The sequence below is a fragment of the Belliella alkalica genome (assembly GCF_022549785.1).
Taxonomy (GTDB): Bacteria; Bacteroidota; Bacteroidia; order Cytophagales; family Cyclobacteriaceae; genus Belliella; species Belliella alkalica.
Window position 1 is genome coordinate 1 of record NZ_JAKZGO010000017.1, and the last position, 57,671, is coordinate 57,671.

Consider the following 57,671-nt stretch of genomic DNA (forward strand, 5'->3'; position numbering starts at 1 on the left):
CGAATCCCGTTCGACTTGCATGTATTAGGCCTGCCGCTAGCGTTCATCCTGAGCCAGGATCAAACTCTCCATTGTAAAGTTTTTTGTAGAGATCTTTATAATCTCTTTGTTCCTGACGCCAATGGATATATATTCTCTATCTATTATTGCGAAACTAGCCCTAAGGCTTTGTCTCTGTCTCTTTGTCTTACAGTACTTCAATGAACTTATACACCGACTTTCCGGTGTCTTGAAACCCTCTCAGGCCTTATTCCACAAACCCTCTTCCGAGTTGGGTTTGCAAAGGTAGAAATGTTTTTTAAAACCGCAAAAAAAAGATTGAAAATATTTAATTCTTTTTTGCCCTCGCTGTGTTTCTGTGTCAACCTTGCCCCCGTTTGGGATTGCAAAAGTGCAACTTTTTCCCAACTTTACAACTACTATACTCAAAGTATTTTTACAACATTACCAAAATACCTGAAAACCAATTAGAAAAGTTTTGAAATAAAAACCGCTCAAGCTATTTCTAACTTGAGCGGTTTCAAATCTCTCCCTTTAAAAGCTTACAAAGGTTTCAAAACAATATTTCTCCAATATACTTTGATACCTCCACCATCATGGATCTGAAGTAAAATACCCCCCTCTCCTTGTGAAATTTTTTCATCTTCCAAATCTACCATCTCTTCACCATTTAAATACGAGGTGATCCTCCCTTCATTAACTACAATTTTCATTTTATTCCAGTCTCCATATTTTAATGCCTTTTCCTTTTCTGCCTCAGGCTTTATCAACCACCCTCTTCCATAAGATTCATAAATACCTCCTGTATGCAGATTTGGAGGAGCGACCTCCACCTGCCAGCCAGAAACGGTAGTTCCTTCCACAGTGGACCTAATGAAAACTCCAGAATTGCCATCTGCCTCTTGCTTGAACTCAAGGTTCAATTCGAAGTTTTTGTAACTCTCGTTGGTCCCGAGGTATCCATAAGCTTTGTCAGGACCACTCTCAGAAACTAGCAACCCATCTTCAACATACCATTTCTCTGTACCATAAATAGTCCAGCCATTTAAATCTTTGCCGTTGAATAAGGAAATCTCAGTATCTGACTTGCAGCCCAAAAAAGCCAATACCAAACAACAAAAGAAGCAAGTTGTAATTAAAGTTTTCATAGTCTCTTTATTTTAATGTTCTTGAACCAAACTGCACTACCATGATCTTGTAGGCCAATCAAGCCTGTTTTAGACATGGCATAATCGGGGTATTCATCCCATTTACCACTATTCTTTCTTTGATTCCAATCTTCTGAATAAGGAACGAACTCAACTGTTTTCTTCCCATTCAACCAATAACTGGCACCTTTTTCGGAAAATACAATCTTGGAGGAATTCCATTCGCCTGCTGACTTTACTGCTCCTTCGAAATCCGGATCATACATTGCATAATCAGCTCCAATTGATTGCCACAATTCCAACTTTTGAGGGAAACCTAATTGATCGATAACTTGATATTCTGGAGCTGTATAATATGGTGCTTTATATTGCTCCCCTTCCACTACATGATAAAAAACACCACTGTTACCCCCTTCACCAATTTTCCAATCAAACTCCAATTCAAACTCAGAAAACTCAACTGCTCCAAATACGATATCACCTCCTATATCTCCACCAAGACCAAGACCTTTCAAAGCCCCTTCTTCTACTGTCCACCCTTCTGGAAAACTATCTCCATTGTAAGCTCTCCAACCATCTACATTTTCACCATCAAACAAAAGCATCCAACCTTCGGCTTTTTCTTCATCTGTTAATGTATTGTCTTCTCTGACCTCAACGGGTGTCTCTTCTAAACTTTCTGTCTTTTTTTCGGAACTACAGGCCATCAGCAATGCAGTTATACCCAAATAGATTAACTTCTTTTCCATATAATTATAAATTTTCTTTTTCGTGGTAACATAAAACCTCACAAGACTTACTATTTACTCTAGATTTAAAACTTTTGTGAGATGAAATTTCTGCCTATACTATTTTCATGTTTACTGGATCCCAGTTGATGAATTTGTTTTGAAAGTAACTGTCATTACATAATAATGCTGGCGCTGCTGCCCTGAAACCAAAAACAGGGTCTTCTGCCACTTCCCCGTCTGTCCTAATGGCGTGGAAAAAATTACCAAAATGATCATAATGTGCACCTTTGTATTTTTTCTCAGCGGCATAGACAGTTTCGCGAGGAGGGAGAATTTTAGCCCTTGTGTCTGTTTCTCCTCTCAAAAGTGCTTGCTCTTTCAAGAAAGGATCTTCTTCCAAAGCTGCTCCACCATTGAGTTTGACAACCACTTCTTCCCATTTCACATCCATTGAACCCTTCGTGCCCACAATTCTAAGATATGTAGTTCCACTTGTACCATCTACAAAATTACACCTTAAAGAAAGATTGAACCCAGGATGCTTTTCTGATTTTGGATAATTGAATATACCCAAAAGGACGTCAGGCACTTCCCTGCCATCTTCCCAATATCTCAATCCTCCCATGGCAGAAATCTTGTCTGGGCCATATGAATCTGTAATAAAATGCAGACTAGAGAAAAGGTGAACGAATAGGTCACCAGACATTCCCGTACCATAATCAAGGTAATTTCTCCACCTAAAAAATCTCAATGGATCCCATGGTTTCTTATTTGTATTTGAAATAAATTTTTCCCAATCTACAGTTTGTTTATTTCCATCTTTTGGGATGTTATATTGCCATGCGCCTTCAGGGGAATGCCTTGCCCAAAAACCTTCAGCATAAACAATATCCCCGATAGCTCCTGCAGCCAAAAGCTCCTTAGCTTTTTCATTTCCCAAAGAGGAAACGCCTTGACTCCCTACCATCATCACTTTACCAGACTTTTTCCATTCTTTGATAACATCCTCACCTTCTTCTACAGAATGTACCATGGGTTTTTCGCAATAGACATGCTTACCTGAATTCAAAGCATCTATACTGATCTGCTTATGCCAATGATCAGGTGTGGCTATCAGCACCGCATCAATGTCATTTCTTTTCAAGATCTCTGTGTACTCCTTTGTCAAGAACAAGTCTTCTCCCCATCTATTTTTTGCATCTTCTAACCTTCCTTGATAAAGATCGCAAACAGCAACTACTTTGACATTAGGGTGCATTAAAGCTGTCTGCATGTCCTGAACCCCCATAATTCCAGCTCCAATCAGAGCGAGGGACAGTGGTTTTTCATTTAAATCAAAATGATTTCTAGTCAAAATCATTTTTGATGGAGTACTTTCAGCAAAAACCATAGGAGTAACTGCTGCCGCAACACCAGTCACCCCTATTTTTTTGAGAAAATTTCTACGGTTATTTTTCATGGATTCAAAAATTTCATATTACTGGTTAAATATCGATTAAAAGTTAAGTAATTTTTTTAATAAAGTTCACTTAATTTTATAAAAATATTACAAACGGTATTTTTACACAATTAAATTGATTTATCTAAAATCACAATCTAATTGCGTGATCTTGAGTTAGGGTTAAAAAGTAAAATTGTGGTTCAAATAGATTGGAGTCACTAATTTTTCAGGCTAGATCGATGGACAATTATGAAATTATCAGAAAACTAAAATTAGGAACTAGCTAATCAAATCCATTTACTAACTAGTATTTAAGAAAGGATAGAAAAAAATAAAACCTACATTTGCATTAAATCAATAAAATTACATGAAATTTTCTGACTTAGGTTTTTCTCCAGGTATCCTTGAGGCTATTGACAAAGCACACTACGAGAATCCCTACCCAATCCAAGTAGAAGCTATTCCAGCAATTCTTAAAAAAAGAGATGTACTTGGAATTGCTCAGACCGGATCTGGGAAAACAGCATCCTACATCCTTCCTATTTTAGAAGCAATACAAAAAAAAGAAATTAATAAAGGAAGAAGCATTCCTGTTCTTATCATCGTGCCAACTAGAGAATTGGCTGCCCAAGTAGAAGATGTAATACGGGTCTTTAGTGAACACTTACCAAGAAAAGTGAAAAGCATGGCAGTCTTTGGGGGTGTTTCCATCAATCCTCAAATGATGAAGCTAAATGGCACAGATATATTAGTAGCTACTCCTGGTAGATTATTGGATCTACTCTCAAAGAATGCTATATCAATCTCAGATCTAAATACGCTAGTATTGGACGAGGCAGATAAAGTTTTGAATTTGGGCTTCAAGGAGGAGGTCGATGAGATTTTGTCTCGCTTACCAAAGAAAAGACAAAATATCTTGTTTTCCGCAACAATGGAGGATTCTGTGGCACTTTTGATAGACAAACTGCTCACGGATCCCATTAAAATCGAAATCAAATCTGAAGAAATTACTCCAGATCTCATAGCACAATCAGCATATCTTGTCAGTCAAGAAAAAAAGGGGCCTCTTTTAAGACATTTGATTTTAGACGGGAACTGGAATCAGGTCCTGGTATTTACCTCTTCGATAAGAGCGGCTGATAACTTAACGGCAAAACTGAATAAGAATGGGATTCAGGCGATGGCTTTTCATGGAGACAAAAGTCAAGGGGGCAGAACTGAAGCTTTGAAACAATTCAAAAGTGGCGCACTCCGAGTGCTTGTTGCTACTGATTTGGCCGCTAGAGGAATCGATATTAAATTTTTACCATATGTTGTGAATTTCGAATTACCTAGATCTCCAAAAGATTATATCCACAGAATTGGCCGTACAGGTCGGGCAGGATCAGAAGGAGAAGCTATTTCTCTTATCACAGAGGAGGATAGACATCACTTTAAAGTAATTCAGAAAAAAATGAAAAGGTGGGTGGAATTGATTGACTCAGAAAATATTGATTTTTAGTAAACCGCTAAAATCCGCAACATATTGTAATAATCAGTTGATTTATATTGAGAAAAAACCTTCCAGGTTTTACTTGATTAATTCTAACAACTAATTGAAAATCATAAAACCTGATAGGATTTATGATTTTAGTGAATCAATCGCATTTATAAAAAATCCCTTCTGAAATTAATTCAGAAGGGATTTTTGTTTGTTTAAGGATTCAATTTGGATAAAACATCTTTTGCTTCGTGCCATTTCAACCTTGGCCCAAATTGGCTGACAACTTTTGAACTAGCCATAGATGCAAGTTTTCCACTTGAAGCATAAGAATGTCCATTGGTGATCCCATACATAAATGCACCCGCAAACATATCACCTGCTCCATTGCTATCAACGGCTGTAGTAGCATAAGGCTCAATGTCAATAAAAGTATCCCCATCATAGATCATAGCGCCATTTTTCCCTTGCGTAATCACAAAATGTTTAGCTACCTTTTTCAATTCCTCACGAGCTTCTTTGAGGTTATCCTTCCCTGTGTATAGCATCGCCTCTTCCTCATTGGCAAATAGCACATCTACACTATGGCCAATTACATCATCAAATGCTTCCTTGAAATACTTAACCATCGCAGGGTCAGAAAAAGTCATTGCCACTTTCACACCATTTTCCTCGGCTATTTTTTTAGCATGACGCATAGCTGCCTTTCCGTTTTCGGAAGTCACTAGATACCCTTCTATGTAGAGATATTTAGAATCTTTGATCGCTGACTCGTTAACATCTGCTATAGAGTAGGTCTGTGTAATTCCTAAAAACGTATTCATAGTACGTTCAGCATCTTCGGTCACCATCACAAGACATTTTCCTGTAATTCCCTCTTCAAGTTTTTCTGGATTCAAATTATTATCAACACCCGCTTCCTTCATATCTGCAACAAAGAATTTCCCCAATTCATCATTTGCCACTTTGCAGGAATAATATGATTTACCACCAAATTGACTCACTGCAATCACTGTATTGGCTGCAGATCCTCCACATTGTTTTTTTGCTTCTTCGGTATTGATCACCTGCATCAAACTATTCTGACGGTCTTCATCTACCAATGTCATCAAGCCTTTTTCAACTTGATTATCAATAAAAAACTGGTCTTTTACTTTAAATTCAATATCTACAAGTGCATTTCCAATGCCTGTTACGTCGTACTTCTTCATTCTCAATTTATTTACTTTTTATTATTTTCATTTTAATACGCTCGCTATTCCTCCTATTACCACTATTGACCAAAAGGTGAGTGTGTTAAAATTATAGCATTTAATTTCGTCGATTGTCTATTTCTTTTGCTTTATGAATTTCAGGAATCCTCATTCGTATGTTTACTCAAAAATCAGGTGTCTTTCGAATGGCTTTTCTCTATCAAACAAAAACCTGTAGGTATGATGCGTCTTGTAGATTTCAGCATTCAATTGCTCACATACGCGCATCATTTTTGGATTGAAATCCCCAATCCAATTCATTTCGATTGTTTTATACGGGAAAGAATCATGTTTTGCGAATTTCTCATTGTAAGCCATTATCATGGCACTTTCCACACCTTTTCCCTGAAAATCTGGCACAACACCAAATACAAGACCGAGCATTTTGTTTGGGGGATTGAAAATCTTGTTCCAAACAAACTTCAATTTCCCTATCAAGTCCATTTTCCCATTGACATATTTGAAGAGTTGATTAATCTCTGGGATATTGATGAAGAAAGAAACTGGTTCTTTTTTATAAAAACCAAAGTAAATCAACCTCCCATCCATGATCGGCTTCATCTTTCCAAACATCAGTTGTGTTTCACGTAATGTCAGACTTTTCCCCATATGTCTGGCCCACGCCTTATTATATACTGTCATGAAATATTCAGGAGCCTTTTCAGAAAGTTCTTTTCCAGAAATATGCCTAAATTCAAAATCTGGATCACCGATTATTTTATTGGCTCTTTCTATCATTTTCTTATCAAATCCTACACCTTGTACAGGACGCATATAGGTGAATTGCTTAAAGTAAATCTTGAAACCATAAGCTTCAAAAAAATCCTTATAGTAAGAGAAGTTCCAAGGCATATTGTAATTAGGGGGAGAGAATCCTTGGACTAAGAGTCCCCACCACTTATCCCTTTCTCCAAAATTGACTGGCCCATCCATGGCTTCCATTCCTTGTTGAGCAAGCCAGTTTTTGGCAGTATCAATTAACAAAAATGCTGCTTTTTGGTCATTGATACATTCAAAAAAACCCATGCCTCCTGTAGGCTGCTTTTCTTTCCATTTAGGATTTACAAAAGCGGCTACCCTTCCGATAGTTTTTCCTTTATCATTCAAAAGTAACCATCTGCTTGCTTTTGCTCCAAGTTTGAAAAGCTTGTTGGTATCGGTATGAAATAGACCCTCAATATCTTTGTCCAAAGGCCGGATCCAGTTGGGTTCATTTTTGTACAACTGAACCGCCATTTCTATAAACTCCTTTTGATGCGCAGGGCTGCTTACTTCTACAATCTTCATGCTTTACTTTTGATTAAGAAAAGCCAAAAATAAGCATATAATCTTAAAGTCCGAGGTAATTTAAAAAGAGTCAGGCCTCAAAATCACTATGGATGATTCTAAGGCCTGTTGTATAATAAGCAAATACTACTACTGCTTCGGAGCCAAATTTGGAAAATCTGTAATTATTCCATCAACACCCATATCTAATAGTTTTTGCATTTGCTCTGTGGTATTGACTGTCCATGGGATGATTTTCATACCTTTCTCCTTCAATTCTTTGACAGTCTCTTGGTTGAGTGCCACGAAATATGGGGAATAGATCTGAGGCTGAAATCCAAGTTCCTCCAGTTGCGCTTTAGATTTGGTCGCATCTGTTATCAACATTGCCAATGTTACATCTGGATATGTTTGGTTGTAGTATTTCAAAACCCTGAAATCGAAAGATTGGATATTCACCCGCTCCCAAGAAACACTCGAATCGATCAATTTATAAACCATATCTGAAAACTCAGCTGGAGCAGGATGATAAGCACCATCGCCTTCGACGCTACTTTTGATCTCAATATTATAATAAGGTGAAGGCAGATTATGATCTGCCACATATTTTTCTACTACTTCAAAAAGATCCTTGAGTCTAGGTTTAGTGACATGAAATTTCACTTGTTGAGGAAAACCAGCATGAAATTTCGTCCCAGAATCGTATTTTTTCACCTCCTCAAAAGTCATCTGGTAGATATTATGGCTTTTATCACCATCTTTTATTTCACTTCCTTCTGGGGTAAAGCAAATCAAAGGATTCATATAAGGTTCATGCGACACAATTATTTCCCCGTCTTTTGTCACAGCCAAATCCAATTCAAGTGTAGTAACCCCCAAATCCAAAGCCTTGATCATAGCTGGAATAGTATTCTCAGGCATCAATCCCCTTGAGCCTCTGTGGCCTTGCAGGTCGTAAGAAAACTGGGCTTTGGAGATCATGGGGATAAAAATTAAAGCAAAAAGGAGTGATTTTTTCATGTTTTTTGTTTGCAAATTACGCTATGTCTGAAAACAAAAAATCATCACAATATGAATTAATTGTGATGATTTCTTAATCTTATCTTTTTAGGAATTCAAGACATCCCCATACAAGTCAAATTCTGTAGCATCTGTAATCTTGACATCTACAAAATCACCAACTCTACAATAATGCTTGGCTGCGTCAATAAGCACTTCGTTGTCAACTTCTACAGAATCATACTCTGTCCTACCCACAAAGTGTCCACCTTCCTTTTTATCAATCAAAACTTTAAAGGTTTTGCCGATTTTCTCTTGGTTGAGGTCATAAGAAATCTGCTCTTGAATTTCCATCAGGTGATTTGCCCTGGCTTGTTTTTCCTCTTGTGGAATAATGTCTTCCATCGAGCCAGCATGTGTATTTTCTTCGTGAGAATATGCAAAAACACCCAAGCGCTCAAATTTCATCCTCTCAACAAAGTCAACCATTTCCTGATACTCTGCTTCTCCCTCACCAGGGTGTCCTGCTATCAAAGTAGTCCTGATAGCGATATCTGGCATCACATCCCTGATAGAATGTATCAATTCTTCCTGCTTCTCCCTAGTCGTACCCCTACGCATTGTTTTCAATACTGAAGTGGACCCATGCTGCAATGGAATATCTAAATAGTTGCAGATGTTTGGTCTTTCTTTCATGACGTCGATCACATCCATTGGAAAACCAGTCGGATATGCATAATGTAATCTGATCCAATCAATGCCATTTACATCTGATAGGGCTCGCATCAAATCCGCCAATCTTCTTTTCTTGTATAAATCAAGACCATAATAGGTTGAATCTTGTGCAATCAAGAGCAATTCTTTGGTTCCATTGGCAGCTTTGTGTTCAGCTTCTTTTACCAAGTCTTCAATAGAGCGTGAGATATGACCTCCACGCATCAATGGAATCGCACAAAAAGAACAAGGTCTATCACAACCTTCAGAAATTTTCATGTAAGCATAATGGGAGGCATGAGTCAATAAACGCTCGCCTACCAGTTCATGCTTGTAATCTGCTTTGAATTTTTTCAAAATAGCCGGCAAATCTCTAGTCCCAAAAAACGCATCCACTTGAGGTATTTCTTTTTCCAAATCATCCTTATAGCGCTGAGAAAGGCAACCGGTGACATAAACTTTATCCACCAAACCTTGCTCCTTTGCATCTACATACTGGAGTATTGTGTCTATAGACTCCTGTTTTGCATTGTCAATAAACCCACAGGTATTGATGATAATTATATTGTTATCGTCCTTATTTGATTCATGGCTGGCATTGATGCCGTTGCCTTTAAGTTGTGTCAAAAGCACCTCTGAGTCAACCAAATTTTTGGAACACCCCATGGTGATGATATTGACTTTATCTTTTTTTAATGTTCTCGCTTTCACTGATATCTTACTTTGGGGGCAAAGGTAAGGAATTTAAAGGAACTTGTGGTTCTTCTATAAATTGGAGACTTCAAAAATGTTTAATCATTCAATTTCCTGAAAAATATCTAAAAAGTATTGAAATCATATTTTGAAAATATAAACCCGCATCAGAAGGTCACACAAGAGTCTGTATTACCAAAATATTAACAATCTTAGATTGGATTGCCTTTTATTTAAAACATCCTTAATGATTTGTTTGCTTCGGATGAATAGAATCTTTCTACTTTTGAACTCGTACAGCAAACGAACATTTTTTCAACTCCTTGCATTACTTTTTAGCGTCGATGTGAATCGACGCTTTTGCTTTTTTCATGAATTTAGTGCCATAAAAGATTTACAAAGAGCCTGTACAAAAATTCTATCCCAATAGTATCAGAGCAGCAAAAATCTTTCAACACAGAAAAAGTATAGGCGGCTTTTTTCAAACTTAAAACAATTTTCAAGTCCTACAAATCTATATTTATCTTCTTACTTTTCAACTTTTAAAATCTTCAATTCCGCCCTCTATTTCCATCCTTGTGGGCTTTTCTTGACCATTTTTTTGTATTCTGATGGCGTCATTCCAGTGATCTTTTTGAACTGAGAAGAAAGGTGTTGCACTGAGCTATAATCTAATTTGTAGGAAATTTCGCTCAAAGAAATTTCTTCATAAAACAGACTCTCTTTTACTTTATCGATTTTAAGGGATATGAAGAATTTTTCAATTGTAACTCCTTCAATACTGCTAAAAAGATGGCTCAACTTACTGTAATCTTCATTCAAGATCGATTTGATGTATTCTGACAAACTAAATCCTGAGGGAATTTCTTCTTTTTGCAGTAATTGGTGAAGACTTGTTTTTATTTTCTCTATCTTTTTGACGTCCTTATCCTGCAAGATTTCAAAACCCATCTTAATCAAACCCTCCTCAAAAACAAGCATTTCATCTTTGTTTGGTTTTTCTTGAAAAAACACTTTCCCGAGAACCACCTTTTCAAAAGCAATGTGTTTATCAACCATTAGGTTTTCAACAGCCATTACGCATCTTGGGCAAACCATATTTTTAATCTGAAGCTCTACCATTTAGCTAATTTAACGAAAGATTCCCGATGCGAAGGAATCTTGCCTCAAATCGTTCGGAAATTGAATAGAAAACTCTATTTTGTGACATTAAAATAGACCCATTATGGATAGAGAAATTTTCGCAGGTACTCCTGTAGTTTTTGATCGGAAAAACTATAATGATGAAACCTTACTTGATCTCTACAGATCATTACTTTTTCCAAGGAAAATTGAAGAGAAAATGTTGATTTTACTCAGACAGGGAAAAATATCGAAATGGTTTAGTGGATGGGGTCAAGAAGCAATTTCAATAGGTGCAGTAAATGCACTTGAAAACGATGAATTCATACTTCCAATGCACAGAAATTTAGGCATTTTTACAGGAAGAGGGATTCCGCTTGAAAGGCTGTTTGCGCAGTTTCAGGGGAAGAAATCAGGCTTTACAAAAGGACGTGATCGATCTTTCCATTTTGGAAGCAGAGAGCATCATATAGTTGGGATGATCTCACATTTGGGACCGCAATTGGCAATCGCTGACGGAATTGGATTGGCACACAAGTTATCAAAAGAAAAAAAAGTCACACTTGTTTTTACCGGAGATGGTGCTAGTTCGGAAGGCGATTTCCATGAAGGGTTGAATGTGGCAGCAGTGTGGAAGTTACCAGTTATTTTTGTGGTGGAGCACAATGGCTATGGATTGAGCACACCAAGTGAGGAGCAGTTTGCTTTTCGGTACTTTACAGAAAAAGGGCCAGGCTATGGAATGGAAACTGTCAGGGTAGATGGAAACAATGTGTTGGAAGTATATGATTGCATCAAAAATCTAGCAGAAGACATTAGAAAAAACCCAAGGCCAGTGTTGGTAGAGGCCATCACATTTAGGATGCGAGGGCATGAAGAAGCTTCGGGAACCAAATACGTCCCCAAAGAACTGATGGAAACATGGTCGCTCAAAGATCCCGTGGAGAATTACGAGAGATTTCTATTGGAATCGGGCGTATTGAGTCCTGAGAAAAATGAAAAAATGATTTCAGAAATCAAATCTGCAATCAACAAAGGGCTTGATATAGCTTTTGCCGAGAGCGCTATTCAACCAAATTCAGAAGAAGAGTTAGAGGATCTCTTTTTCCCATTTAAGCAAAAGGAGATCATCCCTTCAAGCAATCAAAGGACAGAGAAAAGGTTTATTGATGCCATCTCTGATGGACTGAGGCAGTCTATGGAAAAATACCCCAACTTGGTCTTGATGGGACAGGACATTGGTGAATATGGCGGTGCATTCAAAATCACAGATGGTTTCAAGAATAAGTTTGGAGCTGAAAGGGTAAGAAACACACCACTTTGTGAAAGTGCTATCATCGGTGCTGGACTTGGGCTTTCTATAAAAGGCTACAAAGCCATGGTAGAGATGCAGTTTGCTGATTTTGTCTCTGTAGGATTCAATCAAATCGTGAATAACCTCGCAAAGATCCATTATCGCTGGGGGCAAAATGCAGATGTAGTCATCCGGATGCCAACAGGCGCAGGTGTGGCTGCTGGCCCATTTCATTCCCAATCCAATGAAGCTTGGTTTTTCCATACACCAGGTTTGAAAATCATTTATCCTTCCAATCCATATGACGCCAAAGGATTGCTGAACGCAGCTTTGGAAGACCCTAACCCATACTTGTATTTTGAGCATAAGGCACTTTATAGGTCTCTTTCAGCTGAGATCCCTGACGACTACTATACCATAGAAGTAGGAAAAGCCAAACTTGTATCAGAAGGCCAAGAAGTTTCCATTATTACCTACGGGATGGGAGTTCATTGGGCGAAAACAGCAGTAGAGGAATTGGGAATTGAAGCAGATATTTTGGATTTGAGGACATTACTTCCTTGGGACAAAGAAGCAGTCAAAGCGACAGTTGAAAAAACAGGGAAAGTAATTTTCTTACAAGAAGATTGTCTGACAGGAGGCATAGGTGGAGAAATCTGCGCATGGATCTCTGAACATTGCTTTGAATTGCTGGACGCACCTGTGATGCGGGAGGGTAGCTTGGATACTCCTGTGCCTTTTGCTCCTAACTTGGAGAAAAATTTTCTTCCGGTAGAGCGGTTTAAAGAAAAGTTATTGAGGCTTAAGAGCTATTGATGGAGAGAAGCGAGAAGCGAGAGACGAGAAGCTAGACAGATTTGAGAGCTCCTAGAGAGCCCTAATTTGCAAACATATGACAAAAATGTAATAAATGGGGTTGCCATCAAGTCCCAAGCGAATTCTAGATTCATGATTCGGAGTTTAAAATTAAAAAACTGTAGAATATTGAATTTTAAATGTCGAATCATGAATTCCCACAAGAAAAACATGTCTCAAAAAAACAATGAATAGATTGCATACTATTTTCAGAACGTTACAGACTTTGCGAACCTTGCTCCTTTGCTGTGCTTTGCGAGAAGCCGAGAGAGTAACAAACGCCTGAAAAGATTCTTCCTTATTTATCTTATTTTTAATAAATTAACATTATGGAAGCGAAAGATGAAAAAAACATCGTGAACGAACCTTACACTGCATATGGATCATATTCGTATGCCGATTACCTTTCATGGGATTTGGAGGAAATGGTGGAATTGATCAAGGGAAAAATATTCAAACAAGCAGCTGCTCCTAGGAGGGTTCATCAAGAAGTTTCTGGAACAGTTTCAAATATGCTTTTTAATTTTCTTCAAGGAAAGAAATCTAAAGTATTCACGGCTCCATTCGATGTAAGACTTCCTGTAGAGTCAAAAAAGAATGAAGACATTTATACCGTCGTCCAACCTGACATCTGCGTCATCTGCAATTTGGAAAAACTGGACGAAATGGGTTGTGTAGGTGCACCAGACTTGATTATAGAAATACTCTCTCCGGGCAACAACCAAAAAGAGTTGATCAACAAATATGAGGTCTATGAAGAAAGTGGTGTCAAGGAATATTGGATTATTCATCCTTCTGAAAAAACGCTATTCACATATACATTGATGGATGGAAAGTATGTCCCTTCCAAACTTTACACCATTGGCCATAAAGTAGAATCTACGGCCATCAAAGGTTTTGTGTTGGATTTGGAGCAGGTTTTCGAGGGCTTGGATTATTGATTTTCCTTTTTCATTACGATTGTGTCCAGAAAATCAATTTCGATCTTAGTTTTCTTGTCGGGTTTTTCATTGGTGTGTTCATGGAAGACAAGTTTTCCCGAAACTCTTTTTGTACCTAGTTCTGGAGAAATACCAATTCTTTTCAATTCGTCCATTTCGACCTGCTTCACATAAGACAAATCATCTACCACAAAATAATCAATTCTTAATTCAAGGTCTCCTTTTGCATAACCTTGCACCTGATGCTGAAATTCAGACGTGTTTCTAATTATTTTTCTTTCAATTGTTTTTATTTGATAAGTTTCAATATTGACCCAATAGTTGATATGCCCATTTTTACCTTTAAAAACTAACTTGACGAATTTTTCTCCATCAATTTCTTGCAGCTCTTCAAAAATCCAATTTAAAACTTTTTCTGTCTCTGGTTTGTAAAGCAACTGCTTTTCTATTCCATTTTTATTAATCAAGAAACTATATAAATATGTGTCATGAACATATCCAAGTCTACCATTAGGGAAATTAAAGTTCAATAAATCTCCAACAGAATTATGCGAATATTTTTGTTCTCCTTCTATTTTGATGAATTTCCTCAAGTAAGCATCATCATTATTGATAAACTCATTCCTACCAGTAGCTTTTCTAAAACCTTGTGAATCATATAAAATTTCGACCTCATAATTAAAAGTCGCTTCACCATCTTCAACTACCTTTTCAGAATAACTTGCTAATCCCGTATAACTTTTGGTGTAGAAAGTTTTATCCACCATGTCTATGGTCTTGAGATAGAAATCAGATGGACTGATCCCAATATCCACAACGGAAACCCCGCTCAATTCAATATCATATTCCTCTAGCAAGACCTCATTAATCTGATCAGGTTTGAGTTTATTGATTTGCAAGACCTTCACATCATATCCCATAAAAGACACTTTGACCTCATCATTCGAATATTTGGAAGGAATTGTTAAGGTACCAAGCCCATTTTCATTTGTAACAACTCCTTGAAGTGAATTGCTGATTTGAATATGTGCATACCTCACCGGTTCAGCATCCGCCGCACGCTTGACAGCAAAGGTGTAAGTTTGGGCATCAACTTCCCAAGTAATTAACATCAATAAGACCAGAGAAAAAACGTATTTCACATTTAATCCAATTTAAATTTATAAACAACAATCTCCTCATTATCTGGATTTCCGCCAGATCCATCAGCATAATAGTATTCACCTATTTTACCGATTACCTTAAAATAATTTGGCACTTCTACATCTCCAATCAAGACCTTTTCTTTGTAAATCTGCATCCGCTGTGGGTTATCTCCATAATCGAAACTCGTCTTGTCCGCTACGCCCAGTGTATAAGTTCTAAACAGTAAATCATCTTCTGGAACATATTTGACATGCCTGTAAAAGCCCTTTTGAGTTCGATTTGGTCTCCAGTAGGTATCATAATCCCCCAAATCATTAACTTGAATATAATCTTGCAGCATCCCTTTACCACTAACTCCAAAAGCTTCTTTGAAATTAAAATCTTTATCAGCTATATAGATCAAAGAATCTGGTTCAAAACTGATGAAGATATCTTCATCAGTAATGTCATGATAATAGAAATCAAAATGTGGAATGTATTTGTAATTGAGGTAAATGGGTGGCTTCTTCCCAAGTATTCTTAAAATCCTGCCAGTTTTCAAATCAAACTCACCATAGTTGGCTGTTTCCTGATAATACTTATCATGCATCAAGAAATTCAACTTTGGATTAGAAGTTTCTATTTTGATGTAAAACTTCCCATCCCGTACGAATATTTCATTGTTGACATATTTCACCTCATAAATTCCAGGATCGTCGGGTTGGGGATTGGATTCCATTTCTTTCATTGAACTGCTGTGGTAGAAATCCAAAACTGTCCTACTGGTAAGTTCATTTTTTTGATCAAATTCGTAAAGCGTATATCCACTTAGAAAATATTTATAATCTCCATCAGTAGTAAAAGATTCAAACCTCTGAATCTCTGATGGTCCTTCTCCTCTGGTTATATGTGCTTTTTCAAATTTACCATTTGCATCAAATTGTAATAGTTGAACATTTAACCTATCAAGAAAATATATTTTGCCATTTTGCAAAAAAGAATCCCCAACTCCAAACAAACTGTTACTTTCTAAGTCTATTCGATCAATATTAACACTAATAATTTTATTACTTATTTGTTGTGATGATATTGATAAAAACGAATCCTTTTTAGATTTAGAACAGCTGATCAAAAAACCGATCATTAAAACTTTTAATAAATGTTTCATGTTTTAAAAGAAAAATTATCACTCAAAAATAATTTAAGTGATAATCTGAGAAATAAATTAGTAATTAAAGCCCTTCTTCAGGAGATACAGTATCATCTGACCCACATTCACTATGTATACCAAAAATACAATTAAGAGTGTCGCATGATTTTCTTATACTTATTGCATGACCTTCCAAACAATAACCCATCCCAGCTGAATGACATCTTGCATTTGCACAAGACCCTCCTGCTGAAGATCTTAATGGATTCCACAAAAGCACCATTGCTCCAACAAGTAAACTAAATAAAATTTTACTTTTCATTTTAATAAACTTTAAAGTAAGCTTCTTCCCACTCGGAAGACGAAGCATGAACTTGAAAAACATTCTTTTGTCGACATCAAAAGTTTAGCACTCTTAATTTACTCCCCCCAAAACTAAAAATACAAATGATTCCCCAATTTTTTTTTAATTACTTCAAATTTTATTTAACAATCAATTTATCAGCTACTTAAAAATTTTATAACGAATGTGTTTTTTCAGTCGTTAAACAAATCAAACACCAAGTCAATTATGAAAAAATCCCTTTTAATTATACCATTCTTTTTTTGTTTACTCCCACTAAAATCCCAAGATATGCTTTGGGGTATTCAATTTAAAAGTGGAATTGCAACCCAAGATTTTTATCAGGAGTCAGGAAGGTTGGTTGTACCTGAATTGGCATTTTTCACAAATTATCAAGTTCCAAATTTACCTTTTGAAATTGGTGTGAGTTTAGGTTATGGCCTTTACGGGACGCAGCTGGAAAAAAGAAATGACCTTTATGTAGGATTCAATGATGAACTTCGACTTAGAAGAAACAATAATACACTAAGTATGGCGGGAGTATTTAGGTTTTTYCCTCAAGTATATGGCAAGGTTTTTYCATTTGTAGAAGCCCAAATGGGAGCAATGTATGGATATACAAGATTTAAGATTCGTGAAGATGCAGTGTCCGAGCCTATTGAGCAAGAGCGAGATATGGGCAATTGGACTAGGTTGAGTCAGCTAGGTGGTGGAGTAATGATTCCTTTGGGAAGTGCTATCAATGCAAACCTTGAATTCCGCTTGATGTATCAAAACACTGGAAGACTTGAATATCTTACAAAAGGTGATGTCAACTATGCTCCAGATCCTGATGGGCAAGTTAATGGCACTTTTGAATATAGCCCAAAAAGATCCACTTTTAACATGATTCAACCATCAATCGGTGTAAGTTTCTATTTTGATTAAGGTTTTGGCATAGAGTTTGAAAAATATAACATGAATCTAAACCAACTATACATATATAAAAAACGGCCGGGGTATAATTTCCCAGGCCGTTTTTGCTTTATGGTTTTTACTCTTTGATTTTTACTTTGTAAAAAAGATTATAGTCACGTTCTACTTTAGGACTGATATTGTCATTGATATAAATAACCCCATTCTTGTCCAAAAATTCCACTGTTCCATTGACTGGAAGTTCATTTATTATTCCAACCTGCTTTCCATTTTTTACTAATATAAAATATGGTTTCACATATTGTTTTGATGCCTCTTTGTATTCTGATGTGGTAAAGTATTGCTCAGATAGTGATTTAAGTTCAGCTACTTTTGCAGTTGGAATAGTAGAGAAAAATTGTATAAGGCAATAATCCCCTGCGTAAAGAACATTGCTGAAGGAAGGAAAATCAGAGTAATCTGCATTGCTGTCAGGGGAAATTGAAGGTGCAAGTTCTGGTCTATTTGGATGTTGAAGTTTGACTTCTTCTTTGAGTGTGACCTCCTTCCCCAAATCGTAGAAAAAAACTTGTGAACCCTGAAGAGGTAACAAGGCAAAAAACTTTTTTGAATCATGCAATGCCACGAATGCCATTTTTGACCCCACATATCTGTTGTTTGCTCTTGGTTCCCAAGTGGAAGGAAATGATTCCAGAATTTCATTTTCTTGAGTTTCTAAATTGTACCTATAAGTAGAACTGATTTTTTCATAAAATTTTGTTCCAAGTACTTTGGGATCCATCTCTTCGTCAGAGAAAAAATTATGTTCTTCGCCTATCATCATCATTTGGTCACCATCCATGTAGGGATGAAAAGTTGTCCTATTTCGATAGAGCATCATTCTATATAGTTGATCTGTATTGTAAGGGACTTTTTTCACTTGCTTCCCCTCAAAATCATAAACAAAATAAGAAGTAAAAAATCCTTGAGCCACAAACTTATCCCCTCCCAAAAACTTATATCCAAAAGCCCCATTTCCTCCTACTCCATCAGGACCGTCATTTGCGAGAGAAAACTCATTTAAAATTTCTCCCCCTAAGTCTGTCAAAAAAACATTTTTGTTTTTTGCTACCATTAAGGTTTTTCCTGATTCCAGATTGACATCCTGAAGTGTCATTGGCGACAATTCATCTACGATCAAAGAATCTATCAATTCCAACTCAATAATATCTGAAGGACTTGATTCAGTATGCTGCTCACCTCCAGAGCATGCTATAAAAAGAGATCCTATTATTAAAACAAGTAAATGGTAAAGGTTTTTCATTTTGTCTTTGGATGATTAATTCACAGCTACATCAGTAAGGCATTCGTAAGAACAAAGGCCCGCTTTTACTCCGTCAAACCAAAACATCGTCTATTAAAGCAGAACAATTTGAAGATTCACGAAAATCTTACTGATATAATTGTGACTTGTAAAATAAAATTAAACTAATCATTAGTGTCAAAAAATTGACTTTATATGACAAAGAAAAAAGAAATTTAAAGATTTTAATCACCACTTATTTTGATGGGGAAAAGTTCACTATTGAACTTTTGCTTTTTTTACCTTCCTCCACAAAAACACAGGCAATCCAAGGAAAACACCCACCACACTAAAGACCAATCCTCCAATCGTACCAATGGCTAGTGAAAACCAAAACACTTCATTTTGGCCTTCAATAACAAATGGAATCAAACCAAAGCAAGTCGATAAAATGGTTAGCATGATAGGAATCGCTTTGCCTGCTGCTGACTTGATTACATTTCTGTTGTAGTTGACTGAGCTTCCTGATTTTCTGTTGTTCAAATCATTGACTATGAAAATTGCTGCATTCACTGCCAAACCACCAAGCATCACAAATGCGGCCCAACCTCCCTGATCGTAATAGAAATCAAAAAGAGAGAAAATCAAAAACAACCCAATAAAAGAAAGTGGAATTATTGCAATTATATAAAACGGCTGCCTTAGATTTTCAAATAAAACAGAAGTAATAAAAAACACCCCAATGATCAAAATCCCCATCAATCCATATTGCCTTTTTGCTTTTCCATACCCCCAAGACCAAGTTTGTTTGCTTGCTGAATATCCAATTGGCATTGAAGTCTTCATTTCCTCCAATACCTCATCGAGATATTCTTCCCCAAACTTTCTTGACCCCATGTATTCAAAAGCTACAGACCTGATGTATTGCCTATCTTCTTTGTTAAGTGCATTCGTAGTGAACTCCTTATTGAGCGTACCAAAATTACTTACTTTGAAAATATTATCTTCTCCTGTAATCAAGCTATTTTCTTCCAAATCAAACTTTGAAAAACTACTAGAGTTGCTTTCTCTAACTACTACACCATAGTTTTTCTCATCCAAAGCCACATAAGCTGAAGGTCCAGAAGGTTTGGATACATCATTGAGGGAGTTGATTAGTTGATATTGATTCACCCCCCCTAAGGCAAGACTTGACTGATCCAGTCTCAAAACATACTCTTCTGTCTTCGACTCGTTATAGTTCAACCTTTCATTGGTATTGACTTCTTGGATTCTTTTATGTTTGAGGAGTTTTTCGGCAAGTATTTCAGATTGCTTCTCAAGCTCATCAAAATTATATCCTTTCATGGTGACATTGAAAGATGGTATTCCTTCTCCACCTCCACCTGTGTAGAAGCCTTGCCCCACACCATAGATGTTCCACCTAGCACCTGACCAATCGGTAGATTTTACTGAAAGCCTTCCTTTAAGTTGATATGGAAGTGCTGATTTTTCATAAGCTTCTTTGAAGGTTATTGTGATATTTGCAGATTGGCCAGATTGTACATAAGTAACGAACTGATCTATCCCTTCCACTCCTTTCAAGAAAACCTCAAACTCTCGCATAATAAAATCCATCTGATCAAGTGTGTTACCAAATGGCAATCTTGCGGAAACATAAAGCCTGGTTTTTTCAGCTTCTCGATAGGCTGATTTCTCATAGACACCTCTTACAAACATTCTCAAGGAGCCACCAAGCGCCTTGTCAACATAAGGCCTGATATCTTCTTGATACAATGTAGAACCAATTGTTTTGTTATACCATTCTTGTCCTTCCCATTTTGCTGGGAGAAAAAACACTGGAATCCCAAAAAGCAAGATCAATAATGTAACAAAGGTCTTTCTATATTTGGCTGTGAAACCAATACTTTTGCTATAAACCCTAAACGCTTTCACTCTTTTTCTCAATTGGGCAACAGTCAAAGCCCTTCCTTTTTTCCCTTTATTGCCAAACAAAACTGCGTACATAGCAGGTGTAAAAAGCAAAGCTACTACAAGAGAAACTCCCAACATTGTTGCAACCACAATGGAGAATTCTGTGAGATTTTTCCTATCTTCTTCTGGAAGGAAAAACACAATCATCAAAGCAGCTATAGTCGTCAAGGAAGCAGCCAATAGAGCCAAAAACACTTTTCGGTTTCTATGCTTATGCAAATGATCGATCATGATAATGGCATTGTCCACTATCAATCCAAAAGAAATCGTCAAACCCGCAAGTGAGTAAAGGTGAATGTCAACTTTAAGAAAATAAAGGATAATCCCTGTAACACTCAAATTGATAACAATTCCCAAAAAAAGAATACTAAGATACTTAAGGTTTCTATTGATGATAAAAATAAAGACAATCAAAATCAGAATAGAAAGCCCTGATCGTTTGTAGATTTTTTTCAGTTCCTTTTCTAAATATTCCGTATCATCATTCTCCAACCTGACTTCAAAACCTGCCGGTAGAAGTGGTTTAGAATCTTCAATTGCTTTTTTGATGTTTTGTGCCAAAAGCACTTTATTGACTCCATCTCTATTGATGACCGAAAGTGTAACTGAGTTGTTTCCATTGATTCGGTAATAGCTATTGGCTTCGGCTTCTTCGAGGGTTAGCTGAGCTACATCTTTGAGGTAGATTTCACTACCATCTCTGGTTGTCAAAAGGAGGTTTTCAATCTGATCAATGGTAGATAAAGACCTATCCACCTGAATAAAAAGTGTCTCTCCTCTATTGTTGACCAGCGAACCTGGGAAATTTCTACCAAATGCAGAAGATATAGCTGAGTTGATGCTTGATCTTGAAAGTTTTAAAGCCTGTAGCTTTTTGATATCATAAGTAACATATAGCTGAAGGTCATTTGCTCCTCTTATGTTTACTTCTTCAATTTCTTCAAATCTATTGAGTGAGGATTTGAGCACATCCTCTGCGATTTTTTTGATTTCGAATGAAGCAAACGGACCATTGACACTGTAGGTAAGAATTGGAGTCTTTTGATCCGATCTACGAGCTTCACTCTGTGTGACCAAAGGATAGCTTACATTTTGGTCCAAAGAAGGATAAACTTGACGGATAATGGAAGCGACCTCAAATTTCTTGAACTCCATATCTGTATCCTTATCAAACCTAAGCGTGATAGAGCCTACATTGTAGTTTGATATCGAATTGACCTTTTTTAGCTCTGCAAGTTGGGACAATGCTCCTTCAAGTGGGGAAGTAGCAAGCTTTTCGACCAATTCAGGTGAGGATCTCTGTACAGAATAGCTTACTGTAAGGACAGGCTGCTTTTCTCTTGGATTGAGATCTACAGAAAGCTTGGGAACCAAGGCAAAGCCAATGATGGCCAAAACAATAAATGATATGATAATTCTAAATGGAGTCATACTTGTCTATACCTTTTCCTTGACACTCATTTTCCCACCAATAAACCAGTAAGCCAAAGGCACAAAATACAATGCTGTAAATGTTCCGATTGTCAAACCTCCGATTACAGAAAACACCAAAGGCCTCTGAAGATCTGCGCCAAGGCCAGAGCTGAAAACAACCGGAAGTAATGCCAAAATCGTAGTAATCGAAGTCATCAAAATTGGCTTCAACCTAATCTCTCCCGCTTCATAAAGCGCTCTATCCAAGATTGTTTTTTCATCCAAATCTGTATTTTCAGAATATCTGATTCTCAACCTGTTCACTGTATCTATTTTCAAGATGGCATCATTCACCATAATCCCGAGCATTACTACCAAACCAATTGCCGACATGACATTCAGGGAAGTTCCTGTCAAAAGCAAAACGATAAAAGCTCCACCTATCCCTAGAGGTAGGGTGAAAATCACTATCAAAGGCTGAATAAAACTCTCAAACTGCGCTGAAAGAATAAAATATAGCAGCAAAACAGCAATCATCAGAATACTGACCAATTGACTAATGGTCTCGCGGTCTTTGAAATATTGGCCAAAGAAACTAATTCCCAAGTTTTTTTCAGCTCCCCAAAGATTGATCTCACTGTTCAATTGGGTTGGATTTTTATCATTCAACAATACCGATTGAAAAATCCCTCCTTTGTCAGCGGTGACATATTTGTAGTGATTTTCGTAATCAAAACTGATGAAATTATTCAAAGCATATTCATTTCCATCTTTGCCAATAATATTGCTTGTCCTCAAGATTTGTTCAAAATCCGAACGCTCCCCCTTCATCCTGATCGGCGTGATTTCACCAAATCGCTTGATCTCAGTGATAGAAAAAGTCCCAAAAAGTTTTTGAACCTGTTCTTGAACCGCTGAAGACTCTATTCCATAAAGAGCCATTTTCGCCCCATTCAACTTAAATATCACTGATGCTTCTTTTTGCAGACCTGGGCCTCTCTCAAAATCTTCCGTCGGAAAATCCACCAACCACGCATCCATCTTAGCTTCTTCTACAGGGCGCTTTGTTCCCAAATCCTTCCATCTAACTTCATAATATGGAAGATTGGAAGCAAAAAGCTGGTCAAAAGCATTTGGAGCATCCATAATACTCAAATTCGCATCAGGAAAATTCTCTAGAAGCAAATTTCTCAACCGCTCCATTTCAGATGATTTTTTTTCTTGTGTTTCAAACAAGAAATATACACTTGCTTGCTGTATTGAGTTTTCTCCATCAAAAAGCAAAAACTGCCTCACCCCAACATCCGATTCCGCTTTCAAATAATCCCCATCCAATGACTGGAGTATACTCAGAAGTCTATCTCTATTCTGCTCCACTCCTATCGGCTCATTCCAATCTATCTCGACCAAGGCATCGAATTTCTCAATAGGTGGAAGTCCCTCTGTATTTAGCAATTGACTTACCAGCAAAGCCAAAGGAATGAAAATCAAAAATATGATAAAGCTCAGTCCACGTCTTCTAAAAATGATCTGATAAAGTTTCTTATAACCTCTCAAAACCGCCCCGAAGAACTTGCTATCTTCTTTTGCCAATTCTTCAGCAGATTTGTTTCTGAAAAAGAAATGATAAAGCATCGGTAAAAGAATAAATGCTACCAAAAGAGATACAAACAAAATCGCCGCGACAGAAACTGCCTGATCATAAAACAAAGCTCCTGAAATACCGCTTAGGAAAATCAATGGAATAAATACAGCCAAAGTCGTCAAAACCGAACTGATCAAAGCAGACATTACTTCATTTACTCCCTGCACACAGGCTTCGAATATATCTAACCCTTCTTTTCTCTTCCTTGTGATATTGTCCAGTACGATAATAGAGTTATCTATCAACATCCCTAAACCCAAAGCCAATCCACTGAGCGAAATGACATTGATGGAAATATCGAAAAAGTAAAAAACCAGAAAACTGATAATGAGAGAAGATGGCAAACTGATTCCAATGATTACGGGTGTTCTATAATTTCCCATAAAAATAAACAACACTCCAAAAGCGAAAAGACCACCAAACAAAAGTGAAGTTTGGAGATTGCTGATACCTGCATTGAGCAAGGTGGATTGATCTTGAGTAAGGTCAAAATCCACTTGAGGATAATCATTTTTGAAATACTCCAAAGATTCATAGATCAAAGGCATCATTTCGTTCATTTTAGCAGAAGCCTGTTTGTGAACTGTAATCACCAAACCTTCTTCTGTACCAAAATAATGATAGCCCAACACATCTTTGTTTTCATACTGTACTTTTGCTACTCGGCCTAAATCCACGGTAAGACCAGCATCATTGGTCACCGGAAGACGCATAATATCATCAGGAGTATCTACCCTTGTAGCCAGTCTCAAATAATATCTAAATTGCCCATCTTCCACGCTGATCCCTGGCAACTCTTCATTACCGTAGCGAATCGCTCGGATAACATTCTCCTCAGTCATCCCCAAAGCCCTTAGCGCAGGTTTATCTGGTGTAACGGTGATACTCCTTTCCTTTTTTCCATTGATATCTACCAAGGAAACCCCTTGCAGTTGCTCCAGTCTTTTTTTCAAAACATTTTCTGCAAGCAAACTTACTTCAGTATAATCAATTCCTTCCTTTGGGATTACCTGAACTCGAGCAACTGGAATATCATTAGTATTGATTCGAATTACTTGGGGTCGATCCAAGTCTGAGGGAAGTGAATTGGTGATTCTATCTATTTTTTCATTGACATCTATGTAAGCCAGCTCCATCTTGGTACCGTAATCAAATGTCAGCCTGATTGTACCAACCTCACTGCCGGATTTGCTATCCATATCTTCGAGGCCATTGAGCGTCATCAATTCATCTCGAATCCTTGCCAGAACATTTTGCTCTATTGCTTCTGGTGAAGCATTGGGATAATTGACCTTGATGACTATCTGAGGTACATCTATTGGCGGAAGAAGTGAAATAGGCAATGTCCTAAAAACAATGATACTGAATACCATCAATGCCAAAAAAGTCATCAAAACCGCAATAGGCCTCGCTAATAAAAATCTAACCATAGCGATTAATCTTTAACAATTTGGATGGGTGCCTGATGTGCGAGCTGAAGATTATTGGTAGTAATCACAGTGTTGTCAGCTTCGATTCCTGAAAGAATTTCTACTTCTTTTCCATTGTCTTTGCCTACTTCAACATAGTTCCACTTTGATTCATTATTTTCTATAGTAAATACCACAGCCCTACTTGATCTGTAAACCAAAGCTTGTTTTGGAATAACGATACTGTTCGTTTGAGGCGCTCTGATAATTGCTCTTGCATTCATTCCTGGCAACAACCCTTTTGACCCACTCACCAAAAGACTAACTTGAACCAATCCATTTTCATCAACTTTGGGATTGATACTTCTGACTGTACCAGTAACTTCGATATTGGAACTACTAACTGGGTAAACTTCCGCTTTTTGGCCAATGGAAATCAAGTTGATATCAGATTCCAAAACCTTCACTTTCAATTCCAATGTGTTGGTGTTGATTATTTCCATAAAATCCTCACCATTGGAAACAAGACTACCTTTTTTGATTTTCAAATCAGCAACACGACCCGATATCGGAGCTTTGATAGTTGATTTTTCAATTTCAAGTTCAGCTTCCTTCAAGTCTATTTCAGCTGATAACAGACCGCTTTTTGATTTCAATTGATCGACTAGACTTGTTTTTCTTTCTGTGTCTTCAGATTCCATAATAGTTCCAAAACTCAAAATATCTGAGTCATAGGTAACTTGGGAATTTTTCAAGGCAATTTTGGCTTTTTCAAGTCTAAATCTTGCTTCAGAATCATCCAACCTTGCCAAGACAGTACCTTTTTCCACAAAATCCCCTTCCTTTACATTGAGTTCACTAAGGATTCCTTGGCGTTGCGTCACGATCTTCACCTGATCCATGGCATCAATTTTACCAGTAGCATTGATAAGGTAATCAAAAGTTCTCTTTTCAGCTTTTGCAACCCTAACAGGAGTCGCAGCGACTTCACCTCTAAAGGATTCTGATGGGATTTCTTGGCTTTCTTTTTTCTCCTCTTCACAGGATAAAGTTGTGACCAAAAGCACAGCCACGATAAAAAACAGTCTAAATTGCTTCATATATATCAGGAATGATCTATTTAGCCAACAATAAACTAATTTATTAAATAAGATCAAAACAGCATTATGTTAAAAAATGAAAAAATGTGATGAAGTATAAGTCTAGCCAATATTTTTTCCGGAATGAAATGTTTAAACAGAAAACAAATAAATCTTTTCTATCAAAAAAACTAAATGCATTTTTAAAAGGAAAATTTCCTATTTTAAGACCTGCCAATTATCTTTCAGTAAAAAACAATTGTATGGCTAAAATCTTTTTCTCAATCTTTCTGGGACTACTCATTTCATTTAATGTTTTTTCCCAGACACCTTGTAATCCTCATCCTCTTTTCAATATGTTACCACAACATAGTATCTCCGGTTGTGAAGAAAAAGAGTATGACAAAATCAAAATTGACTTTACAGATAAAGATGGTACTTGGGTACAATACGAGAAAGCTGGATATTTTCTAAAAACCTATTACAGCTTTGATGGAGACTGGGAAAAAAGACCTTCTAATGCGATGATTTTTCAAAACTACATCCAAGCAGTAGCTTCCAAAGGTGGGACTGTAATCAATGAATCTAAATCCACTGTTTTTTTAACTCTGAAATCAGGAGGAGCAACTTGGTGGATAGCGATAAATAGTGATCAAAGTGGCACTTTCTCTGTAAGCACCGTTAGAGAAGAAACAATGAATCAATATATTGTACTTTCCGCAGAGGATATTGCCCGCGAAATCAAGGCCAATGGAAAGGCTGCTTTTTACGGGATTTACTTCGATACAGACAAAGCAGAGATCAAACCGGAATCAAAAGAAACACTGGAAAATATCGCTAAGTATCTAACCCAAAATCCGAAAGTAAATGTTTATTTCGTAGGACATACCGACAATACTGGTACACATGAACATAACCAAAAGCTCTCCGAGGAAAGAGCCAGATCTGTAGTAAAGGAACTGACAAGCAATTATAATATACCTACTTCGAAAATCAGTGCTTATGGTGTAGCATCATTGTCACCTGTGGCTAGTAACACATCCGAAGAAGGAAAAAGTAAAAACAGACGAGTGGAAATGGTCTTAAAATAAGCTACATGAATTAGCGTCTATATTTGGTTTTTTGAGAAAAGAGAAAAAACAGGAATATTGATTTCAACCTTGATTAAATTCAATAATCTGTAATTTTTCAATTTTCTCAATCTTTTATCCATACAATCCATATTATCTTTTCCTTATCATTTTGAAGTGAATCAGAAAGAAACCAAATATTATTCCTACCTTTGCACCTTAATTCAAATTTACAATGCAAAGTATTCGGAATATCGCGATTATCGCACACGTTGACCACGGCAAGACCACTCTCGTGGACAAAATCATTCATCTCTCTAAAATCTTCCGTGAGAACCAACAGTTTGACGATCTTATCCTTGACAACAATGACTTGGAAAGAGAAAGGGGTATCACAATTCTTTCTAAGAACGTATCCGTAAGATATAAAGACACCAAAATCAATATTATTGATACTCCAGGTCACGCAGACTTTGGTGGTGAAGTGGAAAGAGTTTTGAAAATGGCTGATGGGGTTATCCTATTGGTTGATGCCTTTGAAGGCCCTATGCCACAGACAAGATTCGTATTGGGCAAAGCCCTAGCACTTGGATTGACTCCAATTGTGGTAGTCAACAAAGTGGATAAAGAAAACTGTCGTCCTGACGAAGTTCAGGAATCTGTCTTCGAATTGATGTTCAATTTGGACGCTACAGAAGAGCAGTTGGAATTCCAGACCCTTTATGGTTCTGCCAAAAACAACTGGATGGGTCCAGATTGGAAAAACCCTACTGATACCATCATCCCACTTTTGGATGCTATCATAGACCATATTCCTGCGCCAAAAATCGACGAAGGAACGCTACAAATGCAAATCACTTCCCTTGATTACTCAAACTTCGTAGGCCGTATAGCCATCGGTAGAGTAAAAAGAGGTTCCATCAAAGAAGGGTCTCAATTGACTTTGTGCAAGGCAGATGGTGTTTTCAAAAAAGTAAAAGTAAAAGAACTTCATGTATTTGAAGGTCTAGGAAAAAATAAAGTAACTGAAGTAGTAGCTGGAGACATTTGTGCTGTAACTGGTATTGATGATTTCGAAATCGGTGATACACTTGCTGATCTTGAAAATCCAGAAGCACTACCAAGAATCTCTATCGATGAGCCTACTATGAATATGCTCTTCACGATCAACAACTCTCCTTTCTTTGGTAAAGAAGGAAAATTTGTGACTTCCCGTCACTTGAGAGACAGATTGATGAAGGAAATGGAGAAAAACTTGGCTTTGAGAGTTGAATCTACAGATTCTGAAGATAAATTCTTGGTTTACGGACGTGGTATCCTTCACTTGTCAGTCTTGATCGAGACGATGAGAAGAGAAGGTTACGAATTACAAGTGGGTCAGCCTCAGGTGATCTACAAAGAAATTGACGGTGTAAAACATGAACCAATCGAAGTATTGGTAGTGGATGTACCTGAGACGACTGCAGGAAAAGTAATCGAATTGGCTACACAAAGAAAAGGTGAACTCCTTGTAATGGAGCCAAAAGGTGATTTGCAACACTTAGAATTCAGAATTCCTTCAAGAGGTTTGATTGGATTGAGAAACAATGTATTGACTGCTACACAAGGTGAAGCAATCATGAACCACAGATTCTCAGCTTACGAACCGTTCAAAGGATCTATCCCTGAAAGAAACAACGGTTCATTGATCTCTATGGAAGGTGGACAGTGTACTGCTTATGCAATTGACAAATTGCAGGACAGAGGTACATTCTTCGTAGAGCCAGGAGAAGAGCTCTATACAGGTCAGGTTATCGGTGAAAATTCCCGTGACAATGATATTGTAGTAAACGTACAAAAAGGTAAAAAACTAACCAACATGAGAGCTTCAGGTTCTGATGACAACGTTAGGATTCAGCCTGCCAAAAAATTCTCTTTGGAAGAAGCTATGGAATACATCCAAAAGGATGAATACCTAGAAATCACTCCAAAGTCCATCAGAATGAGAAAAATCTATTTGGACGAAGGTGAGAGAACAAGAATGGCGAAGAAAGAAGCTTAATCTAAGATTCAAGATATAAGAAGTAAGACAGGCCCCGAAGGAAACTTCGGGGCTTTTTTTTAGAAATGAGATTTGAGACACAAGACGCAAGATGTAAGACTGAGGGATCTCGGACAGGGTGCATCCTAAATCCTAACAAAAGCTTATTCACGGTCATTTCGACCAAAGGGAGAAATCTTGAGCTGTAATTCTAAATAATACCACTCTCTTTCTCTTCAAATTATATTATTGTTTAGTAAACAACACTTTTATAGTTTACTAAACAACATTAATAATGAAATCATATGAATTCATAAACGTCATAAACAACCTGGTCTTCATTGAGTCCCTCGTAAAAAGGATTGGTACGGGAAAGGTAAAGTCCTTTTTCCCCAACGAAAGACTTATACGGATAATGGATTTTGCCAGGGAATCTCTTTTCAGTCAAAACATTAAAGTCCCTATCCAAAACGACAATACTAAAATCATTCTTTAAATGTGGAAATTGATCTTCTAAATACGACTCGTCTATAGTTCTTCCAATTGTCACAAATCGATAATAAACCTCCCTATATTTATCGTAAAAAATATATGAATATGCTGTATTAGTTATCCTTTCCCTAAGTTGTTCATCTACTGTTGAATTGGCATCAGAGGAACTTTTGATTGGCTTTGCAAACTCACTTTTCGCGTAAACTGATTTAAAAGACTCCATATTTTGATCATAAATCAACATAGAATCCATTACTGCCCAAGAGTATATCAATAAGTTATCATTCTTTATTCTAGAGAAACCACCCCAGTAAGTTTGCCATGTTTTCCCTTTATAAAAATCCGGAATACGAATTTGATCTGAAATATTAACTTCATTACTGATCAAGTCAACTTCCACAGCTGGTCTGAACTCCTCCATCGCTTCGGCAGAACTTAAAAAACCATTTAATGTCATATCGGAAAAATACAATTTACCATTTTCATAAAGAGTCGGATTAGTTGACCTAGAATAATGATTGACCATACTTTTCATCATGGCTTGCGGACTACTTCTATCTATTTTTTGCGGATTGTATTGCGTCACTATTTCACCATTACCATTGATCAATGAAATCCCGTTCAATAACATCTGCCTAAATAAAAAAATCGAATCTGCATTATGATACCAAAATCCATATAAGGAAGGAATAGGAAACCTTTCGTCTTTTTGGATTGCTGTTCTTTTTAATTTTTCACCAGATGCCAAATCATAAAAATCAAAAGAAAAATTAACCTTGTTCATCACCAATAACATCTCCTGCCCATCTTCTTGGATTACCTGAAACTCTGGAAAACTATAATCTGACAAAGAGTCTATCTCAAGTTTGACTTGACCAACTTCAGTGAAATCATTAAAAAAAGTCCTCTTTTCTGAATTAGCTTCTTTCTCTGAACAGGAAACAAAAATTGCGCAAATGAGCACTAAAAACAGAAGCCAGTTTTTCATAAACATGGTGGAATTGTGGAATATCTAAACAAGTTAATCTATTTTAATAACTAAACAGTTACTTATTATTGTTTAAAGTTAAAAAATGGCTGCTACACTCAGAATTTTACAAAAACCACGTCTTTTATTAATTTCCAAGTCATGATTTCTTTAACTTTTGATTGAATAAATCTCAAAACCTATAACCTACCCTCAAATGTAAATTGACAGCAACTTCACCTTCATTTTCGGCATATCCATAGCTTTTGTAAAATAAATGCCGATATCCAATCCCAATACCCGCTTCATAAGTAAAATGATTGCCTAAATTTCTACGAATCCCCCAAGTTGGGACAATAGAGAGTTGACTAACTATACCTGAATTATCATAATTGGAAATCAAAAACCAATCTGGATGGAAGCTGGTCTTCAATGAAAGAAAATTACCAGAGTTACCCACGATGTTTTTAGACTTTGATTGTCTCTTGTCAAGATTGTAATAAAGCCTCGGCTCCAGCGTAAAAACAGGTGCGAAAGTATATCCAATTCCATCATAAAACATCCCCCATCCAAAGCCACCATCAAAACCCACTTCGCTTCTAAGTGCCAGTTTATTGGTCAATCTTGATTCGTTATGAAACCAAGTACCCAGAACTCCAATTTGGACACCATTGGTAGATTTTTCTACACTTGCTTCTTGGGATTTTGCGAAAAAAGATATGGTAATGAATACAAAGGTTAAAAGGATTTTTTTCATTGAGCTTAGTTTTTCTTGAAACAAATAAAGTTCGCAAATGTACCTAAAAAACCTTCTAACCAACTAAATTTGATCATAAAAAACAAGTAAATAATATGACTATCCGATTTCTTTCACGTAGCCAAACAATAGATTGTCGGAGGAACGATTTGTGTGTTGACTGTGAACTGTTGTCTGCCGGCAAGTATCCACTACTAACAAAGCTACTTCATACCCAACGCGCAACATTGCGGATACTCATAATAAATAAACATTATAGAGAAAATGATCCTATCACCCAACAATGGACAAAATTTTTCTGTAAATAATATGCAGATGGCTGATCGAAATAAGACTTTCCCGATCTGTCACAAACCAATTTTCGGGCGCAAAAGCAAGTATGTGCTCCTTGCCTTTTTTGTCAATGGAAAATTGCCTCAAAAGTCCATTTTCTACAAAAAATGTATGTTTGCAATGCTCACCACTCTGAAGTAAGTATTGATCTTTTTTAACTGTTCTCGTAGTGCATTTTTCAACTAATGCCGAAATTTCCTCTTCCTCTATATCGATATTGGAAGACAAATAAGATTTTAAGTTGAAACTGTTCATGATGGTTCAGAATGTTGCTGCCAAGTGCTTTTATTGATTTCGTAACAAATGCATTTCCCAAGTTCGGGATAATCGGTCAATTGAGGATGGTCAAATTCTCCCATTCTTTTCATTCCGATTTTCTTCATGACATTTTCCGATTTAAAAATATATTCTTTCTTCACATATTTTTCCTTTAGTGCTAATAGCTCGTTTTAAAGCATATCAGTCTTTTCTTTCTATATGTAATTTACATTTATCACTGGTCTTTGGTACTGATCATTACAAAAGTCCCTTAATAACTACGTAGGAACAAGCGAAACTTTCCTTGACCGTCTATATCGACATTCTCTTTCTGTCTCTGCGACATGGTATTGTAACCCGCAATAAGGTTGGGGAAGGCTTTCACCAAAAGGCCAAGTGCGAATAAAGTTAGGGTAGTAATGATCAATGAGGTTTTAATTTGGTTTTTTGTAAATAATGTTAGCTAAAGACATATTGAAAAAAAAGTCTTTGCTAGTATTTAGTTTAACTATTTCACACCTGTCGCAAGAAATGGCGGAAACCCCTCCAAAATTAGTAAACTTAGTTGTAATTCCCTGTCCGCCTTATGAGGGTTTTCTGCCCCTCAAATTAATTCTTTGAACCATATTCTAGGAAAAGACCGCTTCCATCCTGATAGAATTCGGCGACCCTGATAGATTTTAAATCAATCAGGGCTTACCAATAGGGATCAGTATAAAGGCTTTTCTCTAGTGGGCTAAATGTTGCTCCTAGTTATTTACCAATTCAAAGTCAAGCACTTCACGCAATCTTTTCAGACTTTCTCTCGATAAAAACTTAAAAGCAAGTCCAATAAATCCGTATCTAATTATTAAAATTTGACCGATTACAACCAAAATAAAAATTGGATCTGGCTCTTCTTTTCCAGTCAATATTGCAATTAAAATTGCAACAATAGGAAAACAAAGAATTATGCTTAATAAAATCCGAAAGACTTTATGTATTTCCACTTTCACGTTCCCTTTGTCAGATTCAATTGCTCCTGACATTACACAAAAAGCTCCTTTTCCAATTACAGATGAGATTAGTTTAAATTCGTTTCCGTTTATAATTCCGCGAAATGATCTGTCGGTACGTTGAGAAGTCAGATTTTCAGACTTCTCAGTTCTCCGATTTAGTCGATTTAGCGTTTCTGCTTGATTATCGATAAGTTTAAATTTCAGTTCTTTGGTTGGGAATATTTTCATTTCTCAAATTTGGCAAAATGTTTTGGCGCTTGGCGAAGGTGGCGATTTATACCACCAAACTTCATTTGAGCACCGAACTTCAAATTTAGTAAAAACTGTCATACGAAGCACTTAACCGCTACTTGCTTGTAGGTGCTGTTAAATGCTGGCATTCTTCATTCGTTTGTCATTATCGTCCAAATAATTTAGATAAAAATCCTTTCTTAACTTGCTTTTCAATTCCCCAAATCAATTCGGTTTCGTGTCGTTTTGCTTTGTCAATGTTCGGCCCGAATTCCCCCCAAGCAAATCCACTTTGATTTTGTTTGTTTCTCAAGTCGGCAATTACAAAATTGTCTGGAAGCGATAATGCAAAGTTTTTCAAGCTTGTGTCGTTTGATTGTTTTGCATTTTCAAGTTCAATAAAACCGTTGTCTTTGCTCCAAATGTCCATAACAACTTTTTCGTGAATTATGTCAAGGTTTGACTTGTTCCCGTTTTTCCCAAAGTCGTTTACGTGTTCAATAAATTGCGTTAAGTTGTCTGAATGTTTTACGATAACTGCTGGGTCGTGACATACATAAAAAACATTTCCCCAATTTCCATTTTTGTCAATGTCTAAAATCCAAAAGTTACCAAAACCGTCTCCAGCAAGTTGAACTGAATGTGAAAAAAATTCTTCAAAGCCAAACTGTCCAACTCCGTCAAATGATACTTCTTCAAGTCCGAAAAATTCAAAGCCACTTGCAAATTTTAGTAAATCTCTGATTTCGGTCGGAACTTGTCCTGTCGGAAGTTTTTTTGCTAATTCGTCTATTTGTTGGTCAGTCAAACCTTCTTTAAGTACAACTTTATATTCGTCTCCGTCTTCAGAAACATATTTTTCGGTCAAGATAGATTTCAGTTTTTCTTTTGGTGTCATATTTTCTGTTTTTTCGTCGGTCTTGTTGTTGCTACCAATCAAATTTGTCAAGGCTAAAATTGTCAATATTTTTGATACGGTTTGTTTCATTATGCTTGCAGGTAATGTGATTCAGCTTGGAACCGGCGGGCCTTCGGAGCCACTTCCCTTCCAACCTAATCCGAACTTCTTAAATATACTTAACTTTCAATTTACTCTGAACCGCCCGCTGTATCCAAGATGATGTTACCGCCATTTGTTATTTTTTCATCCTTGACCTGATATCTTGCTGAACTAATACAACTCTTAATTCCTTCTCCCAGAAGTCAATGGTCAGTATGTTTTCCCTTAAAAATTGTTCTGTTTTTAAATGCTCTGAATGTTCCCAAGAATTTAGAAACCTACCTATTTTTTCTTCAATCTTTCTTTGAATTTGTTCAGGTTGTTTGTCTGCCCAAATTGATTCTGGAAACCCAAACTTGTATTTGGCTGCAATAGAAATTTTTAAAGAATCATTCTCTTGTTCATCGATTTGTACCAACTGTTCTTGGTCACAAGCAATAATTTCACTTTTCAAGTTCTTACCTGCCAAATCTATGGCGGACAGGATATTAAAGTCTATATTCCTATTTCTTCTTTTTAGTTCTTTAATTCCTTCTTGTATGTTATATAGGTTTCCACTTGCTAAATAATGATTAGCTAATTTTTCGATTGGTATTTTATGTTGCCCCCAAACCCCCTTTACTCCTTCCAAAAACTCTTTTTTTAAACAAAAACTCTTTTGAATAATTTCAGCTTCTTCGAAGGTTAACTCCAGTCCAAATGTTTTTGCCCTATACTTTGCAAAATAAACTGGAGCTTTCTTCACAAAAAGGATTAAACCTAAGAAAAAGGAAATCAGTATTAAAAATAAGATTATTAGGTCCCAATTCATGTTGTGTTATGTTTTTACAATTGGCTATAACGTGATTCAGCTTGGAGACGGCGAGCATTCGGAACCGTTCTCTTCCAGTCTACTCCTAACTTCTTAAAGGTACTAAACTTTCAATTTACTCGGAACCGTCCGCCGTCTTCCAAGGTGATGTTAGAGTGCGTTATTCCTTTCGAATGCTCACAGGAATGTTAACCCAATTCTTTTATTCAATCCTTGTTCGAAAATCCGGATCAAAGTTGACAACTGAATATTTCCTTTACCATTTTCAAGCTTTGAGATATAACTTTTCTTTGTTCCTGCTTTTTCTGCCAATTGTTCTTGAGTCAGATTTGCTTCCTTCCTCGCTTCTTTTAGCATTTCGCTGATGATGAACATCTGGGCATTTTCTTCATACTTATTTCTGCTTTCACTTCCAATTTTTCCGTGCTCAAGTTCAATCAGTTCATCGAATGTTTTGACTTTGCTATAATCCTTCATGATCTTATTTCTTTGTTTGAAAATATTCCTTCATTAACCTTTCTGCTTTCTCCAATTCATTCTTCGGAGTCTTTTGGGTCTTTTTTTGAAAACCGTTGAACAGAACCACCAGCCTTCCTTCATCAAAGCAGCAAAAGATCCTGAAAATATTTGATTGAAACTCAACTCTTATTTCATATAACCCCTCAGTTCCTTAAAGATGCTTGAGAAACTTTTCTGGTACCCTTTCCACTTGCTTGATCAGCTCAAATACATATTGGACCTTACTTTTAACCTTATCATTCTGGCTTTGGTAAAATTCAATAAAGTGGTTTTCAAAAAAATGATCTTCCTTACCATATTCACAAAGTTATCTCAAAAGATAACATTTTCCAAAAATGCAGCGGTTTCTTTTAATGCACTCTAACGTTTTGAATCTACCCGAAGTTGGCGATTTCGAAGCACTTCACTTTCAACCAAGCAGAAACTTTGATAGAAGCACAAAGCTTGATTTAACCACTGAACCGCCACTTTTAGGTAGCTGCTATTATAGGGCGTTTTTCTTTTATTTCCTTGGCTTCGCTTCACTTCCTGCTAAAATTCCACCGTCAATAGTCAGTTCAATTCCTGTTACATATTTGCTTTCGTCACTTGCTAAATACAAAATTCCGTAAGCTACATCAATCGGTTCTCCAAAATGTCCCATTGGAATTCCGAATTCTACATCTTCAATTATTTGTTGTCTTTGTTCTCCTTCACCAAGCATAGCGTCCCACATTGGTGTCATAATAGCTGCTGGATGAACACTGTTACACCTAATCTTATATCCATTTTCTGCACAATGTAGGGCTACACTTTTTGTGTGATTTCTAACGGCTGCCTTGCTTGAAGCATATGCAACAGCACCTGGAATTCCCACTACACCACTTCTTGAAGAAATGTTTACAATACTTCCGCCTTTGTCTTTCATAAGTCTGATGGCGTATTTACATCCAAGCATAACACCTGTTGAGTTTACTCTGTGAACTTCTTCCCAAGAATTCAAGTCTGAATTTTCAGCGTCCCAAGGTCCCGATGATTCTAAAACCCCTGTGATTCCTGCATTATTTACTAAAATGTCAAGTCGTCCGTGTTTTTTAGTTATGTACTCGGTTGCTTTCAACCAATTTTCTTCACTTCCAACGTCCAAATGCAAATAGTCAGCATTTGTCTTTAAATTTTTTACAAGAGCATTTCCTTCTTCGTCCTTAATGTCAGAAACGATTACAATTGCTCCTTCTTTTAAAAAGAGTTCGGCAGTTGCACGTCCTATTCCACGAGCAGAACCTGTTATTAATGCTATTTTGTCTTTTAACCTCATTTTTGTCATTTATAGTGTCGTCTTGTCTTTAAATGCCCTTATATATAAATCTAGAAAACCAGACTTTAACTACCAATTATAATAAATATGTCTGGTTTTAAACTATCCTTATCAAACCTTCTTAAAACTACACTTTCTTCACTAACACTCAAATAACCCCATCCACTTCAAAATAAAAAAACCGAGCATCTCTACCCGGTTTTTAATTTTATTCTGTGAAATTCCTCCTTCTGATTTCCTCCTTCATCCTTTCTTTTTATTCTCCCTGTGCCAAGCTATATGCTCTTACACCATCGAAGGAATAGAGATTTTCAGTTTTGATAAAGTCAAAGCCTAACTTGGCAACTTGATCCATCAAGTCTAGCACTTCAGCATGTGTGATCGGTGATTGATCTGCCTTTTGGAATCTACATCTCCAGTGGTCTGTACAGAAAGTCTCTCTCATCCCTCCAGGATATACTTTAATCCCTCTGTTCGTGATCAGCTGAAGAACAAGGCCGTTTGCATCTGCTTTTCTCAATGCATCACCAATGGAATTTGGATCTCTTCCATCTTTGTCCCAATCAATAAACACATCCACACCAATCAGTTTTTTCTCTGACTTGGTAACTGGTGAAAGCTTGATGCTGATAGGATCCTTCGCTGATTTATCAAAAATCGCAGGAGTCATATTCACCGGCTTCTGTCCCAATCTCTCGATCACGGCTTGAGCAAATTCTTGTGTACCTACTTTTTTGCTAGAAATCCCCTCTTGGTAGATATCCCCTGTATGGATACCGTCTTCCAAAGTTTTCATCCAAGCATTGCCTACTTTCTCAGCGATCTCTGGCTGACCTATATGTACGAGCATCATCACAGCTCCATTCAGCAATCCCGATGGGTTTGCCATATCTTGACCAGCGATATCCGGTGCTGAACCATGGATCGCTTCAAACATGGCTACTTCCTCGCCAACGTTGGCAGAACCTCCCAGACCTACTGAACCAGTCACCTGAGCAGCAATATCAGAGATGATGTCTCCATACAAGTTCAAAGTAACGATCACATCAAAAATCTCCGGCCTCTCAGCAATCAATGCTGATCCGATATCGATGATTTTGTGATCTGTTTCGATACCTGGATATTCTTTAGCAATTTCATTGAAAGTCTTATGAAAAAGACCGTCAGCCAATTTCATGATATTGTCTTTGGTCATACAGGTCACTTTTTTTCGGCCATATTTCTTGGCATATTCAAAAGCATACCTGATGATTTTCTCAGAACCAGGTTGGGAGATCAACTTCAGACACTGATATACTTCTTGTGTTTGTCTGTGCTCGATACCTGCGTAAAGATCTTCTTCGTTTTCTCGAATGATGACCATGTCAGTCTTAGGGAAGTGAGTTTTCACAAAAGGTGAGTAAGCCTTACAAGGTCTCACGTTTGCAAAAAGTCCAAAAGATTTTCTGGTTGTCACATTCAAACTCTTAAATCCTCCACCTTGTGGTGTAGTGATCGGTGATTTCAAAAATACCTTGGTCTCTCTCAAGGAATCAAAAGCCTTGGGCTCCATACCTGAGCTAATCCCTTTCAAATATACTTGTTCGCCGATTTCGATGACATCGTATTCCAACTGAGCGCCAGCAGCTTCCAAGATATTAAGTGTGGCTTTCATGATTTCCGGTCCGATCCCATCACCATAGGCGACAGTAATTTTTGTTTTTGACGACATATATAAATTATGTTTTGTTGAAAATTCGTATTGTGACAAAAATAACAAAAAATGGCGGAAGGGAATGGTCAAACCTATTATAAATTAGCAGAATATCTAACAATTAGGAAGCACTCACTCTTACCCAAATTTCTTCTTGTAGTTTTGCATCTATGTATTTTCCCGACAATTGCTTGGGGAATGCTTGCACTACTTGTATATTTGACGCTTAACATTCACCAATAACACATGGCTGAAACACTAAATATTCTTTCTGAAGAAAAGGAAGGTATTCTCTATCTTACAGTTAACAGAGAATCCAAGCTGAATGCACTGAATTTTGCTACCCTGGAAGAGATCAGGAATATTTTTAACGAGGTCGTTGATAATAAAGAAATCAAAGGCGTAATTATCACCGGTTCGGGTGAAAAAGCATTTATTGCTGGTGCTGATATCAGTGAAATAGCAGAACTCAACGAGCTGAATGCCAGAAAATTTGCAGAAAATGGCCAAGAAGTTTTTGGCTTGATCGAAAATTGTCACAAGCCTGTCATCGCTGTAGTCAATGGATTTGCCTTAGGTGGTGGCTGTGAACTGGCAATGGCATGCCACATTAGGGTGGCGGTTGCAAATGCAAAATTCGGACAACCTGAAGTAAACTTAGGCATCATCCCAGGGTATGGAGGCACCCAACGCTTGACTTATCTTATCGGAAGAGGCAAAGCAAATGAATTGATGATGACTGGAGATATGATCGGCGCAGAAGAAGCAAAAAAGCTTGGTCTTGTCAATCATGTACTCGCTACAAAGGATGAATCTATGGCCAAGGCTGAAGAGATTTTGAAGAAAATAATGACAAAAGCGCCTTTGGCTATCGGTATGATAGTTGATTGTGTGAATTCTGTATATATCTCTGAAGAAAATGGCTATCAAACTGAAGCTAACAGCTTCGCTAGATGTGTCAAATCTGGGGATTATAAAGAAGGGACTTCTGCTTTCTTGGAAAAAAGAAAACCAATATTCAAAGGGGAGTAATTCCCCTTTACTTTTTTTGAAGGATGAGCCAACTGAAAAAACTTGCCGGACAGACGGCTATCTATGGAATCAGTAGCATTCTTGGAAGAACGATAAATTTTTTCCTTTTACCCCTTTACATCGTCTATCTAGACAAAGATGCAATGGGATCATTTACCAATATTTATGCATTCATTGCGTTTTTCAATGTGGTATTCACCTATGGAATGGAAACCACTTTTTTCAGATTCTATACTGGAAAAGGCTTGGATCAGAAAAAAGTATATTCACAAATCCAATCTCTTTTGCTCGTCAGCTCATTGTTTTTGGGTTCGCTGATTTATTTCAGTTCAGAACAATTGAGTATTTGGTTAAATTATCCAGAAAAAGCTTACCTTTTCAAATGGGTGGCGGGAATTTTGGTTATAGATGCCATCTTAGCAATACCTTATGCCAAATTACGGGTAGAAAACAAACCACTAAAATTTGCCCTATCCAAACTCGGAAACATCCTAATAAATGTTGGGCTAAATATCCTTTTGATTGCTGTCAGTTATCACATTTGGAAAGGTGAATATTTGGTAGGGCTTCAAGGTTCCGTTGGCGCATTATACCAACCCACATGGGGGATAGAATACATTTTGATTTCCAACTTGATCGCCAATGCATTCATGATCCCAGTTTTGTTCTACTTTAGTGGGTTTTTCGCTTTCAGAATTGAAAGGGAATTTATCAAACCAATGTGGAAATATGCCATCCCACTTTTCTTTATGGGCTTGGCCGGTGTTACCAATGAAGTATTTTCAAGATCGATTTTTGAATTTGTCATTCCTGAAGACTTTTACCCAGGCCTGACTCCTCGGGAAGCTGGTGGTATTTTCGGAGCTAATTTCAAACTTGCCATTTTTATGAGTTTGATTATCCAAGCATTCAAGTTTGCAGCAGAACCTTTCTTCTTCAATCGATCAGAAGATAAAAATAGCCCTCAATTATTTGCTAGAGTGATGCATGCATTTATCATATTCTGCTGCCTGTTGATGATTACAGTATCTGTCAACTTAGATCTTTTGGGGAAATTCATATTGGTCGAAAATGAATATATGGAAGTAATGTACATAGTTCCTGTTCTTCTTTTGGGATATCTATTTTTGGGAATATATTTCAATCTCAGCATTTGGTTCAAACTAACCGATCAGACCAAATACAGTTTCTATTTTACTTTGATAGGAGCAATCGTAACAATTATCGTGATATTGGTTTTGGTTCCCAAAATTGGGTACATGGGAGCAGCCTTGAGTACCATTTCTTGTTATTTTATCATGTCAGCACTTTGCTACAGCTATGGTCAAAGATATTTCCCAATACCTTATCAGTTAGGAAAAGGGCTTTCATACATCCTACTGGCAGCTTGTTTGAGCTATGCTGGTTTCTTTTTGGAAGTTGACAACCAAATTTTTCAATTTATACTCAAAAATCTGATGGTCATTCCTTTTGTTGTTCTAATTTTGCTTTTTGAAAGAAAGGAAATCAAAACGATTTTACTCAAAAGAAATTCAAAATAGAACCATGAAAGTAAAAGTCATCAACCAATCGAAGCATTCACTTCCCGAATACCAAACACCACAATCTGCAGGACTTGATCTGAGGGCAAATATTGAAGAAGAAATTATTTTGGGACCTTTGGAAAGAAAGCTAATTGGTACAGGCTTATTTTTGGAATTACCAGAAGGGTACGAAGCACAGATTCGTCCGAGATCTGGATTGGCTTTCAAACATGGCTTGACTGTATTGAATAGTCCAGGTACGATCGATGCTGATTACAGAGGTGAGATCAAAGTTCTTTTGGTAAATCTATCCAATGAAAACTTTACCATAGTAGATGGTGAGCGAATTGCCCAAATGGTAGTCGCCAAGCATGAACAAATTAGCTGGCAAGATGCAGAATCCCTTTCCGATACAGAAAGAGGAAGTGGTGGATATGGAAGTACAGGTAAATCTTAGTAGGTTCAAGAACAAATTGCACCATTTTAGCTTAATTTCCGTTATTGAATTTGATAGATTGCCGGAGTGAATAAAAGGCATTATGTTTGCAACTAATCTGTAACCCTATCACAAACCATACATATTCATTACCAAAAAGTTATGAAACAAACTCACAGTTTCCTGACTTTCTTAAGCCACATTAATTCAAATAAAGTGAATTTATATAAATCAATCTATCTCTTTCTAATTCTTGGCTGTGTCACGCTACACCAAGTCTCTGCCCAACAAAAACTTTCAAAAAAAGAAAGAAAACAGGCTATTGAAGAGACAAAAGCAACAAGACTTTTTATCGAAGGGCAGAAATTTCTGATGCTTGAGGATTATGACAAATCATACTTCTATTTCCAAAAAGCCAGAGAAATCGCTCCAGACGAGCCTGCCATAAGTTTTAAGATAGCAGAAATCTTCCTTAAGGCCAACAAAGTTGATGATGCTTTGGAGTATGGATTGATGGCAGTAGAAGCTGACCCTGAAAACAAATACTACAATCTGATGATGGCTGAAGTATATTCCAAAAAAAACCAGCCTATCAAAGCTGCGGAAATTTTGGAAAGCTTGATGGAAAATTCTGATGAAAATCAAAATTACATCCTTGAGCTGGCTTCTTTATACCTAGGTGCAAACGAATACGACAAAGCACTTGATGCACTTGACCGTGCAGAAGAGTATTATGGGGTTGTAGAACAGCTTGTTGTTCAGAAACAAAGAATTTATTTAAGAAAAAACAACCTTCCAAAAGCAATTGAAGAAGGGGAAAAACTTATAAATGCGCATCCAGGAAATTCTCAATACGTATTGGGTTTAGTTGAAATCCTTTTCAACAATGGAAGGACTAAAGAAGCAATCGCAGCAATTGAAAAATCCCTTGAGGCTTATCCAAATCAACCTGATCTACAGATGGGTGCATATGCCCTTTACAAAGATTTAGGTGAATTTGAAATCGCAGAAGCATTGATTTTAGATGCTTTTGCTAATCCAGATTTGGATGGAATGGTAAAAGCGCAAGCTTTCTCTGATATCCTCCAAGAAATCAAAACTGAAAAAAGAGAAAAACTATTGGATAAATTAGAGGCATTTATGCTTGAGAACAATCCAAATGATTCCAATGTACTAACAGTTGTGGGCGACAGGCGATTGTTCAATGAAAATAAAGAAGAGGCACTTTCTTACTATAAAAAATCTGCAAGCATAAATCCTGACAATCCCCAAGTATTGCAAGGAATCATCACACTCATGTTTGAAACCGGAGGTGATTTTGCGGAAATAGAAAAGTATACAATTATTGCAGTTGACGAATTCCCTGAGAGGGCAGAATTTTGGTATTTTGACGGCACTGTTAAGACTGCTTTGAAAAAATGGGAAGAGGCAAAAGAGTCACTGAAAAAATCCCAAGAAGTAAACAAAGGTAAAAACAAACAACTAGACCTGCTTGTCTATGGACAGCTGGGAGATGTGTATCACAGTCTCGACCAAAAAGAGGAAGCTTATGAGTCATATGAAAAAGTCCTGAAAGAAAGACCTAATGACGAGCATGTGCTGAATAATTATGCCTATTTCCTTTCCCTTGCAAAAAAAGACCTTGACAAGGCGCGCTCGATGTCGGAAAAGCTTGTGAAAATCTTCCCTGACAACCCAACATATCTTGACACGCATGCATGGGTTCTTTTTCAACTGGAGGATTATCAAAATGCAAAAACCTACATGGAGAAAGCTCTGAAATTTGAAGATTCACCTAGTGGGATTATGCTAGAGCATTATGGGGACATTTTATACCATTTAGGCAATAAAAGTGAAGCCTTAAGTTTTTGGAAAAAAGCAGAGGGAGGAGAAGAGACTACTGACTTATTAATCAAAAAAATCAAGGATCAGAAATATTATGAATAGGGTATTTTTAGGGAGTTTTTTACTTCTATTACTTGTAGCATCAGGCTGTGCCAAAAAGCCCAACCTTTACGTTTCTGATGAGGTAATGCAAGAGTTTGAGCCTGCATACTTTGACTTCGACTACTTAAACGCCAGGGCAAGGATAGTCATCGAGGATCAAAATGGAAAAACTACAAGGGGAACAATGAATATCCGAGCAAAAAAAGACAGTGTGATCTGGTTTAGTGTCACACCAGGGCTTGGAATTGAGGCACTCAGAGGAATTGTAACAGCTGATAAAATCAGAGTGAAAGACAGAATCAATGGTGAGGATGTAAACATGAGCTATGTTGAATTTGAGGACAGGTTTGGACTTAGCCTTTCATTGTCAATTTTTCAAAACCTCTTGTATGCCAACATTCCACATGAATTCAGCTATAGAGATCGGCTTTTGAGAATCGGAAAATACTTTGAATTGACTCAAACGCGTGGGATAATTAGATATCATTCAAAAGTCGGTACCACCCACGGAAAAGTTGAAGAGCTTTCGGTCACTTCTATGGATGACAAAGGAGCATTATTGGCAAATTATCCTACATTTCAAGATGTGAATGAGCAACCTTTTCCCAATGCTTCACTTTTTAAGGCATCATTTTACATAGATGGTAAAGTACAAAACTCGATCATACATATCGATTTTTCTTCCATCAGCGTTACAGATACACCAATCAGTTTTCCTTTTCAGTTTTAGTTGATGAAAAAATTAATATATATACTTTTCATTTTTATTGGAATCAACTCCATTCAACCAAACCAGGGGTTTACACAAACTGCAAAATCCAGGGCGCAACTTGAAAAAGAAAAGGAAGAAGTTCAGAAAAGACTATTAGAATTTAATAAAATTTTAAAGCAAACTGCCGAATCAAAAAAAACAACTATAGGTCAGCTAAATGTAGTAAATAAACAGCTAGAAACACGTGTGACCTACATAAGGACACTGAGTAGAGAAGTTAGCTTGATTAGCAAAGAGATTTCGGAGACAGAAAATAGAATCAAGTCTTTGGAGAATGATTTGGAAAACCTCAAAGAAGAATATTCTCAAATGGTATATACCTCTTCGAAGCTGAACCAAGGCCTGACCATGACTACTTTTATATTCAGCTCTAGTACATTTAAGCAATTCTACATGAGATTGAAATACCTCAAGCAATACACTGACGCCAGAAAAAAACAAGTAGAACAAATTGAATTGGTTACAAAAAATTTAGCAGAGCAACGAATTCGCCTTGAGGATAAAAAAGTAGAAAAGCAGCAAGTCATAAATCAAGAGGAGCAGCAAAGAAGACAACTTGCGCAAGCGAAAACCAAGCAACAAAACATTGTAAGCTCACTTACCAAACAAGAGATTGATCTTAGAAAAAAAATCATAGAAGCAAAAAAACAACAAGAAAACCTCAATAACCTCATCAAAAGAGCTATTGCAGAAGAAATAAGAAAAGCTGAAGCTGAAGCAAAAAAGACAAACTCTAAATCAACGAAAGCATCAGGAAGTAGTATCCCAATGACACCTGAAGTGGCCGCATTATCGAATTCATTTGCCGGGAACAAAGGGAAACTACCTTGGCCTGTAGAAACAGGTTTTGTTTCTAAAAAATACGGGACACATCCTCATCCGACTCTAAAAGGGATCGTAGAAGACAATGATGGCGTAGATATTCAAACTTCCCCAAATTCCAATGTAAGATCAGTCTTTGATGGAGAAGTAATCAAAATAGGAACAATTCCAGGGTATGGAGGGACTATCGTAATAAAGCATGGGGAATATTACACCATGTATAGCAAGCTCAAGGTAGTATCTGTCAAAACCGGAGACAAAGTGAAAGCAAAACAAGTGCTTGGTCAGGTTTACACCAACAAAGATGGAATTGCTGAGGTCCATTTTGAAACATGGAAAGGCTTGCAACCGATGAACCCATCAGCTTGGCTTGCCGGGCAATAGATATTAATTATTCGTATATTTATAAAAAAAGAAGAATAACAGTGCACTATTCCTTTGCGTTAGCGTACGACTGTTATATCTTTGTATCAAATTCAAAATCTAAATAAAAAGATCATGACAGCATTAGGTTTTATCGGAGGAATGAGCCCAGGATCTATGATTCTAATAATCTTGGTAATTGTATTGTTCTTCGGTGCCAAAAGAATCCCTGAATTAGCGAGAGGATTGGGTAGAGGAATCAGAGAGTTCAAGGACGCTACAAAAGAAATCCAAAATGACCTCGAAGACGGGTTGAAGGATGACAAAAAGAAGAAAGACTAAAAAAATCAAACATTGGAAAAATTCCTTTCATTTGACGAAATAAAAAAGTCGCTAGAAAACAAGCAAACTGATTGTACAGCGATTGTAAATTATTATCTGAACAATATCAAAACGAAGGCGCACCTAAACGCCTTCGTTGAAGTTTATACGGAATCCGCACTACAACAGGCTGCTAACGTAGACCAGAAAATCAACTCAGGTAATGCTGGTAGATTAGCCGGAATGGTAATTGGAATCAAAGACGTCCTTTGCTACAAAGGTCATGAGTCTAATGCTTCTAGTAAAATCCTTGAAGGATTCGAGTCCCAGTTTACAGCTACAGCTGTTCAGAGACTTTTAGATGAAGATGCCATAATCATTGGAAGCTTGAATTGTGATGAATTCGGCATGGGTAGTTCCAACGAGAACTCTGTGCACGGAAAAGTATTAAATGCTGCTGACGAGAGCCGAGTTCCAGGTGGTTCCTCTGGTGGTTCTGCAGTAGCTGTTCAAGCCAATCTTTGTACAGTTTCATTGGGTACTGATACTGGTGGATCGGTTAGGCAACCGGCAGCTTTTACAGGCTTAGTTGGAATCAAACCTACATATTCAAGAGTCTCAAGATGGGGCTTGATTGCTTATGCATCTTCATTTGACACTATTGGAGTTTTCTCCAGAAACGTACCTGACAATGCATTGGTAATGGAAATTATGGCAGGGTCTGATGATTTTGACAGTACTGTATCCAAGAAGCCAGTACCGCATTATAGCGAACTGCTACACTTTGACAAAAGGGTGAAGGTCGCTTACCTCAAAGAGTCCATAGAATCACCTGCCCTACAACCTGAAATCAAGGAAAACACATTGGCTGTATTGGAAAGATTGAAAAACGAGGGGCATCAAGTAGACGAAGTTAATTTTCCACTTTTGAAATATGTGCTTCCTACGTACTATATTCTTACTACTGCTGAAGCAAGTTCCAATCTATCAAGATTTGACGGCGTAAAGTATGGCTATAGAACACCAAACGCGCACAATTTGGAGAGCATGTACAAATTGACTCGTAGCGAAGGATTTGGAGATGAAGTAAAGCGAAGAATCATGCTTGGCACTTTTGTCTTAAGTGCTAGCTATTATGATGCTTATTTTACCAAAGCTCAAAAAGTTAGAAGGTTGATAAAAGAGTTTACCGAAGATTTATTAAATAAATATGACTATATTATTATGCCAACTACGCCATCCACGGCGTTTAAGTTTGGAGAACATAGTAATGATCCAGTCGCTATGTATTTAGAAGATCTATTCACAGTACAAGCATCAGTATCAGGAGTTCCGGCTTTATCTATTCCGAATGGGTTAGATAAAAATGGCTTGCCAATCGGTTTACAAATCATGGCAAATTCATTTAAAGAAGCTGAGCTTTATGCTTTTGCAAACTACCTAACGATGTCCAATAACAAATAAAATTTACCTGACCATGAAAAATCTAATTCCCTCCATTTCCTTTACTTTGATAATGGTTTTGTCTGGAAATTCTATTGTTTATGGTCAGGAACCACTTTTTCAAATAGAAGTAGAAGAAGAAAGTATTTCTCCAACTTATTCATTTGACTTTGTTCCAGATTTCACTTACGATGAAGTCGCAAGAAAAATCAAGGCAATGGACACTGAAATGCCCTTTGAATTGAACGAGAGGATTTTCTCATTCATAAACTATTTTGCAGTTAGGAATAGGGATTATGCTAGAATGGTATTGGAAAGACAGTCTACATACTTCCCTCTTTTTGAGCAAACTCTGGCACATCACGACATGCCAGATGATGTAAAATACCTAGCAATAATAGAATCTGGACTTAATCCAAGAGCAAAATCAAGGGTCGGTGCTATGGGACTTTGGCAGTTTATGCCAGCTACAGGAAGGATGTATAACCTTCAAGCAAACAACGACATAGACGACAGAATGGATCCTGAACTTTCGACTGACGCTGCTGCCAAGTATTTAAAATCCCTTTACAAAATGTTTGGGAATTGGGAATTGGCACTCGCAGCTTACAATTGTGGGCCTGGAAATGTAAGAAAAGCAATCCGGAAATCCGGTGGAAAGCAAACTTTTTGGGAAGTGTATGATCATTTACCAAAGGAAACAAGAAGCTATGTTCCACAATTTCAGGCAATGATGTATATTCTTAGATATGCAGAAGATCACAATTTGTTTTTGGAAGAACCATCCTACCCTATTGCTTACAAAAAAATCCAATTCAACCAAGAAGTAGATTTGGATCAACTTGCCCAGATTTCAGGATTGTGTATCGAAGACTTGGAACAATTAAATCCTTCTGTACAAAACAGAATGATCCCATCTTCACACAAACATATAGCTTTAAAAGTACCTGCATCAAAAGCAGAGTTCATCGCACAAAATCAGCAAGAATTCAAAAATGCGGTAGCACTAACGGACGAAAGAGTAAATGTGCTAAGAGCTGCTAAAAATGCACAGAATCCATTGATAAAATCATCATCAAACAATCCAGCAGAGTCACTACTTAACTATAAGGTGAAATCAGGTGACGTATTGGGGAACATTGCACAAAGACATGGTACAACTGTTACTGATATTAAAAACTGGAATAACCTAAGCTCAAACACAATAAAAGTTGGGCAAACATTGAAAATATATTCAAAGAAACCTGTTCAAAATTCAACTTTGGCTAACAATAATACTGAGGTAAATCAAAACAGTTCAAAGATGTACACAGTTCAGCCAGGAGATTCATTGTGGCTAATTACCAAGAAATTAAATGGAGTCACCATAGAACAAATCAAGAAATTGAATAACCTGAATTCAAACCAGATTAAGCCTGGGCAAAAATTAATCATAGGGTAAACTAATTTAATAGTGATTTTATTTTTCTTTATTTAACTAATTGTTAAATTAGTCCTAAACATCTATCATAAAACTTATGAAATCATTTAATAGACTATTCCCGATAGTTTTCATCATTCTTTCCATTGTTGCATTTGTATCATGTGATGAAAACTCTGAAAATGCCAATTCTACAAAACCTAAAGCCAGAGGAGCTATAGGAGAAATAATCTTAGCAATCGATTCTACAAAATGGCAAGGACCTGTTGGCGATGCCCTACAGGCTGTTTTCTTAGATAATGTAAAAGGGTTGATCAGGGATGAACCCATGTTTTCGATAAGACGAGTAGATCCACGCGCAATGAATAGGATCTTTAAAATGGCCACTAACATAGTTTATGTTACTACCTTTGACGACAAAAGAGCTGGAAGCCAGAGCATAAACTCTCTATTTAGCAAAGAATCTAAAGAAAAAGCACAATCAGACCCATCGCTGTATTTATTGAGAAGTGAAGATGAATTTGCTGTTGGCCAAGAATTGATTTATCTCTTCGGTAACAATGAGGAAGAATTGATCAAAAATCTTACAACAAACAAAGGTAAACTACAAAATCTTTTTCAGGTACGTGAAAGAAAAAGACTAGAAAAAAGCTTAATGAATAGAAAAAGTGCCTTGGCTAGAAATGCAGGTCAAAAACTTGGGTTAGATATCAATGTACCAGCATCATACCAAGTTGCCAAGACAGAAGATGACTTTTTATGGCTTAGACAACCTACCCCAAGACCTGACAGAGCTGATATCAGTCTTTTCTTTTATGAAACAAACTACACTTCTGAAGACCAGACATTTCCGGAAAACATTATAAAGCTTCGAGACCAAATTGCCCAAAAGCATCTATACGGTGACCCTAACAATAGAGAGTCATTTTTGGTAATTGAGAAAGTAGATCCAACTCCTGTATTTAATAACTTCAATATAAATGGTAACTTTGCCGTAGAAATTCGTGGTGGATGGAAAACGAACAATATATCAATGGGCGGTTCCTTCCTTGCTTATGTTATGGTAGATTCGGAAAAAGGAAAACTTTACTACATGGAAGGCTTCGTATATTTCCCAAATAAAGAACATAGAGAAGCAATAAGAGAAATAGAAACACTTTTATTAGCTACAGATATTCTTTCTAAATCAGAAGAGGCAAGCTAATAAACCTAAATAATTAACCTTTATGGCGATTAAAATCAGAAAAGAAGACGCTCTAAATTACCACACACAAGGAAAGCCTGGTAAAATCGAGGTGATTCCTACCAAACCCCTTTCAAGTCAACTTGACTTAGCTTTGGCATACTCACCGGGAGTAGCAGAGCCATGTAAAGAAATCGAAGCAGACAAAGAAAATGTTTATAAATATACCGCAAAAGGCAATCTCGTAGCTGTTATTTCCAACGGAACTGCAGTGCTAGGGCTAGGCGATATCGGACCTGAGGCATCCAAACCTGTCATGGAAGGCAAAGGTGTACTTTTCAAAAAGTTCGCAGGTATCGATGTATTTGATATAGAAATTGACGAAAAAGATCCCAAGAAACTCATTCAAATCATCAAGTCCTTAGAGCCAACTTTTGGAGGAATAAATCTTGAGGACATCAAAGCTCCTGAATGCTTTGAAATAGAGACTACGCTCAAAAAGGAAATGAAGATACCGGTCATGCATGATGATCAGCATGGTACAGCAATCATTTCTGGTGCTGCACTGCTGAATGCACTTGAAGTGGTAGGCAAAAATATCGAAGATATCAAACTTGTCGTAAATGGCGCAGGTGCATCAGCTGTTTCTTGCACCAGATTTTATATGAGCCTCGGAGTGAAGCGCGACAATATCGTCATGTGTGACAAAGAAGGTGCTATCAGAATGGATAGGCCTGATTTGGACTCCATCAAAAAGGAATTTGCTACTTCGAGAGATATCAATACTTTGACAGAAGCACTATCTGGAGCGGATGTATTCTTAGGCCTTTCGGCAGGGAATATCGTGTCTGGAGACCAAATCAAAGTAATGGCACCAAATCCACTAGTATTTGCGCTTGCTAATCCTGATCCTGAAATAGCTTACGATGTAGCGATGGCTGCTCGTGAAGATTTGATTATGGCGACAGGTAGATCAGATTATCCTAATCAAGTCAATAACGTTCTTGGTTTTCCTTACATTTTTAGGGGAGCCTTAGATGTACGAGCTACTTCCATAAACGAGGCCATGAAACTGGCGGCGGCAAAAGCAATCGCTAAACTTGCTAAAGAACCGGTTCCTGAAATTGTAAATAAAGCATATGGTGATAACAAGCTTGCTTTTGGGCCAACTTATTTAATTCCAAAGCCATTTGACCCAAGGCTAATAACTACCATCGCTCCTGCAGTAGCGAAAGCTGCAATGGAATCTGGTGTTGCCAAAACTATGATTACAGATTGGGAGGCTTATGAACTCGAGCTTCAGGAAAGAATAGGCATTGATCAAAGGTTGATGTCAAGAGTAATCTCACGAGCCAAAAAAGACCCTAAACGCGTAGTATTTGCAGAAGCCGACAATATCAAGATATTGAAAGCTGCACAGATGATACGAGACGAGAAAATCGCTATCCCAATTTTGCTGGGTAACGAAGAGAAAATCATGGGTATGATCGAAGAAAACAAACTCGATCTCAACGGTGTAACAATCATTGATACCTACAAGAATATCGAAAAACTTCAAACCTATGGTGAGGTCCTTTTCAAAAAACGTCAGAGAAAGGGAGTGACATCCAAGGAGGCTGTTAGATTGATGCGAGACAGAAATTATTTTGGAGCTATGATGGTAGAACTAGGAGAAGCTGATGCATTGATTTCTGGTTTGACCAAGGATTATCCAAAAACAATCCTGCCTTCGCTTCACGTGATTGGTGTAAAAGAAGGTACTGCTAGAGTAGCAGGTATGTACATTATGAATACAGATAAAGGTCCCTACTTCTTTGCAGATACTACCGTAAATTTGAACCCTACAGCTGAAGAGCTTGTAGAAATAATTGGCTTGACAGCAAATGGCGTAAAATTCTTTGACATAGAACCAAGAGTAGCGGTACTTTCCTACTCAAATTTCGGGTCTGCAAAAGGAGATACAGCCCTAAAAACAGCAAAGGCGGCCACCTTAGCAAAGGCCAAATACCCAGAGTTAATAATAGAAGGTGAAATGCAGGCAAACGTTGCGTTGAACGAAGAAATTCAAAAAGAAAACTATCCATTTAGCGCACTTATAGGGAAGAAAGCAAACACACTTATATTCCCTGATTTGAGTTCTGGAAATATTGCCTACAAATTGCTTTCCGAAATTGGAAATGCTGAAGCAATTGGCCCTGTACTTTTGGGAATGAATAAACCTGTTCATATATTACAGCTTGGTAGCTCAATCAGAGAAATTGTCAACATGGTAGCAATTGCTGTGGTAGATGCACAAACTAAAAGTTAATATATGATTGCATATCTAAAAGGAAAACTGGTTTTCAAAGACCCAACTTTTGTAATTATTGATATTTCAGGTATAGGATATCATGTAAAAATATCCTTACAGACATATTCGAAAATAAAAGACGAGGAGCAAGTTATGCTCCTCACTTTTTTGCACATCAAAGAAGACGCTCATACACTTTATGGATTCAAGGAGGAAGCAGAAAAAAAACTTTTTTTGAATCTGATTTCTATCAGCGGAGTTGGACCAAATACAGGCTTAATGATTTTGTCATCACTAAGTTCAGAAGAGCTTGAAATGGCAATTATCCAAGAAGATTTTAAAACAATCCAAAATGTGAAAGGTGTAGGAGTAAAAACTGCACAAAGAATTGTACTAGAATTGAAGGATAAGGTCAAAAAAGACTCAATTTTAGAACTTTCTACTAATTCCACTGGATTTTTACATCAAAACAATAAAGTTAAAGAAGAGGCGTTACAGGCTCTAATGACTCTAGGGTTTCCTAAAAACACCGCTGAAAAAAATATAGCAGCAATTTTAAAAAAAACAGGTCCAGATATTTCATTAGAAGATTTAATTAAAGCATCTTTAAAGTCAACATAATCCTTTAATTGATAAACAATTGAACTTTTGCATTAATTTTTTTTTACACGTCAAAAGTGTCCGTTTATTTCCCCTAACAATTCTTGTTGTATTGTTGGGTGGCATGTCAATGCCTAATTTAAATGCTCAACAAGTAGCACAGGACACTACAATTACAAAACTAGATTCCTTAGATAAGAGAAGGGTCCTTCCATCATTCTTATTATGGAAAAATTTGAATACCAATCCTCTGTATCCAAATCAATACCAATTTCGGAATATTCAGTCGCCATTCTATCCATCTTCTCCTAGACAGGAAAGGGTGCAGGTTGAATTAGACTCTACTCTGAAATACAGAATCCAAGATCAGATCGACTCCACAGATGTAAACTCAGGGTATATTTATGACTTTGATGAATATTCAAAAATAGAAGAGTTTAGACTTAGGCAACAATATTGGAGAGATCGCTCTCGGGGTAGTGATGGAGAAAGTGCAGTGAGCGGCAGAGGACTAATTCCTCCATTGACCACTAGCCCTAGTTTTGACCGTATTTTTGGTGGAAATGAAATAAACATTACACCAACTGGCTATGTAAATTTGGATCTTGGAGCTATATTCAGAAGAGTAGACAACCCTTCAATACCCATTAGGCAGCAACAAAATGGTGGCTTCAACTTCAACCAACAGATACAAATGAGTGTAAATGGTTCTTTGGGTCAAAAAATGAAACTTGGAGCAAATTTTGACTCCAACAATACTTTTGACTTTCAAAACCAACTCAAATTAGAATATGCAGGGTTTGATGAAGATATTATTAAATCAATAGAAATAGGCAATGTAAGTATGCCTGTTCAAAATAGCCTAATACAAGGTGCTCAAAATCTTTTTGGAGTAAAAACTCAGCTTCAATTTGGGAAACTTTTTGTAACAGGTGTTGCTTCAACTCAGCGAGGAAGAAGAGATGAATTGGTTATTGAAGGAGGTGGTCAAGGAAGATCTTTTGAAATCCAAGGATCTGAGTACGATGAAAACAGGCACTTTTTCTTAGCTCATTTCTTCAGAGACAATTATGAAAGATGGCTACGTGGTCTGCCTCAGGTTCTTTCTGGTGTGAATATTACTCGAGTTGAGGTTTATATCATGAACAGAGCAAATAATACTGAAACCCTCCGGAACTTCGCTGCATTTATTGATTTGGGTGAAGGACAGCGAATTTTCAGACCGGGTAATCCCAATGTAGGGACAGGTACTCCTGGAGCTCCTGCAGCAAATGGGTCCAACCTACTTTATAACAACCTTAATAGCAACCCAGCTTATAGGCCATTTGACACAGGCTCTGCGGCCATTGAGTCCAACTTAAACCTTACTAGGGGCTCTGATTTTGAACAAATAAATGGAGCAAGAAAGTTAGCCCCAACTGAATTTATTTTTAATAGGGAACTAGGTTACATTTCTTTGACTAGAAAACTACAAAATGACGAAGTCTTGGCTGTATCTTATGAATATACACACAATGGAAATGTATATAAAGTAGGTGAGCTTTCAGAAGATTATCAAAATAGACCTGAGGATCAAATCATTTTTATGAAAATGTTGAGACCAGCACGAATCAACACTAGATTACCAACTTGGGACTTGATGATGAAAAATGTCTATAATTTGAATGCAAATCAGATTCAAAGAGATGGTTTTCAACTACAAGTAATCTATAGAGATGACAGAACTGGTCTAGATAACCCAAGTCTGCTAGAAGGTCAAAATGTAAAAAACATTCCTTTGATTAGACTTACAGGCTTAGATAACCTCAACCCTCAAAATGACCCTTCTCCTGACGGTAATTTTGATTTTATTCCAGGAATAACAATCTTTCCAGATAGGGGGATGATAGTTTTTCCTGTCTTGGAACCATTTGGACGTACACTCCAAAACCTTTTCTTGCCAAATGAAGGCGCTTTGATTGATAAGTTTGTCTTTGACACCTTATACAGAACCACACAAGCAGATGCAGAACTTGTCACAAGACTCAACAAGTATTTTATTAGAGGAAGACTCACTGCGGGTTCTGCTTCAGAAATTATGCTTCCAGGACTGAATATCTCACCTGGTTCTGTCATTGTCATGGCAGGAAACATCCCTTTAACAGAAGGAGTAGATTTTACAATTGATTATAATATAGGAAGGCTGAACATAATAAACGAAGGTATCCTTCAATCAGGAAAAAGGATAAACATAAGCTTTGAAAAAGCAGATCTTGTTTCCTTCCAAACACGAAGCTTGCTGGGAACTCGGCTTGATTATGTGTTTAGTGACAAATTTAATTTAGGAGGGACATTCTTATACTTAAATGAAAGGCCAAACATCACTAGAATAGCTGCGGGTAGTGAAACTTTAAGAAACAGTATGTGGGGATTGGATGCAAACTTCAGTGATGAGTCTAGGTTCTTAACAAAACTTGCAGATGCTTTGCCTTTTACCAATACGAAAGAAAAATCACTGGTTCAGTTTAGCGGTGAGTTTGCCCAATTGATTCCTGGTACATCAAATCGTGTAAACGGAGAGCAAGCAGCTTATATTGATGATTTTGAAACCGCTATCACTGCTTTTAATCTTGGTGGTGCAGCTGCACAAAACTGGCATTTGGCATCTACACCAAAAACAGAAAATGATGCATTTGATCTAAGTTCTACTACAGAAGACCGGCTTGGCAATGCTTACAGAAGAGCAAAAGTAGCATGGTATAACATTGATAATATTTTTTATAGAGAATCAGGACCAGGTGTACCGACTAACATTTCAAGAGAAGATAGGCAAAATCACTATGTAAGGAGGGTGATTCCTCAGGAAATATTCCCACGTAGAGATCGAGACGTTATAATCGTTCCTGAGCCGTTATTTGAAATGGCATATTTCCCAAGTGAACGCGGCATGTATAACTACAACACTAACTTGGATAGTGATGGACTCCTACCAAATCCTAGAAACAACTATGGCGGGGTCACACGTGCCATCACCACGGAAGTGGATTTTGATAGAACAAACATCGAGTACATTGAATTTTGGCTATTGGATCCATTTATTCAGGGTGAAAACGGTAGAGTTTTAGATGGTATTTTCAATGAAAACAATACTACTGGAGGTAAATTAAGAATAAACCTAGGTGATGTATCCGAAGACATTATCAAAGACGGCAGACATGGCTTTGAAAATGGTCTTCCAGCTGATGGAGATCCAGCTTCGACTGCAACTACAGAATGGGGAAGAATCACACGAGAGCAATTCTTAATACCGGCATTTGACAACTCGGCTGAGGCCAGAGAAAATCAAGACATTGGTCTTGATGGATTAAAGAGCAGTGAAGAAGTCGAGTTTTTCAGAGATCGATTTATTAATAGACTCAATGTAAATCAGGCTGCATTGAATAGGATCTTGGAAGATCCTTCTGAGGATGACTTTCAATACTATCTTGATGAAAATCTTGACCAAAACAATGTCAAAATTCTTGAAAGGTACAAAAAATTCAATGGTATGGAAGGTAATACGCCAGTGACAGCAAACCAAAACCTATCCTTTACCCCTTCTGGATCAAACCTTCCAAACAATGAAGATCTAAATAACGACAATACTATCAATGAAGTAGAAAGTTATTATGAATATGAATTGGACCTTCGTCCAGGGCAGCTTGAAGTTGGTAGAAATTATATTGTCGATAAAGTGACTAGTAACCAAAGTGGAGATGAAGTAAACTGGTACTTGTTTAGGATTCCAGTAAGAAATCCAGACCGCATAGAAGGAGATATATCTGGCTTCAAATCAATTAGGTTTATGCGAACATATTTGACTGATTTTGAGCAACCAGTAGTCATGAGAATGGCAAACTTCAGACTTGTCGGTTCACAGTGGAGAGTATTTCAAGAGTCTCTTTTTGAAAGAGGCTTTTTTGAGATCCCAGAACCAGATGTTTCAAATTTGACAGTAGGAGTTGTCAATATTGAGGAAAACAGTCAAGGAAGTCCCACTCAAAGCCCCTATGTTCTTCCTCCTGGCATAACAAGAGATCGAGACAATCTTTCTACAGTCGAAAGACAATTGAACGAACAATCACTGAGACTATGTGTAGAAGATCTACAATCTAGAGATGCAAGAGCTGTATTCAAAAATACAAGACAAGATTTAGTACAATTTGGCAGTATCAAAATGTTTTTCCACGCTGATAGTGATGATGCAGAAGATGGTGAATTGACTGCATTTTTGAGATTAGGCACTGATTATACAGACAACTATTATGAAATAGAGGTACCACTTTTGATTACCCCAAAAGGAACTAGAGACCCTAGGCAAATCTGGCCTTTGGAAAATGAAATAGATATAGCAATTTCTGAAATAGTCGGCGTAAAAGTAGAAAGAGACGCTCAGCAATCCCCGTTGAACTTGCCGTTCACCAAAAATGTCAGACAATATAAAGTCACTGTAGTGGGTAGACCTGAGCTGAGCTTTGTTCAAGGAATGATGATTGGGGTAAGAAACCCAGGTGAAACTGGATCTGCATCAAAATCTGTATGTATTTGGGCAAATGAACTCAGAGCAACTGGATTTAATGAATCTGCTGGGTGGGCAGCTAATGCAATTTTGAATACAAAAATTGCAGATGTAGCAACTATTTCTACTTCCATTCGTCACAACTCAATAGGTTTTGGAGGATTGGAGACAAGGTTATCACAAAGAGCAAGGCATTCTACCACACAATATGATATTTCGGCAAATGTGGCTTTGGAAAAACTTGTTCCAGAAGCACTCAATGTC

The 57,671-nt window shown here is 37.2% G+C and carries 46 protein-coding genes and 1 rRNA gene (1 of these 47 running past the window's edge); 19 read left to right on the forward strand and 28 right to left on the reverse strand.

The window, feature by feature from the left end:
- From MM213_RS16480 to MM213_RS16495, 4 genes are all read right to left on the reverse strand, one after another.
- Window positions 1-75, reverse strand: a 16S ribosomal RNA gene (locus MM213_RS16480); the annotation flags it as partial.
- A 467-nt stretch (window positions 76-542) separates the two neighbouring features.
- Window positions 543-1,148, reverse strand: coding sequence for a 3-keto-disaccharide hydrolase (locus tag MM213_RS16485; protein ID WP_241414000.1), 606 nt, complete (start codon window positions 1,146-1,148; stop codon window positions 543-545).
- Complete coding sequence (locus MM213_RS16490) at window positions 1,145-1,897, reverse strand: 3-keto-disaccharide hydrolase (RefSeq protein WP_241414001.1); 753 nt, start codon at window positions 1,895-1,897, stop codon at window positions 1,145-1,147. Before MM213_RS16490 ends, MM213_RS16485 begins: the two co-directional genes overlap by 4 nt.
- Window positions 1,898-1,991: 94 nt before the next feature.
- A complete protein-coding gene (locus MM213_RS16495; protein ID WP_241414002.1) occupies window positions 1,992-3,338 on the reverse strand; it encodes a Gfo/Idh/MocA family protein in 1,347 nt (448 codons plus the stop codon).
- A gap of 349 nt (window positions 3,339-3,687) precedes the next feature.
- Between MM213_RS16495 and MM213_RS16500 the strand changes: the two genes are divergently transcribed.
- On the forward strand, window positions 3,688-4,821 hold the full coding sequence (locus MM213_RS16500; RefSeq protein WP_241414003.1) for a DEAD/DEAH box helicase: 1,134 nt from the start codon (window positions 3,688-3,690) through the stop codon (window positions 4,819-4,821).
- Between the two features lie 194 nt (window positions 4,822-5,015).
- Here the strand turns inward: MM213_RS16500 and MM213_RS16505 are convergent, their stop codons facing one another.
- From MM213_RS16505 to MM213_RS16525, 5 genes are all read right to left on the reverse strand, one after another.
- A complete protein-coding gene (locus tag MM213_RS16505) occupies window positions 5,016-6,011 on the reverse strand; it encodes an adenosine kinase (protein ID WP_241414004.1) in 996 nt (331 codons plus the stop codon).
- Window positions 6,012-6,173: 162 nt separating this feature from the next.
- Window positions 6,174-7,340, reverse strand: a complete 1,167-nt coding sequence (locus MM213_RS16510; RefSeq protein WP_241414005.1) for a hypothetical protein — start codon at window positions 7,338-7,340, stop codon at window positions 6,174-6,176.
- Window positions 7,341-7,469: 129 nt separating this feature from the next.
- On the reverse strand, window positions 7,470-8,339 hold the full coding sequence (locus tag MM213_RS16515) for a glycerophosphodiester phosphodiesterase family protein (protein ID WP_241414006.1): 870 nt from the start codon (window positions 8,337-8,339) through the stop codon (window positions 7,470-7,472).
- A gap of 87 nt (window positions 8,340-8,426) precedes the next feature.
- Window positions 8,427-9,743: a 30S ribosomal protein S12 methylthiotransferase RimO gene (gene rimO / locus MM213_RS16520; RefSeq protein ID WP_241414007.1), complete on the reverse strand. Its 1,317-nt coding sequence runs from the start codon at window positions 9,741-9,743 to the stop codon at window positions 8,427-8,429.
- Window positions 9,744-10,289: 546 nt separating this feature from the next.
- Window positions 10,290-10,847 (reverse strand): helix-turn-helix domain-containing protein, encoded by a 558-nt coding sequence (locus MM213_RS16525; protein ID WP_241414008.1) that lies wholly within the window; start codon window positions 10,845-10,847, stop codon window positions 10,290-10,292.
- A 103-nt stretch (window positions 10,848-10,950) separates the two neighbouring features.
- Here MM213_RS16525 and MM213_RS16530 point away from each other — a divergent pair, with 103 nt between their 5' ends.
- Window positions 10,951-12,957 carry an alpha-ketoacid dehydrogenase subunit alpha/beta gene (locus tag MM213_RS16530; protein ID WP_241414009.1) on the forward strand — a complete coding sequence of 669 codons (2,007 nt, stop codon included), beginning with the start codon at window positions 10,951-10,953 and terminating at the stop codon, window positions 12,955-12,957.
- A 368-nt stretch (window positions 12,958-13,325) separates the two neighbouring features.
- Window positions 13,326-13,937, forward strand: coding sequence for a Uma2 family endonuclease (locus MM213_RS16535; protein ID WP_241414010.1), 612 nt, complete (start codon window positions 13,326-13,328; stop codon window positions 13,935-13,937).
- On the opposite strand, the gene MM213_RS16540 is transcribed toward MM213_RS16535, so the two are convergent.
- From MM213_RS16540 to MM213_RS16550, 3 genes are all read right to left on the reverse strand, one after another.
- The gene (locus MM213_RS16540) at window positions 13,931-15,079 is read right to left on the reverse strand and encodes a peptidase associated/transthyretin-like domain-containing protein (protein ID WP_241414011.1); all 1,149 of its coding nucleotides are present in this window, start codon (window positions 15,077-15,079) and stop codon (window positions 13,931-13,933) included. The two genes, MM213_RS16535 and MM213_RS16540, sit on opposite strands and share 7 nt — an antisense overlap.
- A 2-nt stretch (window positions 15,080-15,081) precedes the next feature.
- A complete protein-coding gene (locus tag MM213_RS16545; RefSeq protein WP_241414012.1) occupies window positions 15,082-16,230 on the reverse strand; it encodes a 6-bladed beta-propeller in 1,149 nt (382 codons plus the stop codon).
- A gap of 64 nt (window positions 16,231-16,294) precedes the next feature.
- Window positions 16,295-16,534: a hypothetical protein gene (locus tag MM213_RS16550; protein ID WP_241414013.1), complete on the reverse strand. Its 240-nt coding sequence runs from the start codon at window positions 16,532-16,534 to the stop codon at window positions 16,295-16,297.
- Between the two features lie 312 nt (window positions 16,535-16,846).
- Between MM213_RS16550 and MM213_RS16555 the strand changes: the two genes are divergently transcribed.
- Window positions 16,847-17,482 (forward strand): hypothetical protein, encoded by a 636-nt coding sequence (locus MM213_RS16555; protein WP_241414014.1) that lies wholly within the window; start codon window positions 16,847-16,849, stop codon window positions 17,480-17,482.
- A 106-nt stretch (window positions 17,483-17,588) separates the two neighbouring features.
- Here MM213_RS16555 and MM213_RS16560 read toward each other — a convergent pair whose 3' ends face one another.
- The 4 genes from MM213_RS16560 to MM213_RS16575 form a co-directional block, all read right to left on the reverse strand.
- A complete protein-coding gene (locus MM213_RS16560; RefSeq protein ID WP_241414015.1) occupies window positions 17,589-18,773 on the reverse strand; it encodes a hypothetical protein in 1,185 nt (394 codons plus the stop codon).
- Window positions 18,774-19,031: 258 nt separating this feature from the next.
- On the reverse strand, window positions 19,032-22,157 hold the full coding sequence (locus MM213_RS16565; protein ID WP_241414016.1) for an efflux RND transporter permease subunit: 3,126 nt from the start codon (window positions 22,155-22,157) through the stop codon (window positions 19,032-19,034).
- Between the two features lie 6 nt (window positions 22,158-22,163).
- A complete protein-coding gene (locus MM213_RS16570) occupies window positions 22,164-25,214 on the reverse strand; it encodes an efflux RND transporter permease subunit (protein WP_241414017.1) in 3,051 nt (1,016 codons plus the stop codon).
- A 5-nt stretch (window positions 25,215-25,219) separates the two neighbouring features.
- Window positions 25,220-26,293, reverse strand: coding sequence for an efflux RND transporter periplasmic adaptor subunit (locus MM213_RS16575; protein WP_241414018.1), 1,074 nt, complete (start codon window positions 26,291-26,293; stop codon window positions 25,220-25,222).
- Window positions 26,294-26,535: 242 nt separating this feature from the next.
- On the opposite strand from MM213_RS16575, the gene MM213_RS16580 reads away from it, so the two are divergent.
- Together MM213_RS16580 and typA are read left to right on the forward strand one after the other, a co-directional pair.
- A complete protein-coding gene (locus MM213_RS16580) occupies window positions 26,536-27,363 on the forward strand; it encodes an OmpA family protein (protein WP_241414019.1) in 828 nt (275 codons plus the stop codon).
- A 214-nt stretch (window positions 27,364-27,577) separates the two neighbouring features.
- On the forward strand, window positions 27,578-29,383 hold the full coding sequence (gene typA, locus MM213_RS16585; protein ID WP_241275617.1) for a translational GTPase TypA: 1,806 nt from the start codon (window positions 27,578-27,580) through the stop codon (window positions 29,381-29,383).
- A 280-nt stretch (window positions 29,384-29,663) separates the two neighbouring features.
- Here typA and MM213_RS16590 read toward each other — a convergent pair whose 3' ends face one another.
- The 12 genes from MM213_RS16590 to MM213_RS16640 form a co-directional block, all read right to left on the reverse strand.
- Complete coding sequence (locus MM213_RS16590; RefSeq protein WP_241414020.1) at window positions 29,664-30,842, reverse strand: DUF4221 family protein; 1,179 nt, start codon at window positions 30,840-30,842, stop codon at window positions 29,664-29,666.
- Between the two features lie 172 nt (window positions 30,843-31,014).
- Entirely contained in the window at window positions 31,015-31,578 is a 564-nt protein-coding gene (locus tag MM213_RS16595) for a hypothetical protein (protein ID WP_241414021.1), read from the reverse strand.
- A gap of 273 nt (window positions 31,579-31,851) precedes the next feature.
- Window positions 31,852-32,166, reverse strand: coding sequence for a Crp/Fnr family transcriptional regulator (locus tag MM213_RS16600; RefSeq protein WP_241414022.1), 315 nt, complete (start codon window positions 32,164-32,166; stop codon window positions 31,852-31,854).
- Entirely contained in the window at window positions 32,163-32,294 is a 132-nt protein-coding gene (locus tag MM213_RS20905) for a hypothetical protein (protein WP_255806995.1), read from the reverse strand. Before MM213_RS20905 ends, MM213_RS16600 begins: the two co-directional genes overlap by 4 nt.
- 146 nt (window positions 32,295-32,440) lie before the next feature.
- The gene (locus MM213_RS16605) at window positions 32,441-32,596 is read right to left on the reverse strand and encodes a DUF3784 domain-containing protein (protein WP_255806996.1); all 156 of its coding nucleotides are present in this window, start codon (window positions 32,594-32,596) and stop codon (window positions 32,441-32,443) included.
- Between the two features lie 322 nt (window positions 32,597-32,918).
- Window positions 32,919-33,395, reverse strand: coding sequence for a hypothetical protein (locus MM213_RS16610; RefSeq protein ID WP_241414024.1), 477 nt, complete (start codon window positions 33,393-33,395; stop codon window positions 32,919-32,921).
- Window positions 33,396-33,564: 169 nt separating this feature from the next.
- Entirely contained in the window at window positions 33,565-34,386 is an 822-nt protein-coding gene (locus MM213_RS16615) for an SMI1/KNR4 family protein (protein WP_241414025.1), read from the reverse strand.
- Between the two features lie 148 nt (window positions 34,387-34,534).
- Window positions 34,535-35,209, reverse strand: a complete 675-nt coding sequence (locus tag MM213_RS16620; RefSeq protein WP_241414026.1) for a hypothetical protein — start codon at window positions 35,207-35,209, stop codon at window positions 34,535-34,537.
- Between the two features lie 177 nt (window positions 35,210-35,386).
- Complete coding sequence (locus tag MM213_RS16625; protein WP_009033879.1) at window positions 35,387-35,686, reverse strand: helix-turn-helix domain-containing protein; 300 nt, start codon at window positions 35,684-35,686, stop codon at window positions 35,387-35,389.
- Between the two features lie 4 nt (window positions 35,687-35,690).
- Entirely contained in the window at window positions 35,691-35,858 is a 168-nt protein-coding gene (locus MM213_RS21000) for a type II toxin-antitoxin system RelE/ParE family toxin (protein ID WP_369413949.1), read from the reverse strand.
- A 372-nt stretch (window positions 35,859-36,230) separates the two neighbouring features.
- Window positions 36,231-37,034 (reverse strand): SDR family oxidoreductase, encoded by an 804-nt coding sequence (locus MM213_RS16635; RefSeq protein WP_241414027.1) that lies wholly within the window; start codon window positions 37,032-37,034, stop codon window positions 36,231-36,233.
- 247 nt (window positions 37,035-37,281) lie between these two features.
- Entirely contained in the window at window positions 37,282-38,736 is a 1,455-nt protein-coding gene (locus tag MM213_RS16640; protein WP_241414028.1) for an NADP-dependent isocitrate dehydrogenase, read from the reverse strand.
- Between the two features lie 228 nt (window positions 38,737-38,964).
- Here MM213_RS16640 and MM213_RS16645 point away from each other — a divergent pair, with 228 nt between their 5' ends.
- From MM213_RS16645 to sov, 13 genes are all read left to right on the forward strand, one after another.
- The gene (locus MM213_RS16645) at window positions 38,965-39,750 is read left to right on the forward strand and encodes an enoyl-CoA hydratase/isomerase family protein (protein ID WP_241414029.1); all 786 of its coding nucleotides are present in this window, start codon (window positions 38,965-38,967) and stop codon (window positions 39,748-39,750) included.
- 23 nt (window positions 39,751-39,773) lie between these two features.
- Window positions 39,774-41,291 carry an MATE family efflux transporter gene (locus MM213_RS16650; protein WP_241414030.1) on the forward strand — a complete coding sequence of 506 codons (1,518 nt, stop codon included), beginning with the start codon at window positions 39,774-39,776 and terminating at the stop codon, window positions 41,289-41,291.
- A 4-nt stretch (window positions 41,292-41,295) separates the two neighbouring features.
- On the forward strand, window positions 41,296-41,730 hold the full coding sequence (gene dut, locus MM213_RS16655; protein ID WP_241414031.1) for a dUTP diphosphatase: 435 nt from the start codon (window positions 41,296-41,298) through the stop codon (window positions 41,728-41,730).
- A 141-nt stretch (window positions 41,731-41,871) separates the two neighbouring features.
- Complete coding sequence (locus tag MM213_RS16660; protein ID WP_255806997.1) at window positions 41,872-43,656, forward strand: tetratricopeptide repeat protein; 1,785 nt, start codon at window positions 41,872-41,874, stop codon at window positions 43,654-43,656.
- Entirely contained in the window at window positions 43,649-44,386 is a 738-nt protein-coding gene (lolB1, locus tag MM213_RS16665; RefSeq protein ID WP_241414033.1) for a lipoprotein insertase outer membrane protein LolB1, read from the forward strand. Before MM213_RS16660 ends, lolB1 begins: the two co-directional genes overlap by 8 nt.
- A 3-nt stretch (window positions 44,387-44,389) precedes the next feature.
- Window positions 44,390-45,634 (forward strand): murein hydrolase activator EnvC family protein, encoded by a 1,245-nt coding sequence (locus tag MM213_RS16670; RefSeq protein ID WP_241414034.1) that lies wholly within the window; start codon window positions 44,390-44,392, stop codon window positions 45,632-45,634.
- A gap of 114 nt (window positions 45,635-45,748) precedes the next feature.
- Window positions 45,749-45,955, forward strand: coding sequence for a twin-arginine translocase TatA/TatE family subunit (gene tatA / locus MM213_RS16675; protein ID WP_014770797.1), 207 nt, complete (start codon window positions 45,749-45,751; stop codon window positions 45,953-45,955).
- A gap of 12 nt (window positions 45,956-45,967) precedes the next feature.
- A complete protein-coding gene (gene gatA, locus MM213_RS16680; RefSeq protein WP_241414035.1) occupies window positions 45,968-47,398 on the forward strand; it encodes an Asp-tRNA(Asn)/Glu-tRNA(Gln) amidotransferase subunit GatA in 1,431 nt (476 codons plus the stop codon).
- A gap of 13 nt (window positions 47,399-47,411) precedes the next feature.
- Window positions 47,412-48,818 carry a transglycosylase SLT domain-containing protein gene (locus MM213_RS16685; protein ID WP_241414036.1) on the forward strand — a complete coding sequence of 469 codons (1,407 nt, stop codon included), beginning with the start codon at window positions 47,412-47,414 and terminating at the stop codon, window positions 48,816-48,818.
- Window positions 48,819-48,894: 76 nt separating this feature from the next.
- Entirely contained in the window at window positions 48,895-50,001 is a 1,107-nt protein-coding gene (locus MM213_RS16690; protein WP_241414037.1) for a DUF4837 family protein, read from the forward strand.
- A gap of 22 nt (window positions 50,002-50,023) precedes the next feature.
- Window positions 50,024-52,288 carry an NADP-dependent malic enzyme gene (locus tag MM213_RS16695; RefSeq protein ID WP_241414038.1) on the forward strand — a complete coding sequence of 755 codons (2,265 nt, stop codon included), beginning with the start codon at window positions 50,024-50,026 and terminating at the stop codon, window positions 52,286-52,288.
- A 3-nt stretch (window positions 52,289-52,291) separates the two neighbouring features.
- Window positions 52,292-52,891: a Holliday junction branch migration protein RuvA gene (gene ruvA / locus MM213_RS16700; protein WP_241414039.1), complete on the forward strand. Its 600-nt coding sequence runs from the start codon at window positions 52,292-52,294 to the stop codon at window positions 52,889-52,891.
- Window positions 52,892-52,994: 103 nt separating this feature from the next.
- Window positions 52,995-57,671: the 5' portion of a T9SS outer membrane translocon Sov/SprA gene (gene sov / locus MM213_RS16705; RefSeq protein ID WP_241414040.1), read on the forward strand. 2,370 nt of this gene lie beyond the right edge of the window; 4,677 of the gene's 7,047 nt are visible here — the first part of the coding sequence; the start codon lies at window positions 52,995-52,997; the stop codon falls past the right edge of the window.

What these genes read in the sequence shown, in the direction of transcription:
- MM213_RS16485 (WP_241414000.1), bottom strand. Translation starts at nt 1,148, where the DNA reads ATGAAAACTTTAATTACAACTTGCTTCTTTTGTTGTTTGGTATTGGCT.
- MM213_RS16490 (WP_241414001.1), bottom strand. Translation starts at nt 1,897, where the DNA reads ATGGAAAAGAAGTTAATCTATTTGGGTATAACTGCATTGCTGATGGCC.
- MM213_RS16495 (WP_241414002.1), bottom strand. Translation starts at nt 3,338, where the DNA reads ATGAAAAATAACCGTAGAAATTTTCTCAAAAAAATAGGGGTGACTGGT.
- MM213_RS16500 (WP_241414003.1), top strand. Translation starts at nt 3,688, where the DNA reads ATGAAATTTTCTGACTTAGGTTTTTCTCCAGGTATCCTTGAGGCTATT.
- MM213_RS16505 (WP_241414004.1), bottom strand. Translation starts at nt 6,011, where the DNA reads ATGAAGAAGTACGACGTAACAGGCATTGGAAATGCACTTGTAGATATT.
- MM213_RS16510 (WP_241414005.1), bottom strand. Translation starts at nt 7,340, where the DNA reads ATGAAGATTGTAGAAGTAAGCAGCCCTGCGCATCAAAAGGAGTTTATA.
- MM213_RS16515 (WP_241414006.1), bottom strand. Translation starts at nt 8,339, where the DNA reads ATGAAAAAATCACTCCTTTTTGCTTTAATTTTTATCCCCATGATCTCC.
- MM213_RS16525 (WP_241414008.1), bottom strand. Translation starts at nt 10,847, where the DNA reads ATGGTAGAGCTTCAGATTAAAAATATGGTTTGCCCAAGATGCGTAATG.
- MM213_RS16530 (WP_241414009.1), top strand. Translation starts at nt 10,951, where the DNA reads ATGGATAGAGAAATTTTCGCAGGTACTCCTGTAGTTTTTGATCGGAAA.
- MM213_RS16535 (WP_241414010.1), top strand. Translation starts at nt 13,326, where the DNA reads ATGGAAGCGAAAGATGAAAAAAACATCGTGAACGAACCTTACACTGCA.
- MM213_RS16545 (WP_241414012.1), bottom strand. Translation starts at nt 16,230, where the DNA reads ATGAAACATTTATTAAAAGTTTTAATGATCGGTTTTTTGATCAGCTGT.
- MM213_RS16550 (WP_241414013.1), bottom strand. Translation starts at nt 16,534, where the DNA reads ATGAAAAGTAAAATTTTATTTAGTTTACTTGTTGGAGCAATGGTGCTT.
- MM213_RS16560 (WP_241414015.1), bottom strand. Translation starts at nt 18,773, where the DNA reads ATGAAAAACCTTTACCATTTACTTGTTTTAATAATAGGATCTCTTTTT.
- MM213_RS16565 (WP_241414016.1), bottom strand. Translation starts at nt 22,157, where the DNA reads ATGACTCCATTTAGAATTATCATATCATTTATTGTTTTGGCCATCATT.
- MM213_RS16570 (WP_241414017.1), bottom strand. Translation starts at nt 25,214, where the DNA reads ATGGTTAGATTTTTATTAGCGAGGCCTATTGCGGTTTTGATGACTTTT.
- MM213_RS16575 (WP_241414018.1), bottom strand. Translation starts at nt 26,293, where the DNA reads ATGAAGCAATTTAGACTGTTTTTTATCGTGGCTGTGCTTTTGGTCACA.
- MM213_RS16580 (WP_241414019.1), top strand. Translation starts at nt 26,536, where the DNA reads ATGGCTAAAATCTTTTTCTCAATCTTTCTGGGACTACTCATTTCATTT.
- typA (WP_241275617.1), top strand. Translation starts at nt 27,578, where the DNA reads ATGCAAAGTATTCGGAATATCGCGATTATCGCACACGTTGACCACGGC.
- MM213_RS16590 (WP_241414020.1), bottom strand. Translation starts at nt 30,842, where the DNA reads ATGAAAAACTGGCTTCTGTTTTTAGTGCTCATTTGCGCAATTTTTGTT.
- MM213_RS16595 (WP_241414021.1), bottom strand. Translation starts at nt 31,578, where the DNA reads ATGAAAAAAATCCTTTTAACCTTTGTATTCATTACCATATCTTTTTTC.
- MM213_RS16600 (WP_241414022.1), bottom strand. Translation starts at nt 32,166, where the DNA reads ATGAACAGTTTCAACTTAAAATCTTATTTGTCTTCCAATATCGATATA.
- MM213_RS20905 (WP_255806995.1), bottom strand. Translation starts at nt 32,294, where the DNA reads ATGAAGAAAATCGGAATGAAAAGAATGGGAGAATTTGACCATCCTCAA.
- MM213_RS16610 (WP_241414024.1), bottom strand. Translation starts at nt 33,395, where the DNA reads ATGAAAATATTCCCAACCAAAGAACTGAAATTTAAACTTATCGATAAT.
- MM213_RS16615 (WP_241414025.1), bottom strand. Translation starts at nt 34,386, where the DNA reads ATGAAACAAACCGTATCAAAAATATTGACAATTTTAGCCTTGACAAAT.
- MM213_RS16620 (WP_241414026.1), bottom strand. Translation starts at nt 35,209, where the DNA reads ATGAATTGGGACCTAATAATCTTATTTTTAATACTGATTTCCTTTTTC.
- MM213_RS16625 (WP_009033879.1), bottom strand. Translation starts at nt 35,686, where the DNA reads ATGAAGGATTATAGCAAAGTCAAAACATTCGATGAACTGATTGAACTT.
- MM213_RS16635 (WP_241414027.1), bottom strand. Translation starts at nt 37,034, where the DNA reads ATGACAAAAATGAGGTTAAAAGACAAAATAGCATTAATAACAGGTTCT.
- MM213_RS16640 (WP_241414028.1), bottom strand. Translation starts at nt 38,736, where the DNA reads ATGTCGTCAAAAACAAAAATTACTGTCGCCTATGGTGATGGGATCGGA.
- MM213_RS16645 (WP_241414029.1), top strand. Translation starts at nt 38,965, where the DNA reads ATGGCTGAAACACTAAATATTCTTTCTGAAGAAAAGGAAGGTATTCTC.
- MM213_RS16650 (WP_241414030.1), top strand. Translation starts at nt 39,774, where the DNA reads ATGAGCCAACTGAAAAAACTTGCCGGACAGACGGCTATCTATGGAATC.
- dut (WP_241414031.1), top strand. Translation starts at nt 41,296, where the DNA reads ATGAAAGTAAAAGTCATCAACCAATCGAAGCATTCACTTCCCGAATAC.
- MM213_RS16660 (WP_255806997.1), top strand. Translation starts at nt 41,872, where the DNA reads ATGAAACAAACTCACAGTTTCCTGACTTTCTTAAGCCACATTAATTCA.
- lolB1 (WP_241414033.1), top strand. Translation starts at nt 43,649, where the DNA reads ATGAATAGGGTATTTTTAGGGAGTTTTTTACTTCTATTACTTGTAGCA.
- MM213_RS16670 (WP_241414034.1), top strand. Translation starts at nt 44,390, where the DNA reads ATGAAAAAATTAATATATATACTTTTCATTTTTATTGGAATCAACTCC.
- tatA (WP_014770797.1), top strand. Translation starts at nt 45,749, where the DNA reads ATGACAGCATTAGGTTTTATCGGAGGAATGAGCCCAGGATCTATGATT.
- MM213_RS16685 (WP_241414036.1), top strand. Translation starts at nt 47,412, where the DNA reads ATGAAAAATCTAATTCCCTCCATTTCCTTTACTTTGATAATGGTTTTG.
- MM213_RS16690 (WP_241414037.1), top strand. Translation starts at nt 48,895, where the DNA reads ATGAAATCATTTAATAGACTATTCCCGATAGTTTTCATCATTCTTTCC.
- MM213_RS16695 (WP_241414038.1), top strand. Translation starts at nt 50,024, where the DNA reads ATGGCGATTAAAATCAGAAAAGAAGACGCTCTAAATTACCACACACAA.
- ruvA (WP_241414039.1), top strand. Translation starts at nt 52,292, where the DNA reads ATGATTGCATATCTAAAAGGAAAACTGGTTTTCAAAGACCCAACTTTT.